Here is a 57,671-nt window from a genome sequence, read left to right as displayed (position 1 = left end):
ACATCGTCTTTGCCAACAGCCACGAGATCAAGTCGCTCTACCAGACAAAATCCTTCGACGAGGCGCTGGCTCAGATCCGCAAGGACTGCAAGATTGCCGCCGTCACCCGCTCCGAAAAAGGCTCAGTGATCGTGCGCGGCGACGAGACCGTGGTCATCGAGGCGACCGCCATCAAGGAGTTGGTCGACACCACCGGCGCCGGCGACCTCTACGCCGCCGGTTTCCTGCATGGCTACACGCAGGGCCGCAACCTCAAGACCTGCGGCGACCTTGGCTCGCTGGCGGCCGGCCTGGTGATCCAGCAGATCGGCCCAAGGCCAAGGCAGAATTTGCGCCGCGAGGCGGAAGGGGCTGGGTTGCTGTAGATGCGCGGGCAACTAACCAGCCGCCCTACTGACGCGATGACCGCAGTGGCGGAACTGTGTCAAAGCTCGCTGATAGCGACAGCCATTCGCTTCGGAGAGATGCGTGAGCCCATTCCCGCTCAGCCGGGCTAGCCTGAGCGCTATGACTGCCGCAACGGCACCGTTAATCTGTTCGTCTTCCTCGACGCACACCGTCCCTGGCGCCGGGTGAAGGTCACCGACCGGCGTATCAACCAAGACTTCGCCGAGTGCATGCTGAGTTGGTCGACGTCGACTATCCCGAGGCCTCGATTTTCCGGGTGGTGATGGATAACCTCTCCACCCACTCAGCTGGGGCGCTTTACGACGCCTTCCCCGCACCGGAGGCTCGCCGGGTGCTGAAGCGGCTTCAGTTCCACCACACGCCAAAACACGCCAGCTGGCTGAATATGGTGGAAATCGAAATCGGCGTCCTGCGCAGCCAATGCTTGGACAGTCGCATCGATGACAAGGAAACGATCCTCGCCGAGGTCGCCGCTCGGGAACAGCTGCGCAACGCCGAAGGCGCTCAGATCCAGTGGATGTTCACTACCGAGAAGGCTCGCGAAAAACTCTGCAAAGCCTATCCCGTCAACGAGGCATAATCTCTGTGGAAAGGCACTAGTCCATGCGAAGGATAAAAATCCCTGGACAGAAATTGAAAATGGCTCCTGGTATTGCCAACAACTTCGAATCAGTCGATGGCCTCTAATCGAACGATTGACATAATGACTCCCATCCAGAAGACCAATGTTCCGCTCCGCATCCTCATTTTGGGCGGTACCGGCTTCATCGGAGCCCACGAGGTGCGCTACGCCGTCCAGCGAGGACACACCGTGACCGTCTTCAACCGCGGGCTCGGGCAGGCAGATCTCCCTCCAGGCGTCCAGTACCTGCGCGGCGACAGGAGCAACGACCTTGACTCGCTGAAAGCCGCGTCATGGGACGCCGTCATTGACAACTCCGCCACCGACCCGGCTTGGGTCCGGTTGTCTGCAGAGTTGCTGCGGGATCGTGCAAAGCTTTACATGTATGTGTCCTCCACCGGCGTCTATTTCCCCTACGTCACGACGAACATTAGCGAGGCTGTGAAGCCGATTTTGATAGAGAACCCGTCCAATGGGTGGAGCAGCTTCGGCGTACGCAAGGCGCTCTCGGAGATCGAGGTCGAAAAGGCATTCCTCGGGAGAACTATCATTGTGCGGCCTCACTACATCGTCGGCCCGGGGGACACTACGTACCGCTTCCCCTATTGGCCGCAGCGCGTCGAGCGCGGCGGCGAAATACTCGCGCCCGGTCGTCGGACGGACGCCGTACAATTTATGGACGTGCGCGATCTGACCGAGTGGATGATCCGGATGGTGGAACTGGAGGCGACCGGCACTTACAACGTGGCGGGTCCGCGCACTCCGCTGTCGATGACCGATTTCCTCACCGGGGTGCGCGCATCCCTCGGTGTCTCTGAGAACGACGTACGCTTTACCTGGATCGACGACTATGACTTCCTGGAGGAGAATGGTGTGGATGAGGTCGTGCCTTGGGTGCCGCTGTGCGGCGACGCTCTGGGCTCCGCGAGCATCAACTTCGACAAGGCCCTAAGGTCTGGACTCACCCACCGCCCTCTTGCCGAGACGGTGCGCGATACCCTTGCCTGGTGGAATTCCAGCGCGGTGCCTCCAGGGCGCAGGGCCAAGCCCGATTTCGCGCTTACGCCGGAGAAGGAAGAGGGAATGCTCGCAGCGTGGAAGGCGCGAACGGTGGCTGATACAGAAAGATAAAAGGAATGTGCAAACGATCGCTGCTCCGAAGCCAGAACAGAAGTGTTCGCCACATACGCGGCGTCAATCTATCAAGAGAGAAGCGCTTATTGATGTTTATGCCATCTGGCATCGGGATCCACAGGTTCTCAATCTCGCGCACCTTGCGCGGGAAATCGGCGACCACACGGATGCCTTTCATCTGACGGATCTCTTGTTAATGCGGCAGGTTGTCTCGGCGGCGCAGATGCCGAATACCGGGTGTGAAACTAGCTGCCCGCACTGGCTCCCCGAAGACGCCGAGGCCAATCCGGTTCCTGCCGTCCTCGAATACCTGCCTTATCGCAACCGCGAGGAAACGGCGGAACGTGATGCGCACCTATCCCTACTTCGCCGGTCATGGCTACGCTGGCGTACGTGTCGATATGCGTGGCACCGGCGACAGTGAAGGCGTTTGAAGGGCGAGTATCTGAAGCAGGAGCAGGATGACTGCCTCGCCGTCATCTAATGGTTGACCAAACAGCCTTGGTGCTCGGGGCGCGGTCGGCATATCGGCATTAGCTGTGGCGGCTTCAACGGGCTCCAGGTCGCCGCCCGCCGCGCTTAAAACCGTGATCGCACTGTGCTCAACCGACGACCGCTATAATGACGACATCCATTATCTCGGCCGCGCGCAGATGCGTGACAATCTGGACTGGGACACTACCGCTTGGGCCATCGCCATGGCGCCCCCGTCAATCTCACGCGTCGGCATGAAGATCTCGAGTTCCAGCCGGCAGCCAGGCAATCCCGAAACGGTGGCCTTCGTCGCCTATGCTGCCTGCGAAGAATTCAAGTTAACGTTAGACTGTACGCATACGACGAAGGCCGCATGATCGGCACGCGCGCGTGGGCGCGGCGGGCTCTATGATGGCGATGCGTGAAGGTCAGGCGGCCTGCTGGTCGGCGGACTTGTCGGTTCGCGCCGGCACTTCCAATGCCAGGGCAGTAATTCGTGCAGACCGAGGCGGGAAGATCGGCAATGCGGGCCAGGACATCGGCGAGCCGGCTTTCGGGTCGATGTCGTAAGCACAACGGCGCCGCGCTGGGAACCGGCGAAGGTGCCGTCGTCGATGAAGCGGGCGAAGTCGGCCCAGCGTCTGAGCATGTAGTTGATCGGCTTCAGATAATAGGCCCGCAAAAGCGAGATTTGCGAAGCTCATCTCCATCAGCAACATCGACAAATTGCGATCCGTAAAATGTTTGCTTTGGCTTTCCCCAGTTGACGCCCATCCCCATACCCCCACCGCTATCCGTTTCTCCCTCAAACATCCCTCGGTCTAGACGGGAACGCCAATCTAGAAGACGAATGGCTATAGCCAGACGCGATTCAGGTCCGCTCTTTTTCAAGGGGGTCGTTCGATGCCAAACCGACTTTGTAAACAGTAGCGCATCTCCCAGGTCAAATTCGTCTTCCAACTTATTCTCCTCGAAAACTTCCTCCAGTAGGCTCGACGTAGAGAATATTTTTTGCAGTGGTGATGACATGACGCTAATATCTCCACCCTTGCGCATCTTCTTTGAAAGCAAACTTGAGAGCTGAAAATTGAAAAGCCCAGATAATAGGCTCTCTGGGATGTAAGCCATACCCCCGCCCCTATCCGGATCGATCCTATTCAAGGGAACCCAGATGCTGTATCCTGGATCGACTGGCCGAATGAAACGGAAGCTAAGAGAGTCGTAATGCCAAGTGAAGCCGGTCTCGCCTTTGCTCAATTCGAAGGCCAGACCCTCGCTCACTATGAGCGGGTCACCGATAAGGCCGACCACTGCCTTGCGGAATGAGTTGGCGGTGTAGATGTGTCGCAACGCTGTAGTCTGCCCTAGGCCATAGGTCAGCCGCTTGAACCCGCTTCCGTATTTTGTGTCGAGGTCGGACGCTGACCTGATGTTCAGCAAGGCCGCCTCTCTGAGAGCCTGTATGCAGGCGGGACTAAACAATCCGTTGATCTTCAGGAATCCGTTCTTTTTGAAGCTTTCGCCCTGGTCCAAAGTTATATCAACCGCATTCACAAAGCGGGTGTCATTTGCATCAACAGTATCATGCAGGGTAGACATGCCACGCATGCTCCTCGAGGTTATGAAGGGGGCCAAAGCAAATGCTAGAATCCGCCTAATTGCAGAATCCCTATCCTTTTGGAAATCGCCAAGGACTTTGTAGAGAGAGGTACGGCGCGTGGAATCCCGACACGACCAACGGATGACCACGGGGCAACTTGTCAAAGCCTGCGGCTGAACCTCGGCAATTTGCCGCTGAGCAAAGACAGACTGATACACCGATGCATTCGGATTCCGTCGTAGCGTAGTCGAAGCACACTTCGTCGCCAGAAGCGATTTGACGCACAGCGATAAAATCGTACGCTCCCAGATGATTCGGAACTATAGCTAAATTGGGATCGCAAGAATGATTTAAAATGACCGCTGGCCCCTCGAACAAGGCGTGGACATTCCAATCCAGTTGAATGGAGTTCGTTGTCCGACTACGCTCCATGCGAGCAACTACCCCTTTAACAACAATTTCTCCAGGCAAAAGATCCAGAGCTGCGAATACGCCTCGCCCCCTAGCGCCACAGCTATCAATAACTTTTGCATTGCGGGCGTTGAGTTGTCTTGCGCAAGAGACTTCATCTATCAAGATAGACATCGACATGGGAAATCCTTACTCCTCACGATGAGCATCGGTTTGCTGTGATACAAGTCGGCGTCGCTTCCGACGTCAATGAACCTCTCAAAATTTATGCCAACCTGGCTATCGAGTGAAAAGAGATTTTTTGGCTGCTTTTCAGCGTTCAGGCTGGAGCAAAACGAACAACTGAATAGGCCTTTGTACCGGGTCAGACAAACGCGAGGAGTCAGGGCCCTGTTCGATCGCCGTGGCACATCGCCAAATCGGAGCAGCGGGTTGCGTGCGTCAAGTTCAGCAAAAGGTGATGTGGTCGTCCGCCACAGACTATTGGCTGCATGAAGGAGTGCCCTCAGCGCCTCCTTCTTGTGCTTCGCAAATGGTCTATGCTTAGGTAACGACTGACTGCAGAGAATTCTGCGCCTGAGGAAGATCCGGTCGAATGCATCAGTGTGGCGATCGTGTCCCGCGGCGTGGTGTAGCTGGCGGCATTAGTCGCCGTGCTCTCCGGCATGGGCCGGGCTGATCAGCGCGCCACGGCTGGCAGGCTGATCAGGGGATCATCGCTCATCTGGCTGATCGTTTCCAGAGTCATATATCTGGCCCGCTGCACTGCCCATTCATCGTTCTGTTCGAGCAGGATTGCGCCGGCGAGGCGCACGATCGCATCGTCGTTCGGGAAGATTCCGACGACCTCGGTGTGCCGGTTGATCTCGCCGTTGAGACGTTCGATCGGATTGGTCGAGTGGAGCTTGGCGCGATGTTCCTTGGGGAAGGTCATGTAGGCCAGCACGTCGGGCTCGGCGTCGTCCATGATTGTCGCCAGCTTCGGCACCTTCGGCCGGATCTGGTCGGCGACGGCGCGCCATTGTACGGACGCGGCCTCGGGCGTTTCCTGGGCGAAAGCGGTGGCGATGAAGGCTGAGACGACCCTGCGGCCGCTCTTGCCGGCATGGGCCAGCACGTTCCTCATGAAGTGGACGCGGCACCTCTGCCATGTCGCGCACAGCACCTTGGTGACGGCCGCCTTGAGGTTTTCGTGAGCATCGGAGACGACGAGCTTGACGCCGCGCAGGCCGCGACGTGTCAGCTTGCGCAGGAACTCTGTCCAGATCGGCTCGGCCTCCGAGGTGCCAATCTCCATGCCCAGTACCTCGCGCCGGCCGTCCGCGTTGACGCGCCATCCGGCGCAGGATGCCTGGATCGTGGAAGAGTTCAACAAACTTACCGCGCACGCTAAGCGCACACCTAGCCGACCTGCCGAAGGGCAAGCCCGGCGAGGTGTGGTTTCAGATGCTATGAGCGTGAATCGGCCCTTTAATTGCGGGTGATTGTCAATCCGAGTTTCGCTCTGTCATCGCCGGGGTCATTTCCTTTCCGAGGTCGAGTGCCTCATGATGATGTTCGGGTTGGGCGCCTCAACGTGTGCAACGAAGTTCGAAGTCAACGTCAGCCGATTCAACGAGGTCACCACAACCACCGCCCGGCGGGGACATCACGGGTTTCGGAAGCGGACCCGCGATTGGGATCGAGCGCGGGTTGTCACGCCATCTTTTCGCCGCCCCACTCAAAGCTGGTGCCGTTAACCCAGAGCCAGTGGAGCAGAACGCGATCTTGCGAGCTACCGCCACTTTTGCCTTTTTCATACCTATCCGCTTCGACAGGCGAACGCCCCACGCCTTCAGCATCGACCATTTCTTTGTCCGGTGCATGAGGACGCTGGCCGCTTCGTATAAATAGGTCCGCAACAGCCGATCTCCCCCAGCGTGAGACACGGCCGTTGACATCTGTTTCCCCAGATTGTTTTCGCCGCGGTCTCAGACCAAGGTAGGCGTCGACGTCACTGGCCGAGGAAAAGCGCGAAGGATCATCGATCGTATGGCAGTAAGTCAACGCCGTCACGACGCCGACGCCAGGAACCGTGATAAGCCGGCGCGTGGTGTCATCCTCACGAACAAGGCGTCGTACCTGCCGGTCCAGCTTTTCCTATTCCCTGCAAGCCTGTTCATGGAGGGTCAGAAGCGGCTCGATCACGGATCGAAGCTGATGCCCGTCGACAACCAACGCCTGGACCTTTCGCCGAAACTGCGCACCGATTGAGCGACTGAACTGCAGCCCGTACTCTTTCAGCATTGACCGGACTTGGTTCTCGAGATCGCGGCGGATGGCGATAAGTCGCGATCAAGCCACCAGGAGGGACCGGGTTGACTGGCTCTCTGTGCTTTTGACCTTGACCTCCCGATACCAGCCGACGCGAACCAGCTCGGCAAGGCCGCGGGCATAGTTCTCATCACTTTTGTTCATTCGAACTGAAAGTGCCGCCTTCGCATGTCGAGCATCAATGCAGACAACCGGCATTCCGACCCGTTTTGCTCATGCCAGCCAGCTGGAGATGGCGCCCGTCTCGAATCCGATGCGCTCGGCGTGAGGTGCGCGTTTGCGGAGCAACTCGGTCAATGCTCCCAGATCGGACTTCATTTTTCCTTGGAAGACAGACCTCATCGACGACGCAAACACTGGTCTCTCGCTGCGACACATCCAATCCGACATATTGCTTCAATGCGGCCTCCTCGATCTCAATGGTCGGCGGCTTTTGCCATCAGCCGAATCTTCGTTCAAAGGAGCGACGGCAGCAATTACGTCATCGTGTGTAAAATTGGATCAGACTCAATCTCGCTGCATGTGCGGGCGACGTATTCTCAGTCGATCTTGGGGATGCACGACATGTCTTTGCGCCAGGGCTTCAGATGGTTCTCCGCCAGCCGTCGGCGGACGGTCTCAGAACACAGCTCTTCATGGTCGGTGAGCCGGACCATCTCCTCGGCCAGGAGTTCGAGGTCCAGCGGGCCCGTCCCGGTGGCGGCTTTGAGCAGGCGGTCGCCAGCAAAAGCGCCTCCTCCTTGCTCGATAGTTTGCGCTCAACGCCGGGTCGCGGCTCCTCGGTGAGCGCTCCCTCCAGGTTCGCTTCCACAAAGCGGCGCCCTGTCCGACAAATCGTCGATCCCGAGACCTTCAAGGGTTGCGGCGATCACCTCGTCGCTCACGCCGTCGTTCGCGGCCAAGAGGATCTGTGCGCTTTTGCGTGAGCGCGTCAAGTTGATCACCTTCCGATACTCACCTGCACCTCCTTCAGCGTGCAGGCGCAGACGAATCCCGAGATTAGTCAGTCACTTGGCGAACGACAAGCCGCGCCGCAGCCGCGCTTTACGCAGCTTTAAGGCCAGTATTTGGCCTTCATCTATGCCCGGATCTTCAAACAGCCCCGGCCGGAGCCGACATGCAGCGCCACTCGACGTCACCGCTCCGTCCGTCCACCAGATGGTGATCACTTTAGAAAAAGCCGGCCTCATCTCGCGCACGCCCGGGGCCGTCCGAATTCCTCCGGAAGCGCTTCCGATTTTGCGCTAAAACAACCCATCACAATCTGTCGAACGGTACTAGGCATCCGTGATGACGACTGGCGTGCCATTTCCCCTCGGAACACGTTTGGCGCTCACTCGTGAAAACCGCTTCTGCCACGCACGCACGGCTTGCGGGCGCATCGTCAAACATGGCCACCAATGCGATCTTCTGCATTCTAACGTTGTCACGCGCTTGAAGTCTTGTCCGGGCGATCGCGAGGGACGTCGCAGCCCGACAGGAATCCATTAGTTGGACAATGGTGGCAACGGTGCAGCGCCGCTAATGGGCGACTGAATATTTCACAATGTTAGACAAAGGCGTAAAAACACGATCACATAACGACATAAACATTTCGTTATTGCATCATTGACAAAAGAGCGGGTTGCTGTGATTGTCTGGCGTGTCGTGGTTCTCGCGTGCGGTGCTGCCGCAGCGGAGCTAAGAGGGAAGCCGGTGCGATGCCGGCGCTGCCCCCGCAACTGTTAGCGGCGAGCCAACCCCACTCATGTCACTGAGGCGAATACCTCGGGAAGACGGGTAGAGGCTATGACCCCGCGAGCCTGGAGACCTGCCACGACGAATTACGTCCACGGGCGGGGTGTCTCGGTGGCCGCTGCAACCCGGGCGTGCCGGGCCTGCTAGCGCCTTCCTTGTCACCGACGCCCCAACCATCGGGGTATGACATGACTGTCTCTCAGCAAATTCCTGTAGCAACGCTCGGCGTGCCGCGCTTCGGTCGTCGGCGAGAACTGAAATTCGCCCTTGAAAGCTACTGGTCCGGAAAATCGTCCGCTGGCGACCTTCTTGGGACGTCGAAGGCACTCCGTGCCGCTAGCTGGGAGGAGCAGCGCGATCGCGGGGTGTCAAAAATCCCGTCGAACGACTTCTCGCTTTACGACCATGTGCTCGACACCGCAGCCACGGTCGGCGCCATTCCATCCCGGTACGGCTGGAATAGCGGCGAGGTCCCACTTGACATCTACTTCGCAATGGCGCGCGGCAACAAGGGTCAGACGGAGGATTGTGGACACGCAGGTCACCAGGAGGCGGCTCATGGACCTGGTGTAACCGCGATGGAAATGACCAAGTGGTTTGACACCAACTACCACTACATTGTGCCGGAGCTCGATGATGATCAGACGTTCGCCCTCTCGTCAACGAAGCCGGTCGATTACTTCCTCGAGGCTAAAGCTCTCGGCATTCACACACGCCCAGTCATCCTTGGACCCATCACCTTCCTCAAGCTGGCGAAATCGCCTGCCGAAGGGTTCGGTCCCATCGCGCTCCTACCGCAGCTGCTGCCCGTTTACGAGCAGCTTCTGCAGAGGCTGAAGCTGTCGGGAGCCGACTGGGTGCAAATCGATGAGCCAGCGCTTGTCCTCGATCTGAACCCGAACGAACGAGCTGCGTTCGAATTCGCCTATGGCCAGCTGTCGAAAGCCGCGCCCGAGCTGAAGATCATGCTGGCTACGTATTTCGGGTCGCTGGGAGACAATCTCGAAACCGCGGTTTCTCTGCCCCTGGCCGGCCTGCATATTGATCTCGTGCGCGCTCCCGAGCAGCTGGAAACGGTGGGTCGGCTCGCTCCGAAGGATCTGGTGCTCTCGCTCGGCTTGATCGATGGCCGCAACGTCTGGCGTGCGAACCTGCCCGCCATTCTCGACCGCATCAAACCGATCGTCGCCGGCTGGCCCTTGGACCGCGTCGAAATCGCGCCTTCTTGCTCGATGCTGCATGTGCCGATTGACCTGCGCATGGAGACGGAACTCGAGGCCGACATCAGGTCGTGGCTCGCCTTCGCGGCCCAGAAGACCGACGAGCTGGTCTTGCTGGCCCGGGCCCTGTCCCAAGGCAGGGATGCGGTGGCAGGCGCGTTGAAAGCGACTGCCGAGGCTGCCGCCACTCGCGTGACGTCCACGAAGATCCATGACCCGCTTGTTGAGGGGCGGATCGCCAGCATTGACCATAGCATGAAGCGACGAGAGAGCGCTTTTGGCGAGCGCTCCAGAGTCCAGGCCGGCGCGCTCGGGCTGCCGCCGTTCCCGACGACGACAATCGGGTCCTTCCCGCAGACGCCGCAGGTACGCCGCGCGCGGGCCGATCATGCGAAGGGCCAGCTCAGCTATGTCGACTACGAGATCTTCCTGAAGAAGGAGATCGAGTCGGCAATTCGTTGGCAGGAAGAGATCGGGCTGGACGTGCTGGTGCACGGTGAGTTCGAACGAAATGACATGGTTCAGCATTTCGCCGAGCAGCTGTCTGGCTTCGCCTTCACCCAGCATGCCTGGGTACAAAGCTATGGGTCGCGCTACGTGCGTCCCCCCATCATCTTCGGGGACGTATCGAGGCGCAATCCGATGACGGTGCGCTGGTGGCAATTCGCCCAGTCGCTTACGGAAAAGCCCGTGAAGGGAATGCTCACAGGCCCAGTCACCATTCTCAACTGGTCCTTTGTTCGCGACGACGTACCCCGCTCCGAAGCCTGCCGCCACATCGCGCTCGCCATCCGCGACGAAGTGACGGATCTCGAAAGGTCCGGCGCAAGGATGATCCAGATCGATGAGGCCGCGTTTCGCGAAGGATTGCCACTGCGCCAATCTGACTGGAAAGCCTATCTCGACTGGGCTGTCGAATGCTTCCGGATCGCTTCAACGGGTGTAAAGGACGCGACTCAAATCCATACCCACATGTGCTATTCGGAGTTCAACGAGATCATCGACGCGATCGCTGGAATGGATGCGGATGTCATTTCGATTGAGACGTCGCGCTCGAAGATGGAACTGCTGGACGCCTTCACGCGCTCCAAATATCCGAACGAGATCGGTCCCGGCGTCTATGACATTCACTCACCACGTGTGCCGGAGGTCTGCGAGATTTCGGACCTAGTCATGCTTGCCCGCGAGCGACTGTCCGACGGCCAACTGTGGGTAAACCCGGACTGTGGACTCAAAACACGCAAATGGGAGGAGGTCCGCCCTGCCCTCATGAACATGGTCGCTGCAGCGCGCGCGCTCCGGGAGAAAGTGGCCTGAGGCTTCTCCTTCCTCACCGTGTGGTGAGCTACCGGCTGGCTCATGTCGGCCGTGGATGCCAAACCGGCACACTCTTGGAAATGAGCCACTCGGCGCAAATGTGCAATTTCCCTACGGCACGTGTCTTAATCCCGCAGAAATATAAATGTGACACTACGCAATAATATTGGTTCCTTGGGGACATATAGGCCCCGCGCCTCGAACAAATCGGACACGCGTCGTTTCTTAGAGTGACTGCTTGGCGCCTTCGCTCAGGCGGCCACAATATATGCTGCTGCGTCTGTCCGCCCCCACTTTATTCGCGCAGACTACGGCGCGGTGGCAGGTTTCGGGTATTGCTAGCGTCCCGCCAATTCGGAGATGGACGTCGCAATTCCGTGTCGCCCAAGTAAAAGTCGCACTCATTTTCGATTGCGACGTCCGCAGCCAGCTGGCCCTTATTTTCCTGAGATCTGCGTTACAGGCCGGGGCGTTGTCGCCGTTTCTGAGGGTAGGATGGGATAGGCGACGTCGGGTGCCTCTCCGGTCAGCGAGTTGAGAAAGGCAACAAGCAGGTCGACTTCTTCGTCCGCCAGTACCACACCAAGCTGGGTGGTCCCCATGATGGCAACGGCCTGTTTCAGATCCCAAACCTTGCCCGAATGAAAGTATGGCGCCGTGAGTGCGACGTTGCGCAGCGGGGCCACGCGGAAAACATAGGAATCGTCAGCTGCATTGGTGACCGTAAATCGGCCCTTGTCTTTGTCCGGCAGGACCTCGGCGCTGGGCTGTTCCACAAGGCCGAATGGGTAATAGGCTTGCCCACCAACGTTGATGCCGGCATGGCAGGACGAGCAGCCTTTGTCCATGAAAAGCGCCAGGCCCTGTTTCTGTTCGGAAGTCATGGCAACCTCATCACCATTCAGGAAGCTGTCGAACGGAGCCGGTGTGACCAGCGTCGCCTCGAAGGCTTCGATCGCTTTGGCGAAGTTGTCGAAGGTGACCCGATCGGCTTCAGCGGGAAAAGCTGCATCGAACCACTCGACATATTGCGGCATGGACTTGAGCGTGGCGATGACTTGGCCCGGTGTATTGGCCATTTCGATCCCGGCTTGGACCGGTCCCTTAGCCTGAGCCTTCAGGTCTTCGGCACGACCATCCCAGAACTGGGCGATGTTGAAGACAGCGTTCAGTACAGTCGGCGCGTTGCGCTGTCCCTTCTGCCAACCATGGCCGATCGAGTTTTCGTGATTGTCGTCGCCGCCGGTGGCCAGGTTGTGGCATGAGTTGCACGACAAGACGCCTGACGCCGAGACGCGTGGATCGAAGAACAGTGCCTTGCCGAGAGCGATCTTTTCCGGGGTGATCGGGTTGTTGGCGACTGTCGGCGTGGTGGATGGCAAAGCCGTGAAGGTGGCCAATGCCGTATCTCTGAGGTCGGTGGGGATCGAATCCGCAGCAAAGGCGGTGGGTGCCAGCAAGGTGACAGCCATCGTACTGAATAGGATTTTCATAATTGGTCTTCCTGCGTCGTCCACGCAGCCATTATGCGATCTGCGGCTCATGAACGCCCTGAGCCAGATCAGCTTGAGGGAGAGGACGGGGTCTGACACCTGTTTTCGCAGCTGAGCTGGGACCCTCTTGGAAGTGATCGCTCTTCTCGATTGGCTTCAGGGAGAAGGAGTATCCCTGCTCGGCAACCAGTTGTATGCATCAAAGCACGCCCTGAGGGCGGCTTCGTAGATTCGGTCACTGCGATCTTCCAGCCAAGGTTGAGAAAGTCACAGCATGCGCAAGACTGGCAGCGAAAAGTGAGCTTCTGAAACGTCAGGGTTCATTCGTTCCTCCTGACCTCCTGATTGAGTAATCGGCCTTGTCGACACCCGCCGACTGCACATTGTGATGTCACCAGCGATGGCGGTTTCAATACCTAAGCAGCGACGGTCTATACGACAGTATGGATGTCGTATCGGAATAGCCGTTCTGCCTTTATCGATCGTCACACCGGCATATAGCTCCGCTTCTACGAACATCCCATCACGCGAGGACGGCGCGGCGCTTGAGCAGGTCCACCCGCTGTAACTGCCTCACACCTTGATTCACAGATCCTAAGCGATGACCATGTAGTCGTCATCATTTGACGGGCGCGGGGAGCCACCGCAAACTGTGCGGTTGCCAAGGCGTAATGAAGTGAATTGGATGATCTTCGGTTTGCGAAACACGCACGTCCGACGCAGCTTGCGTTGACAGAGGCGGTTTTAGGCGCAATAGCACTTCCGCTGGCCTATTTTGTGGAGTTCAATTGTGGTTCGGCCAAGGGCGCGGGGCGCCGGACCGGCCCCTTGTAAACCTAATTAAAGAGAGAGAGAGAGACCCTGCATGGAAGAAATCTTACCGCGCATCGCCACTGGTGCCGGCATCGGCCCGGCTCTCGCAGAGAAGGCCGTTGGGTTGATGCTGGGGTTCCTGCGGAGCCACGCGGCCGACGGCCCCGGCGCGCGCATGATCGAGGCCATTCCGGGAGCTTCGGAATTAGTAGCGAAGTATCATGGCGACGACCCAGAGGGTGGCGGCCTTATGGGGCTCGGGCAGCAATTGATGAGTGAGGGTCTCAGCATGGCAAAGATCGCCGCCCTCGCCAACGAGACGATCGCCTGCGCCAAGGAACATGCCGGCGACGAACTCGTGGACGAGGTCCTCAATTCCGTCCCTGGCCTTCCCCAGTTCGTCTGATCAGCGGCAGCGGGGGGCGCATCACCTTGTGCGCCCGTGCCGGCCCGTCTGCGCAGCAGGCATTCTCCGCCAAGCGTTCCGCACCGATCTCGCCAGACCACCAACCGCCGGGCACGCGAAGCGAGCGTTGGAGTACTTCATTCGTCTATCGAAAAATCAACCTCAGGCGATTCGATGTGTATAATTTCTGGCGGTAAGGGTTTATCCTGAACGCTTTCGATGAAGCCCGCGAGATAAGCAAACGTATTGTATTTCTCGAGGACCAACCGCTTCGCCTCTCTTATTGCGCCGCGACGTTCCTTCCACAGGTCCGAGTCGATGATTTCTTGAATTTTTGGGATTACGTTCTTGTCCTCTGGGTCAATCAGAACCATAGAGTCCGAAGGGAAGAACCTCGTGATTGCCGGGCTGCCGTAATAGATCGGCATTGTTTCAGCAACGAAGCAGTCCATAAGCTTCTCTGTAAAATAGTAATCAGCACGAGTATTCTCGAACGCTATACTGTAACGGTAAGGTGCCAGTGCGTTCCATTTATCTCCAATCAGCCGAAAACCTCGGCCGAAAAGGTCAAAATCGAGCTCCTTTCTCAGCCGTTCCAGAAACGCCAGCCGATATCGATGTCCTTTAAGCAGGGCGATGTCACTGGTAATCCATGAGAGCCGAAGCGGCTTATCCACGACTTCGCTGACCAGAAGTTGGTCATATGTCTTGTTTACAGACCAAGACCGAGTGATAGGTGGAGACAAAACGAATCGGCGCGCTGCATTCTGCCGAGCAGCCAGCTCTGCGTCACACGTCAGGACGATAGTATTTTTCCCCTGCCCTTCATGAAACGCGCGATGAGCTTTCGTCGGCGGTTCGCCGATTGCAAAAATTGTCCTGTTTGGGCTCGCCTCGATATCAACAGGGAGTCCAAAAAGAGAAGCAGAGTTAAAGACGATATGCCAATCGGGCGCGAAGGATGTCGTGCGAACAAAAGCGACATTGTTCCAGATTCCACTGCCCTTTGGAGTGAGATGGTGGATTGCATCATCCAAAACGCCCCAAGAATCTAGACATGTAGCAACAATGGGCGCCGGGCGTTCCGTCAACAATTTGGCCGACAAAGAAGTTTCACTCCCTTCACTCGTGAAGGTACTCAATCGCCATTCCGGATTGCGGTAAGATTGGGCAGCATAAACCTTCCGGGACCCGCTGTCGAGGCAATTGTCGCTTTGCACTTGACCAGGTTCTTCCTCGCTTTGTGCGGTTATCAGGCCGGCTGAGTGGCAGCATGCGTGCCCTAAGGAGTTCGCAGCCCGCTCTGCCTACATGGTACGTTTGATCGTCTTCAGGCGGTTGACCAGCCCTTCCGCCTGGCCGTTGCTCCACGGTAGTTCAATGGCATCGCGAACGGCGTCAGCGTCACGGCGTAGGACCCGACCGGAACGCGTGATGGCGACGAACCCGGAGTTGACGCCACGTCGATCGAAGTGTCGAGCTTGCCCACTTCACAGGCCCGCAAAATGCCGCGGAAGCGCATGGCAAGCCTGCGCATAGTGGCAACTCATGTGATCCCTGCTTCAGGACATCGACCTTTGTGGCCTGGTTGATCGTCAGCACATCCCGAGGCTTCCTGCAGAGGGCCGGGGCGACTACCGGCGAGATCACACGGCCGGTCGCGGGATTCCGTATGGGACAGCGTCGCTGGCTGGTTGACGCGTATGATTGAAGCAGGCGACGCACTGTCCTTGCCCGGCCTCTCGGCGCGGCGCCAGCTTGCGAGAAGCCGCTCCAGATTCGAGAAGCTGCCCGTGTCGCCGCGCTGTTCGATATCGTGGAACAGGTGTCGTCCGCAGCAATTGCCGTCTCTCGAGGACCGGCAAAGAAACGCCTCGAAATACATAGATGTCCTTGGTTACCAGCGGCGGTTCCCAGCCCCTTGGAAGAGCGGCTCACCGGGCGATGAACTTACATTTGGCCATTGCCAATGAACGTCCATCGTCCTGACGCCCACCAGCAAGCGATCACGATCCCTCGATTTCACAGTCCAAACAAGTAAAGCAATACAAAAATAGCGCGCTTAGCCTCGACTACTAGCAACTTCGGCGCAAAGTTACAGCCGGGACGCGCCACGCACCTCGGCAGGGTCGCCAACAACGAGTGGCTCAGCGGTCACGACGGGAAATATGGCGCATCGATGTCGCTTCTGGACGAGCATTGGCAATAACGCTGTCGAGACATTGTTGCTTTCAGCGGCAACCGGCCCTATGAAGCGACGCTTCGCTGACTATGTTTCACCGCCTGGAGAGTTTCATGACAGAAGAAGCCGGAAAAAACGTCGACACCCTCATTGAGCTTGCCGCCGATGTCGTGTCGGCCTATGTCTCCAACAATCCGATCCCGGTGGGGGATCTCCCTGCCCTCATCGGCCAAGTGCATGCGGCTCTGAGAGCGACGGCCGGAGGTGTCTCTGCGCAAGAGCCGGTTGCCCTTACGCCTGCAGTCCCGATCAGGAAATCGGTGACACCGGACTACATCATCTCCCTTGAGGACGGGAAGAAATTCAAATCGCTAAAGCGCCATCTGTCGACCCACTATGGGCTGACGCCGGATGGATATCGGGCCAAATGGGGCCTGCCCGCGGATTATCCCATGGTCGCGCCGAACTACGCCGCGGCGCGCTCGTCATTGGCCAAGACGATGGGGCTCGGCCGCAAACCGAAGGCGCCGGAAGCGCCGGAGCCTGCGCCGACGAAGCGAACCCGCAAGAAGGTCGCGGCTTGATTTCGGCAATCGAGATTCGTTCTGGAGCGTTGCAGCCATCGGCTTAATCTGCGCGTCATATAAGAAGGCGGGCCCAACCCCGCCTTCAAACAACTTGTTCATGAGGAATTCGCGACGCCTGCAGCAATCTGCTGCCCTCAGTTTTTGCTCGCTCCCATCGAGCGGTCGTGAGGACCTCCGGACCTACGTGCCTACTCTTGCCGGGCAGGAGAAAATTTCAACCAGCTTTGCTCAGGCTGCCAGCGGAGGACTTGCCACTGCGGCGATCCTGCTCGATCTCATAGTTGATCTTCTGGCCGTCAGCGAGGGTCGAGAGGCCCGCGCGTTCCACAGCGGAAATGTGGACGAAAACATCCGGACCGCCATTGTCGGGCTGGATAAATCCAAACCCTTTGGTGCTGTTGAACCACTTTACCGTTCCAGTCGGCATATACTTGTTCCTTCTTTTACAATGCAACGGGGGCAGGCCATTAGGCCTGTCCGAGTCATAGCCGAGAGTTGGGCGCAGCAAAAAGCGAAAAATTGTTAAGCCCCGATCAGCTGGCGCACTCCATTGTGGCGTAGCCGCCAGCAAGCACTGTCCTACACTACCGCTCGAGCATGGCCGGATGCGCCCGATTTCTTCCAACGCTCCTCAGCGCCACTTCGATGGCTCGTGTTTGGAGGCGTGGGACATAAGGCCGACCGCTGCTCGTGCCGCCAGGTCAAAGGCCGGGTAGTTCACGGAGCTGCCTTCGTGCATAACACCCTTGGGAGCGCCTTAAGGAGTTTCGAGTTGGATTGTTTCAAGAGGGTCGAGGGGTTGATCGATGCGACCAGCGTGGAAGCGATCGATAGCGCGCGCGTTTTGCTGGACCAGTTCAAGGGCAAGTCAGAAACAATCGCCCAAGCGATTGACGACTTCCTGCTTGATTTCATGACCTTGCTGTTTGTGGTAGAAGCTACCCGCGAGCAGTTCCACAATCCGGCGAGGCGGTTAGCGCGCATCAGATTGAGCAAGGTCAGGCTGTTACTCACGCGATGCTCTTGACCTAAGCGACCACTCCGCCAGGCATGCATTTGCAGCCGAGCGCACCAGGCGGTATTTTACGCACATGAAATCAATCGCGACCGCTAAATTCGGCTGTTTGGTGCCCATGGACGACGGCAAGCGCGGACAGCTTCCGTGCTGCTGTCCTGCAGCGGCAAATGTGCTGCATGCCCCCATCCAAAGGCGAGCTCGACGTTTGTTTCTTACGTTGACCAAGGTCCCGCGAAAACACCCCCCTTTCCGCAGCAACTCATCACGTTCAACGGCCTCGCGGCAGGCCATCACGCCAGAAGAGAGCAACGGCATCGTTTTTCCCGCCCAGTCCTACGACCTCGTTTTCCAGCGCCTCGCGAATGTCGCCACCCGCCGTTTTTTTCAGGTCCGTCTTCGCGCGCGCGCTGGGTCCGCGCCCACTTAGACTAGCTACGCTGCTCACGCCTCTACCCTTCAGCACCGCCCGGTCTGACTGTCGAGGACATCGGTCCGCTGGAGCGACAACATTTCAATTCTAACCGTCGGTGCAGCCGCCTTCGAAGCGCATCCTGTACCCCTCCCCGGCAGCGGCCTGACCGTCTTCCGAAGGAAGAAGATATTCTCAGCCGTGCTCGCGTCGCCTTCAGCCCTGTTCGATCGCCAACAATGTCGGATGCGCAACATGGCAGAGCCCGATTTGTCAACAGCCTCCAATGGTTTTCTGATCTGGCACGGTGCATGCCTGGTCGACCGCAAGACGTCGCGGACGCAGGAAAATCCCTCCAATGGCCACCTCCCCAAGAACACCGCCGCAGGTCTCCTGGGTCCATCCGAAGGTGAGGCTCGAGTGAGCCCTGGGCCCATGATTCATCTGGCTCGGCGCTGCCCGCCGATCCTCCCACGGGCAGGCGAAGACGCAGCGCGTTCACCAAAATGAGGAACAAATCACTTTTGCCTCGAACCCTTTGCCTTGCGAAACGGAGCTATCGATCGCCCCCCTAGCTGCGCAAGCCGTTCACTGCCACCGCCCTGGCCCTGGTGACGACCGCTCCGGCTCTGGCCGCCACCGACGGCGGCAAGATCGCGGATTTCCTGCTCGGCAATGGCATGGAAGGGTCGACATCCCCGATCACCGCGCGCCAATCATCACTCATATGGTCTGGTACAAGGTCGGCAGCGCCGACGAGCCACCCGGCAAAACCGGACTTGCCCATTTCCTCGAGCGTCTGATCTTCAAGGCCACCAACCGCGCCGACAGCGAGTTCGACCGAGCGGTCTCAGTCAGCGGCGGCTACAATAACGCCCTCACCGTCTATGGCTCGTTTTGGGCGAGATGATGGGCTTCGAGGCCGATCGCATGTTCAACCTCATCCTCAACGAGAATGATCAAGACCGAGCGAAACGTGATGAGGAGCGCCGTTGGCGCAGAGAGACGAACCCGCAGGTCTGCTGGACGAGGAGGTCAACGCGACATTGCGGCCGAACCAGCCCTACCACATTCCGGTCACCGGCTGGATGCAGGAGATGGAGAAGCTGAACGGCACCGACGCATTCACGATCTACAACAAATATTGCCGACCGAACGACGCGGTGGCCGGCACGTAGAACCAGGCGCTGGCCGCGAAGACCTTTGGCAGGGTTGTGCGCGGGCCGGACCTGCCCGCGCGCAACCGCCGGTCGAGCCCGGCTAGTAGAACCGCGACTCATCTTCTAGCGAATTCAGGTATTCTCCCTTTGTCACTGGTGCACCTTTGGGCTCATAGTGTTTCCTCGTGGTCGAGATGAGGATTGCCGGATTTGGCGTAGAACACCAACACGGGTCCGAGATCAAAGCGCGTCCCGGGCGCAAGGCGCTGGACGGACCGGGGCCATGTTTCGGTTGAGGCGCCATCGATGCCTCGCGCCAGCGTTTTGGCGAAGCGGGGCATCAGCGGAGCGAGTGTCGGTGCCAGGATCGCAGCGGCCGTCGTCTGAAGGGCTAACGAAGTCCGATTGCGGGCAGGATAGAAACGTCGCGCCGCCGCAAAGTCTCGCGCCCCGCGGTAGATAACGCAATCGCGCACGAATTCGCAGACCTGAGTGGCCGCGCGCCGAACCGAGAAGCCTTCGTCCGAATAGGCGCGCTCCATCGCAGCGCGATGGATCTCTATGCGAGCAAAGAAGGCGCGGTCGACCGGGCTCCAGTCGCCTGCATCGGGTACACGGCAGGCAAAATCCTGCTTGATTTCCTGGTTCAACGCCTCAAGCCAGTTCAGCCAGATGCTTTGGAACACCTCTTTCTCGGTGCGGCGCAGCGCGTCCAGCGTGAAATCCGTCCGCTCACCTTCCGGGCGTGTCAGGCCCAAATGAAGGCGCACGACGTCGACTGTCTTTGGGCTCAGAACCTCCTTGCCCCAGACCGCATGGCGGCAGCTGGTTGAGAACTTCTTGCCGTTGAGCAGGTAGAACTCGTTGACGTGATAGCGAATGCGTGGCGTCCAGTGGGAGAAGACCTCGGCGTAAAGAGCGGGGTAGAGTAGCGCGTGGTAGAACGAATTGTCGAAGCCGAAAAAATGGACAATCTGCCAGTCGTTGCCGGGCATCTCCGCCTTCCAGTCGCGACCCATCGAGCGGCCGAGCGCCTGGATGTTGTACAGAAAACCGAATGCCATCTCCGGCCACACCCAGATCACTTGCCCCGGGAACCCCTCGGCCGGCAGGCCCCAGTCCGAGGGGTGGGTAACGGGCACTGAAAAGTCGCCGCGTTGGCGTAGGCGCGCGAAGAGATCCAAGATCCGTAGCGGGACGCCCGACGCCCTTAGATGCCGGTCGATATTGTCGTAGCATTGGTCCATGGCAAGTTCCGGACGGCGGAGGGAGCCGACCACCGGCGCCCCGGCAGACTGCCGTGACCGCGCTGCACCTAAGTCGTGGCAAAGGTTTGGGGCACCGCATTCCTCGCAGATGTTGCCAGCGGCGGAGCCGCCGCAATCGGGGCAGAGGCCGCCAACATCCGGCTCGTAAAGATAATGGCCTGTCACAGCATCAAAAAGCGCAGGGCTCTGGCGCAAATCTACCGCCGCGCTGCTCAGAAGACTCCGGAAACACGCGGTTTGGAACTCGCCGTAACCGTCATCGCCCATTGTGGCTTGGAAGCTGTGGACCTCACAATCGAGAAGTGCAAGCGTGGCGCGAATCTCGTCGGCGTAGTAGCGCGCCACGTTTGCAGGCGTCGATTGATCGGCATCGGCGCGTGTCGCGACGTAGCTCTGGTAATCGTCGCTTCCGGTCAGGTGATAGGCCTCGACTCCTTTCATGCGCAGGAAACGAGTATAGACATCAGCGCCGAAATAGGGGCCAGAAAGATGCCCCAGATGCAGATCGCCATTTGGCGTTGGCGGCGTGGAGAAGACGAAGATTGGGCCGCGTGGAGCCGTGGTCTTTGCAGCGGCATCAAGGGCGGCCTCGCCGTCTCGCCAGTAGACAGCGACGAAATCTAGGTCTTTGTTTCCGTCATTGCGCAGCACATGCGCTTCAAAAGGGTGAAACAGAACGACATCGCCGGCCTCGACCGAGATTTCCCCCCGGTCGGTCCTGACATTGCCCGATCCTGACAGGAACACGAACGCCTCGATTTCGTCGTGCCGATGGGGCTCGGATGTGACGCCGGGTCCAACCTTTCCGAATGAAAACCCCGTGCGAGCGCTTCCCGTTCCAAGCGCGGCCATGTCGATACCGAACGCCCGCGACAGCTCCGTTCGAGAAAACTTGTATTTGCGCATGATAAGGAACCCTAGCTGTAACAGTGGCACCTTCGGCTGCCAATGCAACAGCCGCCCGTGCATTTCGTGGACAGAAATGGTAGCCCGGCCCGTTGGCAGCCCCGGCCGGGATAGTGCAGCTCTGGGCCGCCAGGCGAGGCGACCAGGTGGGCACCAGTCGGGTTGCAGCGCCACAGAGGATCGCCCTGCGGCACCTCTAATACACGTGCCCAAGCGTCTTAACGGGCTGCGGTCGATGCTCCGCGAGCCCGCAAATCAGACGGCCATACCGTCCGCGCATTTTTGAGCGGTCGATCAGTCGTGTGCATGCCTCCGCCTGGCCTGCGTGAGCTCAATCGCGATAGAAGATGCCATTTGGGGGCTTGAGATTGTCGATCGGCCACTTTGCCCTCGGGCGGGTTAAGGGCGCGCTTAAGCACGTTATATTCAGCGCGGGTCGGCCCGCCGGTTGAAGCACGCTGGAACACCAAGTAGAGCGTCCGCCGAGAACGATTGCTTTTGTTCGGTCGTGAGTAGTGCGGTGCGTAATCGTCGAAGATGAAGATGTCGCCGGCCTTCCATACTATGGGTTCCCAGGAGAACTTTTCGGCAACTTGAGGATAGATCACCCCACCGGCATCCATAGGAAACACCCCCTTTTCGTGGTTGCCGGGGCTGAAAAAAAGCCCGCCGTTTTCCTCGTCGGAGTCGTCGATGCCTATGGCAACCACCGCATGGACCATCCGATCCGGGAGTTTGTGTGGAATGTGATAAATGTCCTGATGCGGGAGATAGCCGCCGCTGTCGGGGTAGTGGAAAATCAGCAGCTCCTTGAGCCTGCGCGAAGCTTCGCCAAGCAACTCCTCGACCGCTGACTTTATGCGCTGATCTTCTAAGAGCAAACGACGCAATGGATCATGGAAGTCGAGAAAATTCTCCATCTTGGAGGTGATCTTTCGATTGTCCGTCGTCTTCTCGAACCACATGAGCCATTTATCATCGCTGACGGCCCAGCGTGACATATCTTCGACAAAGGTAGAGATATCTTCCTGAACCGCTGGATCGAAGAACCTTTCGAGCCTGACGTATCCGTCCTTCTGCCACTTTTCTCTTTGTGCATCAGTCAACATGCGAAAAGCCTCCTGTTGGAAAGGTTTGGTTGGACATGCCAATTAGGGCGGTCGGGCGCTGATCAAGTTGCGGGTCCACGGAGACGGACTCACGTGATGAGGGAGGCGATGCTAAGTGCGTTCCGCTCCGGCGGATATTGTCCGCAGAAGCTCGGCGCGAGACCGCCTATGTCAGGCTCAGCCGGATCTAGGGATTCCGTAAACTGGGCCGGATCAATCACTTCACCCGGTTCAACCACGACACGCATCGCCAAAGGCCGGCACCATCCGCTACCTGCCGACCCAGCCATGGCCGCCAAGACCACGGCGGTCTTTCGAGTGAGCGACTTGGTACGGCCTTGGCAACCGTAGGGGAAATGCACGCCCCCAGAGTGATGCGATGCGCCGCTTGGTCGAAGGGCTTGGTCGGTCACGATGATATCGGAGAAGCCTCCGGGGTTCGCCGCAGCGCAGGCGGGCATCATTCCTAGGATGCCACCGCCGATGATCAAAAGCATACGAGTCATATTCCACTGCCCGTTTCTTCGGCTGCGTGGTCGGGCCAGCTCTCGATCGAGGTATGGGTGATGAAGCCAGAATGCTCGGGGTTCGCGCATGGCGCGCGCCCAAGTAGGCTATCAAGGATGCGACGCGCGCGCCAGGCCAGCAAGCTTAGGTTCGGATCGGCCAGGCCGCGCTGCCCGAGGCTCGCATTTTGTACGAAGATGCGTCTGTCACACGGTCCGTCCCAGCTCACCGAAAAATCCTCGCGAATAGCTAATTCATTGTCGATCTGCTCCAAGCGGCCCATGATCGGTTCCAACAAGCTTGGGACCGCGTTCTCGTAACCGGTGGCCAGGATGACGATGTCAGCCGTGACTTCTTCGACCTCGTCCATGCCATGCTGCAGGGTCAGCCTGTGACCCGGTCCGGCGTTGATGCAGTGCGAGACGGTGCAGCCCGGCCGCAGTGTGATGTCGCATCGGTTTGGCTCGAAAAATGCATGGCGGTACAGCGCCTGATAGATCGCGCGCAACGTGCTTTCCGAAATGCCGTCCGAAGCAAGCACGAAACGCCGCAGGAGCAGCTTACGCTGCGACTCGCTCAACGCCGCGAAGCGATCCGAAAAGCAGGGCATGAACAACTCGTTTGTGAACGGGCTGTTGTCCAGAGGCAGATAGTTTTCGCGCTGCGAGACCCACGTGATCGAGGCAGGCCGCCGTTCGTTCGGCAGGCCGACAAGGTGCAACATCACCTCGGCTCCCGACTGGCCTCCGCCGACAACGCAGACATGCTTTCTCCGCACCTCAGGGTGGATGTGCAGTAAAACCGATGAGTGGAACAGGTTGCGTCCAATCCAGCCCTGAAATTGAGGCGGAATTTGCGCCTGCTTGCCAATGCCGACCACAACGTTTCTGGCGCCGAGAACCGCCTTATCCGTCCGCACCTGAAACTCTCCGTCAAAGCGGATTTCGCGCACTGTCTCGCCGCCACGCACAAGTGGGTTCCTGTGGAAGACCCAGTTCAGGTATTGTTCGAACTCCACTCTGAGCACGGCTTCGAACTGTGCGTTCAGGAAGTGATACAGACGCCCGTTCTCGTGCAGGAAGTTTACGAAAGTGTAGGCTGATCGCGGATTCACTAGAGTGACCAGGTCCTTGAAGTGGCTGACCTGGAGCTCCGAGGAATCGAATGCGATGCCTGGATGCCAGCGGAAGTCGACCTGCCGATCCAGGAACACTGCCCCTTTCCCAACTTGCTCGTGTATCTGACACGCAAGGCTCAAATTGGACGGGCCAGCACCGATCCCAACGCAAGATGACTCCACCTGCTTCCTCCTATAGCGTCTTCCCACTAGGCGGCTTGTTCGCGGCGAATATCGGCCATCGCCATTAGCCTCCGCTCACGGACTTCGAGCCCCAGTCCCGCCCGGGCTTGCGAGAATTTGTCCTGCGCGCTCGGGTCTTCGCATGTAGACCCGAGCATTCCAGCGCGGTGACAATCGACGGGTCATGCCGGCGACGTGGGGCAACGACGTTTGTCCTTTCCGCCCGTCTGGATGCCGCCCTCGCCGTCACGCGAGGAGCTTTCCAGGCCCACTAAGGTGTTTGAAGCCGGCGCAATCGCCTGTCTCGACCATGACGCGCCGGCCTTTCGGCGGCTTGATGGCAGGCGAGAGCGCGGTTTTCACTGCGGCGACGGCATTTTCGGTGCGCATGATCATGGACGACGTCTCGCTGATGCGTTCGCAGAGTCCCATGCATGGGCCGTGCCAGAGAAGGAAATTTTATTAAACAATGGGTTGGCGGATTTTCGATCCTGTCGGAAGTCCGACATTGGGGGGGACGTCTCACTGCGGCGCCCGATTTGCACGTCGATGTCGCCTTGTTCCGATAGCTAATCGGGCACCTTCTGCACCAGAATACTTCTCTTGTGGAGACCAGCACGAAGTCTTCATGAACGGACAGTGCAGAACCTTGCGTCTTTGCCGGACAGAGTACCGGCACGATCGGCATCTGTTCCCCGCCGACCAGCCGACCGCGTGGCAAAGATTGAGAGCGGCGAAGCTTGCGCTAACGGCCACACTCCGGTATTTCAGCGATGCATTCCTCGAGACGCTTCAGGCGGCACTTCGCATTGCGAAGTTCATGTCCGGCTTCGAAACGCCGTGGCGCAAGCTATGCGGGTTATGCCACCGAGACGTAATTTCCGGCAAGCCGACACGCTCTAACATCCGCTAATGCAATCTAGAGAAAGCGTTCTTCGGGAAGAAGGCTGACGCTGATTGGGGGAAAGCACTAGGAACCCTCTGATCTGACGCGTCGCGTCGGCCGATTGCGGCAGCTCCAAAGCGCAGGGACAGGCCGTCAAGCGCCGGGCAGCGTGCCCTTCATCCACATTGCGAAGACATCGAGCAGGATGGCCAGCCCGACGCCGCACGCGGTCAGGATAAGGCCGGCCATGAAGATGCGGTTGGCGCGTTCGTAGATGGGTCGGCGCAACGAACTCATGTCGAGTAGCAGGGACAGCGCCCGCAACTGCAACGTGATGCCGACCAGGATCGGCACAACGGCGAACAGGTCGTAGAGCCGCCATGGCACGGGGTTCGCCGCCCAATGCGTGACGAAGCCGAGCGAAAAGGCGAGCAGAATGCCGACGACGGTGATTGTAGCGTTGCGAAAAATCGTCTCGATCAGCTCTTCCTTGGGATCGTGTTCGTCCAAGCGTCCCTCCTCTCCCTCAGCAGTTGCAGGCCTTTGCACGGTCAACGTAGGCTCTCGGGAAATCCCTGTACATCGCCGCCATTAGTCAAGGGCCGAGGACCGAAGCCGCGAGGCAAACGTTTTTGGTTGCGCTGCCCTCATCACTTCCTGGGGCGCCATCGGCCTTTGCCGCGAAGTGAACGATGGAAGCGCCGCCTGCCACGGGTGCTGCGCTCAGGGCGGCAGGGTCAAGGGCATTATTTTCTTCCGAATGGAAGGAGGCACTATGGGCCAGGTTCTACACGGCAGCGCCACGACGACAGAGGCAGTCCGTCGAGCAATACAAACTAGTCATGTCTGGGCGGCGCCCGCTGATCAAGGGTTTGTTTTCAGCGATGGGATGGTCGCGGGTGCGGTCATGTTCTCCGGCCTGTTGCTGCGGTCTTGTGACTGCTGGCCCTAATGGTATCCGCTGATCCTTTGGCCTGATCAAGAGAGCGAGCCCGAAGCTCCGACTATGCTGCAGGCTTTCAGGATCTGTCCTCGTCTGTTCCCATCACGTCATTGTCACCCTCGATTCCGGTTCGCGGCCTTTGCCGATGCTGTTGGTACGCCGGTGTGCCGGCATAGTGTGTTGCGTCGCGCATAAGTGCGAAGACGATACGGGCGAGCTTGTTGGCGGTCGCCACGGCGACAAGCTTGAAGGGCTTGGTCTCCATCAGGCCCAGTTTCTCAACACATCGCCGGAACGCTTGCGATGGAACAGAACGGCATGAGCGCCGACTACGAGCAGCTTGCGCAAATATCGGTTACCCATCTTGGAGACGCGTCCCAGCCGTTCCTTTCCGCCGGAGGAGTTTTTGCCGTGGCGTGAGCCCTAAGAAGGGGGACTGTCAGGATTTCCGTGTGCGGGCGGGCGGTTGAACATTATGCCGCCATGGCCCTGATGAAGCGCTCACCGAAGATTACGGCGAACTGAGCCTTTGCCATGGACCATTCGCGTTGCGGCATTTTCCACTCTTTCTCGGATCGGTTCAAGATCAGATAGAGCAGTTTTGTGGCGGCATCGTCGCTCGGAAAGTGGCCCCTGGCCCTGATTGCCCGCCTGAGCTTCGAGTTTAGCGCCTCGATAGCATTCGTCGTGTAGACGATCCTGCGCACCGCCTCGGGGAAGGCGAAGAACGGGATCACCTCGCTCCATGCGCGCCGAAGCTCTGCCCGATAGCGGGGTAACGCTGGCCCCAGGAGCCGGCTTCGAACGCGGTCAGCGCCTGTTCGGCGGCGTCGGCGCTTGGCGCGCGGTAGATCTCCTTGAGCGCCGTTGCCAAGCCCTTGCGGTCCTTCCAGGACACGAAGTCCATGGAGTTGCGCAGCAGATGGACGATGCAGGTCTGCACGATCGCCTCGGGGAACACGGCGGTGATCGCTTCGGGGAAGCCCTTGCGGCCATCGACGATGGCAAGCAGGATATCTTCCGTGCCGCGGTTGCGGAGTTCGTTCATAACCCGCAGCCAGAACTTGGCGCCTTCATTCTGCTCGAGCCACAGGCCCAGAACCTCCTTGGCGCCATCGGCGCGCACGCCCAGCGCGATGTGTATCGCCTTGTTGCGGACCATCCCCTCGTCGCGGATCTTGACCCGGATCGCATCGAAGAAAATGAGCGGGTATACCGGATCGAGCGGCCGCTGCTGCCAGGTGGCGACCTCTTCGAGCACGGCGTCCGTCACCGTTGAGATCAGGTCTGGCGACACGTCGATGCCATACAGATCGTNATCCCTCGCGCGTACATCGACACACTCTTGTCATCGAATCCAGGGAAGCGGCGCTGATACTTGGCAATCAGTTGCGGGTCGAAGCTCGACTGGCGGTCGCGGGACGTCGATCTCCAGCTTGCCGGTCTCGGTGGTTACGGTCTTCCGACCATAGCCGTTGCGCGTGTTGCCGACGCTCTCGTCGCCAGCAAGGTGATGATCCATCTCCGCGTTCAAGGCGCGCTCGGTCAGCGCCTTCTTCAGCGAATCCAGCGGGCCACCTTGTTCAAAGGCAGCGCTGGCGGCACCGCCCGCCAGCAACTGGTCGAGAAGCTCATTCGGTATCGCAGGTTCTTTGCGTCGCGACATAGTGGGACTCATTCTTACCCATTATGCCCGCCCGCACACGGAAATCCTGACAGTCCCCTAAGAAGGCGGCGAATTCGCGCGAACCTGAGAAGGTGGAGATATCCTGGATGCTCGCCGCAAGCGCGGAAGCAGTAATGGGGCCAATGCCGGGAGCGGTCATCAGACGGCGTGCCATTTCATCAGTCTTGGCGAGGGCCAGAATAGGCTGATCGCTCTGCCTGATCTCGGCATCAAGTCCGCTCAGTTGGCGCACCAACGGCAACAGTGCCGAACGCACGGTCGCCGGGATCATGTCGTTGCCCCCAATGACGAGGGTAAAGGCAAACCCCAGACCCGCCCCACCAAACGATCTTTACCCTGTCAGCTCTTTTGGCGCGGTAGACGTAAGGCGCGCCGTAGAACGGGTCCGAGCTGGCATCGCGCACCAGTGCCAGAAGGCCGTCGGGACCTTTTCTAAAATGGACCGGATGGCTGGCGACCAACACCTTCACGCCGCCGGGATCATGCCTGGCGGACCGCGCGAATAATCCTGGCCAAATGATCCTGGCCGACATCGGCGCCAGCCCGAATGACCACATCGCCCAAACAGATCTCCACCGTTGAAGACGCCGCTTGGGTGACCTCGACAAAGCCAATTGAATCCGCATCCCGCTGCGGCGTCACCGCACCGCTCTTGATCGCCTTGCGCCGCCAGCCGAACATCTGCGAGGTCGCCACTCCAGCCTATCGCGCGATCGCCGACACATTCGCGCCCGGCTTCAGCGTCGCCTCGATCAGAGCCGTGCCTTCGCTTGCGCCGACCAGCGCCGCAGACGCTGCGGGCTTGCCTCCGGTTCGGAACCGCCTCAAGAACATTAAAACTTCTATCATCAGACATAGGCGCAGACATAGAAATTGACACCGCAAGCTCCTCGCTCCTTCAGTGTCATCATCTCTCACCCATCATCTGATGCCGCGCCAGATGGGATTGGCTCCGCGCTTACACTAGATCGATCAGGCGCCTACCGTCGCAGTCATTGTCGGAACTACGACGATGTCGGACATAAGACACAGCGCTATCAAAGTGATCGTATTGTTCTGAAAAGATTTTCCTGGTTGGCACGACACATGCAAGTCCTATGCGCAAACGCACTGCCGCGCCGCACCAACTGAGAAGACCATCCCATGATCACGCTCGCCGAGCATGCCGTCGCCGCCGCAAACACTGAGCTTTCCCGAGCGGAAGGAAGCCTTTGCGCTGTCATTCTTCAGGTTGTACGGACATGACCGCGTTCGATTTCCGTCCAACTCTGAATGCTCCCGACGATGATGCCTATCTTTGGCTTGAAGATATAGAAGGCGAACGGGTACTTGACTGGACCGCCAGCCAGTCAGCCAGGACACTGGGGCACTTCGGTGGAACGCAATTCGAGCGCGACCGCGCGGCCCTCACAGCGATTTTCGACCGTCCGGACAAAACTCCCCAGATCAAGCGCCACGGTCATTACCTCTACGATTTCTGGCAAGATGCCCGCGACCGGCGCGGACTGTGGCGCCGGAGCACCCTTGCCGCCTACATGAAGGCGGATCCCCAATGGGAGACACTGCTCGATCTGGACGCCGTCGCCGTTGCCGACGGAGAGGACTGGATGTGGGGCGGCGCGTCGATCGAGCCGGAGAGACGGGAAAGAGCCGTTCTGCGCCTGTCGCGCGGAGGAAGCGATGCGGTTGTGCATCGCGAATTCGATCTGAAGTCTCTTACCTTCGTCGCCGACGGTTTCAACCTCGCGGATGCCAAGGGCGGGGTTCATTGGCTCGACCCTGACACGCTTCTGCTTTCTAGTGCGTTTGGTGATGGCATGGCCACCCGCTGCGGCTACGCGCGCACCGTGCGGCTGTGGAAGCGTGGCGCGGATCCGCTCACCTCAGCGGTAATCTTCGAGACCGGTTCCGAATCCCTCGGCGTGTCCGGCCATCTGGACCGCACCGCCGAGCGCGAGCGCGTCTGGTTCATCGAGCAGTCGACCTTCTTTGAGAACATGGGCCGAATCGGTTGCAGGAGCGGGCCGAAGACGCGGATCGACCTTCCTCGAGACGCCTCGTGGAGCGGCTTCGGCGACTGGCTGGCGGTAAAGCCGCGCAAGCCATGGACAGTGGGAGGGATGACCCATGCCGGGGACGCGCTGATCGGCATCTCGCTTTCCTCCTTCATCGCCGGCGAGCGCAGTTTTGCCATCCTCTTTGAAACAGGCGACAGGCGCTCCCTGCAGTCATTCTTCTGGAATAACGGGAAGCTCATTATCTCCTACCTCGTCAACCTCGATCCGCGTTTGGAGATGTTCACTCCCGACCGCCAGGAATGGACGCGCCGAGCGCTGGACACCCTGCCCGGCGAAGGGACTGTTCACCTTCGGTCGCTCGATGCGGAACTTCACGAGACCAATGGAGAGGTCCTCATTTCGGCTCAGGACCCGATCACGCCGCGGAAGCTTCTCCTATTAGACCTCAATGCCGCGCCGCCTCTCGGCGCTCCAGTAATCCTTAAGCGCAACCCGGAGAATTTCGACGCATCCGGACTGGTGGTCACACGCCCCGAGGCAGTCTCGACCGATGGGGAGATGATCCCCTATACGCAGGTCGGCCCGGCGAGCGGGAACGGAGATGCCCCGGTTTATCTCACCGCCTACGGTGGGTTCGGCGTATCGGTCCTGCCCTACTACAACTCCTCCATCGGCAAGCTGTGGTTAGAACGCGGCGGCACGTGCGTGGTCGCCAACATCCGGGGCGGCGGCGAGTTCGGCAGCCGTTGGCACGACGCCGGGGGCAGACAGGGCAAACGGCTCGCCCATGACGATTTCGCCGCTGTTGCCACCGACCTGGTGCGAAGGGTCTTTACGCGGCCGAGGCGGATTGCCGCCGAGGGCGCCTCAAATGGCGGCCTCCTAATCGCCAATATGCTGACACGCTATCCTGATCGTTTCGGCGCACTGTTTGGCACAATCCCACTTACCGACATGCATCGCTACACCAAGCTTTTGGCGGGTGCGAGCTGGAAATATGGCGATCCTGACAAGCCGGACGATTGGACTTTCCTGAAAGAAATCTCCGCCTATCACGCCGCGGCGCCGGGACAGCCCTATCCGCCTATCCTGCTCGCCACCACGAAGCGGGACGACCGCGTCCATCCGGGCCACGCGCGTAAGATGGCCGCGAAGCTCTCGGCTATCCGGCCGCGCGGGCGGGCATGGCTACGGCAAGGACAACCGGGAGCGTACCGCGTTCATTGCCCTGGTACAATTTCCTTCGCAGTTCGATCGGCTGGCAAACCGATATCGGTCGATAGGTGACCGGTACCAACACGAGCAACATTTCAATAGTGAGTACAGATTGCTGATCACGAGCACGGTGCAAATATGTGTGCACAGTCACGCAGTTGCTCCGTTAATCTCAAGCAATTCCAGCAGGGTTTTTCATAGTGCAATCGATCATTTCTGAAGAGCAAGGAGAGATATCATGGCGAGAAAGCAAACGGGCGTGGCGCGGGGAGCAACAGCGGCCGTCGTCCTCATGGTGGTGGGACAGCAAGCCGTTGCGGCCGACCTTGTGCAAGCCCCGAGCGTCCCGCAGGCAGGAGCCTCGGTCCCGGAACGGCCAAGCCCTTGGCAGATCCGCCTGCGTGCGTTGGGGGTCGTCACTGAGGATTCGGGCTACGTCAATGCAGTGCCCGGCTCCGGTCTCTCCTATTCGGACACTGTGGTTCCGGAACTCGATATTTCCTATTTCTTCACGGGCAACATCGCCGCCGAGCTTATCCTCGGAACCACCTACGCCAACATCGAGGGCCAAGGAGGGATCGGCGCGCTGGGCAATATTGGCAAGGTTTGGCTGCTGCCGCCCACGCTCACATTGCAGTATCACTTTACCGATTTCGGCGCGTTCAAGCCCTATGTAGCCGCCGGCGTGAACTACACGATCTTCTATAACCAGGGTGCCGGCAGCGCCGATGCTCTCAAGGTTAAGAATACGTTCGGCACGGCGCTGCAGGTCGGATTCGACTACATGGTGGATCAGCACTGGGGTGTTAACTTCGACGTGAAGAAGCTGTTCCTCAAGCCAGACTTCGACGTAACGGTCGACGGCGCGAAGCTGACTGGAAAGGCGGAGCTCGATCCCTGGTTGATAGGCGCAGGTGTCACCTACCGCTTCTGATCCGCAACGCGAAGGCGGGCTGCTGACAGCCTATCTCAAATGAAGGGCGCCTCGGGCGCCCTTTTCCACGCCGGCGCTGCACGGGCCAGTCGACCGGATCATTAGGTGGTGGCCTTGTAACTTGGGGGACGTGTCCGAATCGGAGGAACGTTCTGATGAAAACTTTATGCAATGGCCATCCAACGCATAGCAGCCGATTGTCGGGTTACTTGAAGAAGCCGTTGTTGAGTGGGCGTTCCGGCTGCACCCGACAGGTACTTGCCAGTAGCAGCCGACAGACTGCCCCGCGCCAGGGGCGCGATGCCGAACGGGGTGAGATCACTTAAGCCTCTCGAAGAAGGCGGGGCGCGGTTGACGAACATCCCCGCGCGCCGTCAGGCGCGCGGGGACTTAGCAATTACTTGGAAGTCGGGTGCGTCAGGCCTGTTTGTCGGGCCTAACCAGGTCCGTGTGGCTGACGCCGAGGGCCAATGCCAGTTCATAGATCGTTATGATCGTCGGATTTCTTCGGCCTTTCTCCAAGCCGCTGATGTACTGCTGGCTGAACCCGGAAATCTCGGCAAGCTGCTCCTGCGTCAGACGCTTCCTTAGCCTGATCCTCTGCACATTACGTCCGACCAACCTGCGCATATCCATGCACGACAGCCAGCGGATTACGCAGCTTGAGTTTACCAACTATAATATGTAATCCACATCGAGCTTCTAAATCCGCTGGCGGAGGGCTTCGCGGAGGCCGTTTTCCGGAGGTATAACCAGCGATGTTACAGCCTAAGTCGAACACGCCAATTGCTGACGAAGTGCACTGGTCGGACAGCCTCACGGCCTACGATACAGCGCATTTCACGACTTATATGCGGCTCCTAGACGCCTCCGCCGATGATGCGAGCGAAGAAGAGATGGCCCACGTCATCCTCGGCATCGATCCAGCACGCGAACCGGAGCGCGCCAGGAAGGCTCTTCGTAGTCATCTCGACCGTGCGAACTGGATGGTCACTACTGGCTACAAGAAATTGTTCGCCGGCTGAACAATTACACCGTGCGCTCGATTTCGCCTCAGCAAAGAAATCCCTGTACTCGTCTCTATGAGCGCGTGTTGTCCGGATGGCGCGGCGAACGCCTCCACGCAGATGATCGGCAGGATTCACACCGGCCGGCCTGAACCCGTGGCTCGCCGATCAGGGTTTCGGCATTTCCCGTTCCACCCCCGGTAGGCGAACCGCCGAGCGCCTGGAGGACGAGGCAGAGGCGACGGCCACGCGCTTGCGGTGGACACAAGGATCTGACAGTCATCCGGGCGTAGCTAAACAGATGATATACACTTAAAGGCCCACAGCCGGTGTCTCAACTGCCAGGCGGGCAGATCGATAGTGTCCATATGGCGACGTACGGATTGAGCACCACTCCTCGAACCCGGGGATTGGAGATGTCGGTCAGGGCGTGGACACCAGAATACGGCCCCATCACGCCTGAGAGAGTCCGCGAGACAGAATCGCCTCAACGCGCCAGGTCGACGCGCGACGCGACGATGGTGTGATACTCTTCCACCGGTCCGGCCGGCCGGCGGCGCTGCCTTCTGCCCAGTTCATGGCCCAGGCACGCTAGGATCACGACGGCCCGTCATCACAGCGCCGGCTCATGAACCCCGCCATTTAGCCGAACGGCATCCACCGTCTCCTTGGAGCCGTTGATATGCGGCCACGCCGCGGGTTTTTGTATGGGTTCTCCGATCGGCGCGGCCGGCGCGGCGAAGCATGCGCTCCATGCACAGATGGGTGTCGGTGACAATTCGGCCGGCACAGCGCGACGGGCCGAACTCGATCATAGCCGTGAAGAGCTCGTAACACCAACAGAACGCCACCCGCCCGCCTCGGGGGTGGATGACGTAACATCGAGCGCACGGCGGTGCTTTCCCAGACGCTCGGTTCCTTGGGCGCCGTCTTTCCGTCCAACAGCACCAACAGTATCGCGAAACATGGTCGGCCCGCCTGACATTCGTCCGCACATCCGTAGGGCCTCCCCTTTGAAACGCGGTATCGTAGAGGGTGCATGTAATTCGTTGCCAAGTCACCGTACCAACGAGCCGTAATAAATTGCATCATGATGCGTCTAGAGGAAGGAATGACCTTGCCTTGGAGGCGAATGGCCGGCCGAAAACAGCCTGTGCTCATGCTCAACAGAACCAAAGACGAATTCAGCTTCTCAGAGAATTGAAGATCGGGAGGAGGCCAGCAGGGCTACGGCCTGATCCTTGGTGTGCACGCCGAGCTTCTTCTTCGCATTGTCGAGGTGGAAATCGACGGTACGCGGCTTGATGCCCAAGATGCAGCCGACAGCCCAAGAGGACTTGCCGCGCGCGGCCCATTGAAGGCATTCATATTCACGAGGTGTCAACGAAACGCCGTCCACTGTTCGATTGCCGGACAGCTTTCGACGAGCATAAATGTGAAAACATGTCGCCATGAGTTGGAGCGCCTGTTCGTATCGCCTAGCAACGCGCAGGGAGGCGGAATTGGGCTTATCAGCGGCAAAGGTCATAGCTGCAACACAGCCTCTGCGATCGATAATCGGGATCGTCAAACCGCACCGGATGCTGAACAGGGCCGCCTCATCGAATAGCTTCTTTTGAGCCGGCGACATCTCAACGCAACGCAAATCCGGCCCCGGCCATTGAAACGGGGAGCCGCCACACCGCGCACGCATAATGACGGGATCGACTTTCTGATACTGGTTTTGCAGATAGTGCGCGGTCCAGGGAGGTGGATAATTTGAGATCAGCTTGGGCTCGCCACAAGACTGCAATGGCAAAGACAGATAGGCAAAGGTGAGTAGATCAAGTGCTGCGGCCGCCCCAGCCATGGCATCCCGGAAATCTGTTTCATCGACACTCTCCGACAACTTTTCCAGAAATGTCTCGAAGAGAGGCGGCATGTTCTTCGTCATTGTGGTAGCTCAATCGCTTTGTCCGTCTGCTGCGCGCCGTTCTGACCTGGAGACTCCGCCATAAGCCGGGGCCGCATAACTGCGGCCGGTCTTAGCAAGCAGAGCTGACCGCTTTAGAATGCCACAAGGCGCTGCGTGATCTTCGCATAGTCGTCACCAAACCGCAGCTGCGCTGGACTGTTCGAACGGCCATCACGGAGAAGTTAGAGCATCTTCCCAACGCAATAACGCAATCGGAGAGATCTTCTTGTGAAATGAAATCATCGCCGCCCCCGCATCATGCAGTCGTGAGAAGTCATCCTGCGCCACCACGGTCGGGGCGGCATCAAAGCCGTCATCAATCCAATGGTTGGCGCTGTCGACACGGAAGAGAACAACGGATAAGCCCATCTCGCCGCTTTGAGCGCTATGATCCGGACGTATCGTTGCGCCGCTTTTCCGATCGTTGGTGGGCAGATCGACTCCAAACATTGGCACGGATAGGGGCGCCGCTATTCTCCGCTAAACTCAATAGAAGCTATCATCTTAAGCCGGACCCAACCCAGGCCGGCACTATCGCTCGACACTGCTGCGGCGACATTCCATTGAAGGCTCTGAAGCACTTCGCGAAATGCGAAGCAGACGTAAACCCGCAGGCCATGGCAATGTCGATGATGGGCATCCGCGTGCCTTCGATCAGGCGCTTCGCATGGTCTGTGCGGATCCGGAGATAGTGGCGCACCGGCGGAAGTCGGACATGGGAAGCGAACAAGCGTTCCAGCTGGCGCCGCGATACTCCGGCCCGTTGCGCAACCTCTTCCATTGTCAGCGGGAACTCCACATTTTCTTCCATGATCCGCATTGCCATCAAGAGCTTATCGCTCACACCGGCAAAGGCCAGACCTGACGGCCCAGTCTGGCGGTTTGATCCTGAGCGCTGACCTTGGACAGTCGCGTGGCGGCAGACCTCCTGTGCAATATACCCGCCGGCATGGCTGCCGATCAGATCCACCGCCAGGTCGAAGGCTGCCAGTTCTCCGGCGCAGGTTGAATACTGGCCGTCCTTGACAAACAAAGAATCGCTTATGCGGGGTTGGTTGAACACTTCGGCAAAAGCAGCGAGCCGCGACCAGTGTATCGTGCAGCGTGTACCTGCCAGAAGGCCCGTCCGAGCGAGCAGCCATGTCGCTGTCCCAACCGCAGATATCGGCACCGCGCGACGCGCCATCGTTCGCAGAAATCCGTTGAGCTCAGGCGTCAGTTGCTGTTCTACCGGCTCGCCTGTCAAGATAGCGAGCTGGTTCGGTCTTCGGTCATCCGAGCCGAAAACCAGGTCGTCTATGGCGACATCAACAGCAACCGAAAGGCCATTGGCGCCCTCGATTGGCCGAGCGTCAAGTCCCGCGATTCGCCACCGGAACAGCGGCAGGCTCGATACCGTGTTGGCGATGCGAAAGGGTTCGATATAGGCGTGAAGCGCCAGGTGCGAGAACCCGGGTAAGACCAGAACCAACAGGTCAAACGGTCGATCGGCCGCCGCCGAAGTCTTCGGCGTGGCCAACGACGTAATTGCGCTAATGTTGGCGGGTGCGTTCACTAGGATGCGTACGTGGCTACTGGCTGACCGAACATGCCGGGTTCCGGTTTGATGCCGAGGCCAGGCAGTTGCGGTACGGCGATGTGACCATTTTCGATGACAATCGGATTCTTCGCGTCGAAATGTCCTTCGATATATTCCTGCGCGATCCAGGCGCCCTCAAAACGGCGCGGCTCCACAGTGGAAGCTAAGTGCACGCAAGCCGCCGCTATTATATCGCCACCCCATGCGTCATCACAGCTGTGCGGTAACGAGCGGATGGCGCAAAGGTCGCGCATTGTCGCCATTTTGGTGAGGCCGCCAAGACGGGTGACCTTGAAGCCGAAGCCATCCGCGATGCCGAGAGAGATCGCCCGGAGCACTGCGTTCTGATCTTCAGTGTTTTCGTCCAAATATACCGGATGCGTCACCCTGCCCTTCAGAGTGGCCACCTCATCCATAGTGTTGCAGGGTTGCTCGAAAACGAAGGGGATCGCGTGGCAAAGCCGGTCAAGATGAATGGCGGCAGCGACAGTGAGGCCCCTGTTGCCATCCACTGCGAGACGCGCTTTGTAGCCGACCGCCTCCCAAACCTTGTGAACGATGGCCACATCCTCTTCGAGATTTCGCCCCGAGATTTTGACTTGCAGGCGTGGATAACCTGACTTCACCTTGTCGGCGGCTATCCTGGCCGTTTCGTCAGGCGGGCGAACAATCAGCGAATAGTAGGTCGGAACACGGTCAACCAGCGCACCTCCCAGCAGTGTTGAGACCGGCACTCCAAGCCGTTGGCCGAGAAGGTCAAGGAAGGCTATGTCGAACGCTGCCTTGGCATAGCCATGCCCGTTCAAGCGCTCGTCCATGCGTTTGACGAGAAGCCTGATCGAGGCAATCTCGGCGCCCATAAGACCTGGGGCGATTTCGGCAATCGCCGCGCGTGCGCCGAGTGCATGATGCGGCTGATAAACCGGCCCGACCGGGCAGGTTTCGCCCCAGCCAGTCAGTCCGTCATCGGTCACAATCTCGACAATGGTACTGTCAAGCGCGTCTACGTCGTCGCTGGCCATTCGATAGGTGCCACCTTTAACAGGCAGCTGGACCTTATAGACATTGATCTGGTCGATGCGCATGAGGATGCTCAGTATTCCTCGTTGAGCGCGTCGACAGCGGGGATTTCCCGCGAGCGCCTATCCATATACGCGCGCAATTCGTCGTCCTTCGCGATGTCGAGCTTTGGTTCTTCATATTCGGCCAGAAGGCGGCGCGCATGCTCCAGGGCACGCTGCTTGATGTCCTTGGAGCCATCAGCGTACCACTGCTCAACCGAGTTATTGTCGAAGAGTTTCGGAATGAAGAAGGCCTTCTCGAAGTTCGCCTGTGTATGCGGATGGCCAAAGTAATGGCCGCCCGGCCCGACATCGCGGATCGCAGCCAGGGCTTCATCGAAATCGTCCCACTGGATGCCTTGCGTCATGCGATAGCCCATGGCGCAGACTTCGGCGTCGACGACGAACTTTGCGATCGAGCAGTGCATACCGGCTTCATTCCAGCCAGCCGAATGCCAAATGTAGTTTGCGCCTGACAGTAGCACGGCCATCATCGTCATCGCACTTTCATAGCCAGCTTGCGCATCGAAGATCTTGGCGCCGCCAAGCAAGTTCGAAGTGCGCCATGGCACGTTATAGCGACGAGCCATTTGGCCGATCATGAAATTCATGAGCGATATCTCTGGCGTTCCCGCCATCGGCGCTCCCGATTGCATCGACACGGTCGACAGGTAATGCCCATAAATCGCAGGGCAGCCCTTGCGCACCACCTGCGTGTAGGCAAGTGCCGAAAGCGCTTCCGCATTGAGCTGCGCCACTGCCGCCGCGGTGGAGGCTGGCGTGTTCGCGCCGCCGAGAACGAAGGGCGAGCACAAGACGGGCTGATTGCGCCGGCAGAAAGCTCGCATGCCGCCCAGCATGACCTGGTCCCACACCAGCGGCGAATTGCCATTGCAGTTTCCGGTGGTGACTGCATGCTTCTCGAGGAAGCCTTCACCGAAAAGGATCTCGCACATGTCGAGCACGTCCTCGGCATTCTTGGGCGAGGTGGTCATGCCCATGAAAATTTTGTCGGAATGCTTTATTGACGAATAGGTGATGTGCAGGTGCCGATGCGCGACGACGATGTCCATCGGCTCGACGATATGGTGAGCCGACGAATGTAGTGCCGGCATCATGTGGGCAAGCTTGTGGAAGGTCCCAAGGTCCGCGATCGTCGGCCCACGCCTCACATCATCGAGATCGCGAATGTATGGTGCGCCTGTCATCGGCACGAAGATGGATTTGTCGCCTCCGAGCTCGACATTCTTCGCTGGGTCGCGCGCGAAATATTCGACGTTGGGGGGAATGGTCTTGATGAGCTGCATGACCAGGCCGCGCTCGAGATGAACGCGGTCATCGGCGCGCACGTCCGCTCCGGCTCTCTTCCAGTCCTCAATCGCGATCGGATCGCGAAACACCACGCCTACTTCTTCCAGGATCGAGAGAGAAGCCTCGTGAATGCGTTCGACCTGCTCGGCATCCATCGGCTCTACCACCGGCAGGCCGCGCTTGAGCGTCGGCAACATGTCGACCTTTGGCGCGGTGCGGATCGTCCGCCTCGCTTCCCGCCCGCCTCTACGAGAGAGCTGTAGTTGAGCAGTCATGCCGGCCTCCAGACAAATATGTCGCGACCGAAACCGGACCGCACTCAACTATTGCCGGAGCTTTGAGCTTTGACCTACTGCAAAAGTCTCACGCGCGTGTTGACTAAAGGGCTGCGCCGCCGGCTCGCTCACCGGGACTCGAGAGATGGTCGGCTCTAGCAGCGGCGGAGCTTTCCACGTCGCAGCTCAGCCTTACGGATATCGCGGAAACTGGGACGTAATCGCCCAAGACCGTAGGCATTCCGACAGGCAGAGACGACGATGCATTGCCGCAAGCGAGCGAAATAAAGTCAATCGGGAGGCGACTTTTTTGCGTCGACTGGCTTCCGCGGTTCCGTGGTAGCACGTTTCTTGCTTGGTGCGGGGCAAGAACAGAACAGCCCATTCCCGGATCAGGCGAGGTGAACAGAAACGACAACCTCGGACTCATCTAGGCATCCAGATGGGTCAGCGAAAGGAGGATTCGAATGCCAAGGCCAAATCTCGTCAATAATGTACTCGGCGCGAGCACGTCGCGCAGAACCTTGCTGAAGGCCGGCGGCGCCGCCGCGCTGGTCATGAGCGGCCTGACGACGGGAGCCAGGGCCGGCGCGTCCCGGCCGCTGGTCTATGCCTTCGCGGCATGGTCCGACGCGCTGGCAATCACCTATGTCGGCGCGAAGCTCATCGAGGACAATTTCGGCTACAAGGTCCAGCCGCTGCAGGCGGAGCCGGGCGTGATCTATGCCTCGCTTCAAACCGGGAAGGCCGACCTCTATTCGAACTCGTATATGCAGGGGATGGGCCCGCTGAAAGGCGACTATCACGGCGGTCAGGCGGACTATGTAAAGAAAGTCGCCGGTTCCATCAAAGTCGTCGGCGTTTCGGAAGGCCCGATGACGCAGGGCCTTGCCGTTCCGGACTATGTTGACATCAAGAGCATCGCCGAGCTCAACGACCACGCCGACAAATTCCCAAGCGGAATCATCGGCATCGACGCCGGCTCCGGCCTCATGCAGGCCGCGGATGCAACGGTGAAGGCTTACGGTCTCAAGCTCAACCTGGTCCCGGGCAGCGAAGCTGCCATGGAAGCGGCCTTCCAGCGGGCTTACTCGAAGAACGAACCAATCGTGGTCACCACTTGGGAGCCGCTCCCGATGTGGAGCAAATTCAAGATGAGGTATCTCGAAGATCCCAAGAAGACGATGATGTCGGAGCCCTACTACTGTTTCCACGTCACGTCGAAGGACTTTGAATCCAACTTCCCGAAGGCCCAGGCATTTTTGACAAGGTGCCACATCCCGAATGACGAAGAAGCCAAGATCATGGGCTGGATCGACGGCGGGATGAAGCCTGAAGACGCCGCCTCAAAGTGGATCGGCGAAGTGAAAGGCAAGGGCATTATCGAGCCGTGGCTCGCCTGATCCCGAAGCACGCATCCTCCCGAGAGTGCGGGGGTCCGCGCCGACCCCTGCATCACCACCTGTATTATGCGCGGGAGCCTCGCATGAGCACGCGAAAGCCGGCCGTCGAGATCAAGGATCTCTACAAGATTTATGGCGGCAACCCCGAAGTGAAACTGGACAGACTGCGTTCGGGCGCCTGCGGCCCCGACGAAGGCAGCGGTTTCGTCGCGCTCAACAACATCAACATGACCATTGAGACCGGGAAAATCTTCGTCGTAATGGGTCTCTCAGGCAGCGGGAAATCGACCCTTCTTCGCTGCATCAACCGCCTTGTCGACCCCACTGCCGGCCAGATCGTGGTCAATAGGCAGGACGTCACGAAAGCCGGCAAAAAGGCACTCCGCCAGATCCGCTCCAGCATGATCGGAATGGTGTTTCAACATTTTGCGCTCCTGCCGCACATGTCGGTCATCGATAATGTTGCGTTTGGGCTCCGTGTCGCCGGGGTCGGACGCAAGGAGCGACGCGAGCGCGCAGGCAAGGCACTCGAGCTCGTAGGGCTCAGCGGATGGGGCGACCGCAAGCCGTCCAACCTTAGCGGCGGCATGCGCCAGCGCGTTGGCCTGGCGCGTGCCCTGGTGATGGACACGCCGGTGCTGCTGATGGATGAGCCGTTCAGCGCGCTCGACCCGCTCATTCGCGAGGAGATGCAACAGGAGTTGCTTCGGCTTCAGAGCACTCTGAACAAGACGATTGTCTTTGTGACACATGACCCAAACGAAGCGGCAACGATCGGTGACCGCATCGCCATTCTCCTCAAGGGAGAGGTCGTCCAGGAAGGCCAGCCGATCGATATCGTGCTCTCCCCTGCCAGCGACTACGTCAGGGACTTCGTGCGGGGCATTGATGTATTCAAGGTGCTGTCGGCTGGCCAAGTTATGGACGCCGTCTGCCCGCCGGTGGAACTGGCGAACAGGCCGATCTCGGAATGGACGAAACATCTGTCGAAAGACTTCGTAAAGCTCGCGCCCGACGATCTGATCGCCCCCTATCTCGATGAGCTGGCGAAAGAGCAGCGCGCTTTGATCGTGGTTCAGAACGACGGAACGCCCGTCGGGACGGTCACCCCTAAGTCCGTTCTCAAAGCGCTCGCGGCCCATTCCTCGTTAGCCGGCGCGACGCCGAAGATCGAGAAACCGAAAGCTGCCGACACGACGAGGGCAAACGCCGCGGCAGAACGCGCGACACAATAACGAACCTCAATCTCAAACGACTCTAGCTGAGGATCATGAGGATGGATTTTTCGGAGTTTGCAGGCACGGTTGCCGCGTCAATCGACGACTTCACGACCTACCTCTCGGCGCATTTCGGATTTGTCTTCGATTCGATCTCGACGGTGATCCTGGGCATCCAACGCCCCTTGGCCACGTGTCTGACTAGCGCGCCGGCCTGGCTGATCATCGCGACCGTTATGGTCGGTGGTGTCCTACTTGGGCGGCTCTCGCTGGCTATCCTCAGTGGATGTGGGCTGGCCTTCATCTTCGTCATGAATCTCTGGGCGCCGGCGATGGTGACACTCTCCCTGGTGCTTACGGCAGCCGTCGTCGCCCTGGCCATCGGGGTACCAATCGGTATTTTCATTGCTGAATCGAAGCGCCTGAACACGATGGCTGAGCCAATACTCGACTTCATGCAGACGATGCCTCCGTTCGTGCTGCTCGTTCCAGCCGTGTTCTTCTTCGGCGTTGGAACGGTTCCGGGCATCGTTGCGACGATCTTCTTCGCCATGCCGCTGCCGATCAGGCTCACGGCCCATGGTCTCAAGATGGTCGAGCCGGAAATGGTCGAGGCGGGGGAAGCCTTTGGCGCAAGTCGCCTGGCCGTGCTGTTCCTGATCAAACTGCCGCTGGCGTTCCGCTCGATTATGGCAGGCGTCAACCAATGCGTGATGATGTCGTTGTCGATGGTCATCATCGCGTCCATGATCGGCGCCGGCGGCCTGGGTGACGAAATCATTCGGTCGATCTCCCGTCTCCAGGTTGGGAGGGGCGTCGAAGCTGGACTTGCGGTCGTTGTTCTGGCAATCCTGATCGATCGCATCACCAGGCGAATTAGCGAGAAAGTTGATCCGACGGCCTGACAAACATGAACCCCGGTCAATGGCCGAGCTTCTCCTCTTCACGCAATCGGCAGTGGCAACTTCTTGGTGCGTCCCCCGTCGATGACGTAGACTTGCCCGGTCACGAAGGCGCTTTCTTCCGAGGCAAGCCAAACAGCAAGGTTTCCAACATCAGTCGGCTCACCAAGACGTCCAACCGGATGCATGGCAAGAAGTTCCCTGCGGACACGCGAACTGTCAGCCATGCTGTCGATGTAGATCTCACTGAGGTCAGAATTGATCCAGCCCGGCGCAATGGCATTGCAGCGGATACCCTCGTGACCATGGTCCACGGCGACGGCTGCTGTAAAGCCGTGAATGCCAGCTTTCGAAGCGGAATAGGCAGGGTGACCCGGATTAGACGCCAAGCCTTCAATCGAACCGATGTTGACGATGCTTGCAATGCCTCGCTTGCGAAGATGCGGCATTGCCGCCTTCGTTAACAAAAATGGGGCCTTGAGATTGATGTTCATCATCTGGTCCCAGTCCGTCTCGGTCATTTCCTCGATGGTCTTCTCGAACATGATCCCGGCGTTGTTGACGAGGACATCAAGGCCGCCAAGTCGCTCGACGACGGCCTGAACGGCCGAAAAGATGTGCTCGGAGTTGGCAAGGTCGGCCTTCACGAAAATAGTGCGATCGTTGAGGATCTCGTCGGGTGGCGGGTTCCTCTGCACAATGGCAACCTTGGCTCCCTCCTGCAGGAAACGTCGCGTGATGCCGGCGCCGATGCCACGGCCGCCGCCAGTGATGATAGCGATTCTTCCCGCAAGTCTGTCAGCCATAGGGTGTCCTCAATAGACCGGCTTGGCGCCGTTCACCTCAATCGTCGTGCCGGCGATGTAGCGGGCGGCATCGGAACTCAAGAAATACACCGCATCGGCGATGTCTTCCGGCTCGGCAATGCGCCCGAGCGGAACCGTCTTGTTGAGCTCCGCTAAGGCAGTGTCGGGATTGAAGCCGCGCTTGGCGAAGCCGGTGCGCAGCATCGGCGTGTTAACCTCATTCGGACACACCGCGTTGACTCGTATCCCGTCACCGGCATGGTCGCGGCCAAGGCACTTCGATAACGCCGCGACGGCCGCCTTGCTGGTGCAGTAGGCGGCATGCCCGGGTCCGGGATAAAGTCCCCAGCACGATGCGATGTTCACGATCGCGCCGCCGCCGTGGCCCTTCATATGGCCGATCGCCCTCCGGCACGTGTAGAATATCGACGTCAAGTTGATATCGAACGTCCGCTCCCAGTCCTCATCGGTCGTCTCGAGGATATTGCCCCTGGTGATAATCCCGGCATTGTTGACGAGCACGTCCAGCCTGCCTGTGATCTGGATGGAATAGTCGATCAAATCTTCGCAATAAGCCTTGTTCCTGAGGTCTCCGGCCTTGCTCCAGACCTTCTGTCCGGTTCGGTTGAGTTCGGCATCGAGCCTGTCCAGGCCAGCCTGGTCTGCGTCGCCGGCAATCACATGAAAGCCGTTCGCGACGAACTGCTTGGAGATCGCTTGCCCGATACCTCCCGCCGCGCCTGTTATCACCGCAGTTTTCTTTTCAATGCCAGTCATAGCTCAAGCCATCTTTGAGAGGGAAAGTTAGGCTCATAATCTCTCAACGGCGGATGAAGACCAGTGGGGCAGCCCTGCAAAAGTCTCACCCCCTTGTTGAGTAGTTGAGCCAAGACATCGCCAGGGGACATTCTAGGGTGTAGCTGCGTCGGACATGGGATTGGGCAGCGTCGCAGATCGCGCAGCATCATGCGCACAGTTTTCCTATGTTGCCGAGGTGACTTGGGGGACGCCGCCATAGTCGGTCGCAACGCTGGCCATCACGTCGTATTATAAATGATTTTCCGATATCTTGGGCTTCGCTTGCCCAATCTGTCGCGCCGGCCGAGTATCGAAGTGTTTGGAGCTTGAGATGGTTCGCCGCTACTACGACCTGCCGTCCCTGACTGCTTTGGCTGTTTTCGAGGCGTCTGCCCGGCACTTGTCATTCAAATTGGCTGCTGCGGAACTGAACGTCACTCCCGGCGCCGTGAGCCGGCAGATCAAGGCGATCGAGGACGAACTCGGGGTTCCGCTGTTTACCCGATTGGGAACCGGTGTGGCGCTGACAAGCGCCGGCGAAGACCTTTATGGCGTGTTGGCTACCGGTTTTTCGCGGGCCGCTGACATCGTCCGGAATGTGAAACACGGTGACCGTTCCAAGAACGTCACGCTGGCGTGCACGGACGCCTTCGCGTCGACGTGGCTGATCCCGCGGATGCCGGATTTTTGGACGAGGTACCCGGATATCGCGGTTGACCACCTTATATCGGACAATCCCCGCGATTACCGCCGCGCCGAGGTCGAATTGCGCATCCGCTACGGGTTCGGATCGTGGTCGAATGAAGATGCTGAGCTCCTTTTCAATGAAACAATCTACCCGGTATGCGGGCCTGGGTTTGCAAGCAAGCACCGCGATGCAACGGCGGAATCGTTGGCCGACCTTCCCCTGCTGCATGTCGATTGGGTGGATCCCGACTGGGCTGGCTGGGACGAGGTCCTTCGGCGCGCGGGGGTCTCACATGGTCCGACCCGCGGTCGACGCTTCGGCAAGTTTTTCGTGGCGCTTCAGGCAGCTCAGGCCGATCAAGGGGTGGCTGTTGGGTGGCATCGCCTTGTCAAGGCGCAGATTGACGAGGGGAAACTCGTGAGACTGACGGATCTCGAGCTCCCAGCCCCTGGCAGCTACTATCTCACATGGTATCAAAATCGTACGCTTTCCCCTGCCGCCCAGAGCCTGCGTAGCTGGATCCGGGAAGTGGCGGCGCAAGAACGAGAAAGCTAGAGCTCTCTGCCGGCGCGCTTCTGCATCGCCCACAACTTCAGCGGCGCTCCGATCGACATCAGCGGTTCTGGATAAAGCTGAATCGGGGTGGGGTCTTTCAGGGCGTCTGCAACCATTGGCTCGTTGCTGCCAACGGCAAGATCGGCAGCCAGCATCCCATAGAGGGTGCCCTGCACCGTTCCCAGGCCATTGCAGCATCCGGCTACGAAGACTCTGTCTTCAATTTCGCCGAATGCAGGCGCGGAATTGAGAGAGAGACACAAGTGGCCTCCCCAGCGAAATTCCATCGGTGCTTGAGCCAGCATCGGGAAGCGCGCCTGGAATGATCGATCGTGCACGGCGCCGATCCGACGGATCTGCTTCTCGCTGGTGGACATGTCGGGATTATATGTGAATGTGTTGCGGACGACGATCCGATCGCCGATCCTCCGGATTGTTGATCCCATCGGATCGGCCGGGATCAAGCCCCAATGCGGCTCACCTCCCACCGCTGTCTGTTCGCTCTTGGAAAGCGGCCTCGTCATGCTGGCGTAGGTGAACACGTGCAGCAGGCGATTCTTGAAGTAACCAAAACTTTCGAGATGACCGTTGACTGTCAGAATCAACCGCGGCGCGGTTATCTCGCCCTCAGCCGTCTTGGCAGTATGCAGTTTGCCGGTCTGTAAAGATGTGACCGGGGAATTCTCGAATAGCTGCACACGCCTCGACAAGCCTTCGGCAAGCCCACGGATGAAGCCGGCGGGCTGGGCCATTACCGTTCCTGGCGTGAAGGTACCGCCGACGAAAAAATTGGTTCCAGTGATTTCCTTCAACTGCAGCGCGTCGAGCCGCTCGAATGGCTCGCCTAGCGCCGTCAGATGCTTTTCGAATTCGCGCAGAACCGCAACACCGTGATCGGTTGCAGCTCCATGGTACTTGCCGGCCCGAACGAAGAATTTCTGCAACCCGTATTCGCCCGCCGCCGAAGCAGAGAATTCAATCGCGGCCCGGTTCATGCGGATGCGTTTGCGATCGTGATCCTGGCTTCCGCCGTAATGCTCCCCACCGAGCTCGTGCGGAAGATCGATCATGAAGCCGGAGTTGCGCCCGGCAGCACCCCAGCCGACGCGCTGAGCGTCGACCACCACTATGCGCTCGTTCGGCACCAGTTGTGAGAGGCGCCGCGCGGCCGCCAAGCCAGCAAATCCAGCTCCTACAATGAGCCAGTCCGCCTTATGACGGCCGCGCAGCACCTCAGGTGCCTTGGGAGGCGGCAGAATACCGTACCAACCGGGCATGGATGAGTCCGCAGGCGTGCGGACAGCCTCATAATCGCTCATCGGTGCGACCAGGCTAGTCTACCGAACGGGAGACTTTAGGATCGGAGATGTCCGCCCAGATGGTCTTGAGTTCAGTATATTGGTCGTGGGCATGCAATGACTTGTCTCGTCCCCCGAAGCCGGAAAGCTTGAAGCCGCCGAAGGGAGTCGAGACATCCCCTTCGCCGTAGCAGTTGATGGTCACCGTTCCGGCGCGAATGTCCCTTGCGATGCGATGCGCCCCGCCGAGATTGGCGGTAAAGATTGAAGCTGCAAGCCCGTATTGCGTATCGTTGGCGACCCGCAGTGCCTCGTCAGCGTTGGCCACTTTGATTACCGACAGTACTGGACCGAAAATCTCCTCTCGCGCAATCGTCATTTCGGGCGTGACATCGTCGAATATGGTCGGCTCGATGAAATAGCCTTTGCCATGCTTGTGGGCGTTGCCGCCCGTGACGATCCTGGCGCCTTCCTCCCGCCCCTTCTTGATGTAGCCCATGATGCGGTCGAACTGCTCCTTCGACACAATGGCGCCGAGCCGATTGCCCGGATCCAGCGGCTCGCCCAAAGGCCATTCCTTTAGCTTGTGGAGGACGGTTTCTACCAAGCGATCCTTGATCTTCTCGTGCACGATCAGGCGGGAATTGGACGAGCAGTTCTCGCCCATGTTCCAGAAAACAGCTTGGGTGACATGCTGTGCAACAATGTCGAGGTTCTCGGCGTCTTCCAGCACGATGCATGGGTTCTTTCCGCCGCATTCGAGCACGATGCGCTTGAGATTGGACCTGGCGGAATATTCCAAGAATTTCCGGCCGACGTCAGTTGACCCGGTGAAGGCGACCATGTCGATATCGGGATGCACGCCGAGTGCCTTGCCGGTCACTTCGCCCGGACCGGTGACGATTTGCAGGACGCCTGACGGCAGCCCAGCCTCATGCGCCAGTTCGGCGATCCGCAACGTCGACATGTTGGTCTGCTCAGCCGGCTTGACAATGACGGAGTTGCCCGTCGCAAGTGCCGGACCGATCTTCCAGGCCAGCATGAGGATCGGGAAATTCCAGGGCAGAACGCAGGCGACCACGCCCAGCGGCTGGCGCACGATCATCGACACGACATCGTCGCCCGAAGGTGACGTCTGGCCGTAGAGCTTATCGGTGGCTTCCGCATGCCATTCCAGGCAATGCAGAGCCTCGGGGATGTCCATGGTTTCGACGTCGTAGATCGGCTTGCCGCTTTCGAGCGTCTCAAGCACCGCAAGCTCGTGGGCGTTTCGCTTCATCAGTTTCACGAGCCGCCGCAGAACGCGCTTGCGCTCGCTCGGATGCGCACGCGACCAGGCGCCCGATTCAAATGCCAGTCGCGCCTTCTCGACAGCGAGGTCGACATCGGCCTGGCCGCAGGAAGCGATCTTGGCGATGACCCGCCCTGTCGCGGGATTGATGGTCTCGAAAGTATTCCCTGATTGTGCAGCCCGCGCCTTGCCGTCAATTACTGCGCTGGTCGGCAGTGGCAGGCTGTCCGCCAGGTTCTGGTACTCATCACGCGTTAATAGCGATGACATTCTCGGAAGCCCTTTTCTGGGATTTTGCAATGATTGAGGTGATGACTGCCTTAAGGGTGCGGATCGTCGACTCGAGTTCCCGCTTCTGTTCGTCGCCGAGTGCCCGCATCGGCAGGCGCACGGGCCCAGCTGGCAATCCAGCCAATTCGCACCCGAACTTGATGCTCTGGACGAACTTGCCGCCCTGCTCAAGAAGCCTCATCAGAGGCAGAAGCGCCGACATGATCTGCCGGCCCTTGGTGAAGTCCTTCTCGATCACGCAGGCTTCGTACAACGCGAGGTGCTCTGTCGGTAAGCAGTTGCCGGCGCCGCAGACCCACCCTTTTGCGCCCCAGGCGAAGAATTCGAGCGCCTGATCATCCATGCCGCAGAACAGGTCGATATGCGGGTAGTCGCGAGCCAGTGCGTGCAGCTGGTTCATGCTGCCGCTGGATTCCTTAATGGCACAGAAATTGGAGCTGCGACCGACCCGGTCCAGGAACTCGACGTCCATCATCGTGCCGGTGCGTCCGGGATAGTTGTAGAGCATCACCGGTAGATTGGCGGCCTTGTCGATCGCAAGTGCATGATTGGCAAGTTCGAGCTGCGTGGGAACAGCGTAGTACGGGGAGCCGATTAGGATGCCGTCGTACTTGAGGTCCTTTGCAATTAGCGCGTATTCAATGCAGTCGTCGGTACGAATGGAGCCAACGCCGGCGATTAGGGGCATCTTCCCCTTCCCCACGCTCCTGGCAAGCTTAAGCAGGCTGACACGCTCGTCGCGTGACTGGGCGTAGTACTCGCCTGTCGTGCCACCGACAATGATACCGTGGACGCCAGTCGAGACCAGGTGCTCGACCATGACGCAGAAGCCGTCACGGTCGATCGATCCGTCCGCATGAAAGGGCGTTGTGACGGGCGGAATAACGCCTTTGAACGACATCTGCCTGGCTCCAATTCGGGCTACGGGTCAGTGTTATATGCAAGCTGAGGAGCGGGAGCAGCCGAAATAAAATCACCCGCCAGGCAACTTTTTTGCGGTTCGGCTATGATAGAGCATGCCTACGAGCCGGCGTGTCGCCCTACCTTAAGATGAACTATTCGCTCAGACGCTAACAGTTGTTGCTGTCGCTTGGCGAACGGGGGCTACGAAGGTGCATCGCTTCACCTCCGGCCGTCGCATCAGCTGGCGAGCACGGGCTTACGTTTCGGCGAAGAAGGGTCCGCCTCGATCGCGCCGATATCCAACTCGTCAGCGGAGTTCTTCACATCAGGAAGTTTCGCAGGTTCTCCCGGTCCCGGTTCATGTCACGACACTGGTGCACTTGCGCCAGTACGCACGGCTTCTGGACATGGCATTTCCGACGCCAAAGGATGCGCGCTTTTTCTCATCTCGCGCGGCAACCGGCTGTCGAGGACAGGGCTCGCTTTGGCTTCAGCGCAGCCAAGCAAGCTGGCCGGTCTCAACAGTGACAAAGTCTTTAGATGGCGTGATCTGCGGCATCGTTTCGCCCCCATACGGCTCGCCGCATGGCATCGAGACAACGCCCACGTGCAAGGCGCTGCTACCCTTGTTGGCGTCCTCTCTTGGCCACGTCCACTACACCGATACTGCCTACCATGTGACGGGCACGGATCGGCGCCCACCGTCTCGCGCACCAGCGCCGCCAGCACCCTCCGCTCCTTTCCGGAAGTAGGCTGTTTTTCGCCACCATGACCTTGACCGCAGCGTCGGCCCGGTCGCGACATAACCTCCAGCGCAGCATGTGGCGAACACGGCCGTTGCCTGCCTTTGTGGTGCCGCCGCGCCGGACTGTCTCCCCGGTTGAGCGCTCGCCGGGAACGAGACCGAGATATCCCATGAGCTGGCGTGGACTTTCGAAGCGGCTGGCGTCGCCGACCTCGGTGACGAACGTCACGGCGACGATCAGGTCTACCCCACGCAATGTCTGGAGCGCCCACACGATCGGCGCCAGCGACCAGGCCGGGACGAACTCTTCGATTGCACGCTCCAGCCGTTGGACTCGTTCTTTCGAGACACGCACCGCCTCAACCATCTCCTGGAGGGCGATCTGATGCGCGGGGTAACCGAACCGCTGTTCCTGAAGCCAGCGCAGATAACGCATCGTCCAGCTCTTCTTGCGCGGATAGCTACGGCCGTGCTTGAGCATGAATGCGCTCACCTGCTGGCGGTGGACGCGCAGCGTCTCAACTGCCGCAGCTCGGGCTCGGACGAGATCCCGCATGGACTCGTGCCCTTCATCGGGAACCCAAACCGCCGTTAGCTCGCCGGCCCACATAGCCGGGCGAGCGAGATAGCGTCGCAGCGACGGTTCGTTTACCCGATCCCCAGGCTCCCTCGGTATCAATGATGGCGCAACCACGTTGCACTCGTGCCCGAGCGCCCGGATCAGGCGATAAAGGCCGTACCCGATCGGCCCAGCTTCGTAGCAGAAATGCACGTGATCAAAGCGGCTGGCGATCCGGCCGATGACCCGCCGCATGCTGGTAGCCGACGCGTCGACCTCGCCGAAGAAGCGAACTTCTCCTTCCCGGCCCACCTCCGCAATCGCAATAGCGTTCTTCAGCTTCGCAACATCGATTCCGACAAATGCTTCTCTCTAATCCGCCACGGCTCGTCCTCCTGTGATGAGGATCGGCTCGGCCCGCCCGAGCAACCCTCGGACGCGCAGTGTAGGGCGAGCCACCTCACCGGCAGAGGCGGACATAGGGTCTTACAGTCAGGCCATGAGCCGCAGCCATAGAGAATGCGCAGCTCGACTTCGGCGCGCCAATAGCCGCGCGAACTGTCGGAAATCAGAAGCAACTTTGATTCAGCATGCCGGTGCCCAATAGCGCGGCATGCGGGGCATGAACCACATCGACGCGAACGCATCGGTGGAGGCATCCTGACGTTCCGTGAACCAATGCGTTTAATGGTCTGGACGACATCGGACGCCTTGGAAAGGCTGCTTGCCAGCACGTTATACATGTCTTTGCCAACACTGGTAAGCATCACGCCGGTTCCTCGCCTCACAAACAGCGGAACACCAAGGTCGTCCTCAATGGCTTTGATCTGCCGGCTGATTTCTCCCGATGTCACGCCCAGCTCGCAAGCCGCAACCTTGAATGAGAGATGGCGTGCTGAGGCCTCGAATGCCGTGAGAGCAGTCAGTGACGGGAGATCGTAGTACTGAGGAACCATTGAGGAATCCAATCAGATCGGGAGTCGCGAACCAAACAACAGGGTATCCGTTCGCCCTCTGGCCCATAAAAGTCCCGCCACCATTTTGATCAATCACACTCCTTAACGGATTGCGACCGTCGCCGTTATCCTAGCAAGTTGCGTGCCGAATTGGCGCGGTTAGTTGCGCCACTGCCCCATGCCGACGACCCGCCCCCTAGCGACCTTTCGTCGGGTTTCCGACATTAATGTCCAGCTCCAGACACAAGGTTTGTGGAGACACATGCGCGGGACTGCCACATTGACGATGTGGGATCCGGCCGCTGTATCAGGAGTGAAGAAGCTCCGTCACTCAGGTTATATCCGCCGTCGTTTCCCTGCCGAGTTGGTCAGCGTGGGGGGCAGTCACGACACGGTTTCCTACAGCGAGAATTCAGATGTAGGCCTAGCTGCGGACGGCTTTGGCCTTGCCGCTCGCCAGGATCGGCACGGGGTGCCGTCATCATGTAACGCTTGGCAGCAAGCACATGCGCCTTCGATCAGCGCGCGCACCGGCTTAAGCAACGCGGCACAGGCGTCGACGTGGTGCGCCAGCCTGGAGAGGCTCAATCGATGCCGCTGCAGTCACAGCGCGCTCCGCCGGTTCAAGGGCTAATGCTGGGGACTTCTCGAAAAGGATATCATCGCCGACAGGTTCGGCCCGACAAAGCCGCGCGACGCCACGCGGAAGGGTGCAGTCGGCCTACGTGATCGCCTCGCATTCTCGACAGGTGAACCTCTCGCGCTCGGCCTGGATCACTGTTCACTGGCGCGGGATCATTTATCGGTGATGTTCTCGCCAAGCTCCGCCCGTCTGGCCCTTAAAGTGCGGCTGCCAGGTCACGTGAGTAACTGCCTGTCCGCTCTCATCACGCTTTGGCCAAGTGAGCGTAACTTGCTGCGAAACGCGCGAATTTGTGCTCGCCGCACGTCACCCGCTTGTAGCGAAGTGGGTTGCTGTCCGAGACGCATGAGGGCAATGGTTCGATCATCGCATTGAAATCAGCGTCGATAAAGAAGGGCATTGAGTATCGCTCGCGTCCCGAGGTATTCACCACGCGGTGCATGTTCGCCAGGTATACATCATTGGTGAGCCGCTGAATCAGATCGCCAATGTTGATTACGAATGTGCCGTGGATCGGAACGCCCTCGACCCAGTGGCCATCTCGGTTCATGACCTGAAGACCACCCACGTCGTCCTGCGCTAGGATGGTCAGATTGCCGTAATCCGTGTGGGCGCCAATGCCGATAATCTTTTCTCCAATATAGCCACTCTGCGGGGGGTAATGAAGCAGGCGCTGAATGCTGATCGGTTGCCCCATGAGGCTTTCGAAATAGCGTTCAGACAGGTCCAGACTGAGCGCGATGCCCTGCAAGAGTTTTTTCGCCAGCTCCACCATTTTTTGGTGGTACCCGTATGTGAGTTCCCGAAATTGGGTCAGATTTGAGGGCCACTGGTTGGGGCCAAAAAACGGACCTTCCAACGAAGAGCGTTCAGGACCTATGTCAAAGCACTCCTTGAGGTCTCTCGTCTCGCCCGGATCGGTGTTCTCCCCGAACGGCTCGATATAGCCGCGGAGGGCTACATCCGATTTGCTTACATGCAATTTCATCTTCTGCGACATGGGCAAATCAAAGAACCGACGGCTCACGTCGAATACCGAATCCAAAAGATCCTGCGGAATCCCGTGGTTCTTCACGTACATGAACCCAGTGTTGGACAATGCCCAACGTATCTCTTTGGCCACCTTCTGCTTATTGCTGCCATTGAGAAGCGGCGCGATGTCAATCACCGGGATCTTGTCGAAGCTTTCGCGTTTCGCGCGCAGCTTGTCGTCCAGTTTGGTAACGATATCCTTAGACATGGGTACACCTTTGTTTGGCAACGGGAGCCGGCGCGATTTCTTGTTGGACTGGTTGCGTGAAGAACCGTCAGGAAGCGTTGGATAGCTTGTGCGGGCATTCTTTTGGGGGCGCCGTTGCTCAACAAAGTAGAAGAGCCCGAACTCCTGCAGGGCATAGGCAGGGGGCCCGCTTGTCGTGTCGTCTTGTATTCGCAGCCAGCTTTTCGTCAGCGAGTTTTGCGTTAGCGCTGTCACGACCGGTCCTCCGTTGGTGCACTGGCGTGCTCGGGGACCTGGAAAACCCAATAGTGTGCGCCCTCCTCCGCAACGTATCTGCCGTCCTTAAGACGCTGTGTCGGCGCAAGTATGCCCTCATGCTCCAGACGCCGCACCTCCTCTTCGAAGCATGCTGTCTCGGCATAGCTCTTGCGGGTGCTTGCGATGACGAAACCGTTCGGGCGCGTGACGCGAGCCAGTTCGCGCAGTGCTTCCGGTCGGACATGCCCGAGCGTCAAGACGCCGCAGCAGACCGTGATATCATAGCTCGCGCTGGAGTAGTGGGAGAGCGGCTCGTTGAGGTCGACACCGCCCCGGACATGGCGATAGACGTGGGTTTGTCGGGCCTTTTCGGCCATCTCCTCGGAGAGATCGAGGCCTTCGATCAACCGGAACCCGAGGCGGTCCAGCTGGACTCCGAGCAGGCCCGTTCCGCAGCCAGCGTCCAGGATTGTTATGACTGCTCGCTCCTTGGCCAAATAGGCTGTCTGCACGGCGCCCGCCAGTTCGGCCACGACCATCGGCCCGCAGTATCCGTCGCGGCCGACATCCAGATCGTAGGCACTGGCCCATCCGCGATAGAAGTGGGCCAAGCGACCGGCGTCGCCGTCGAGGGCGTGGGAATCCTTGATGCGCTTTCGTGCGGCTTGCTCCAGTGCTGTCTGCTGATCGAGGGTGACCATGATAGCTCCTCCGTGTATGAGTGATGCGGTACAGTTGTCATTGGAGCGCATTGGCCGCGGCTTAACCCATGAGCTGTTCGTTCCGTACGCTGAGCGTAGCTGTCGCGGGGCGCTTTCAGCGAAATGCACCCCGACTGCTGCCGCCGGACGGGCGATCTCAACCGTCTTCAGTGGGGATGTGTTGACTTGAGCGCAGTCCGGCCCATTTCGGCCAAGGCGCCCTATTCGCCTACTAACTTGTCGAAGACGTTGAGTGGCAGCGGCGGGGAGATGACGACAGATCCCGTAATCGTGGGTCGCATCGCGATGCGTCTTGTCGCCGGATTTCCTTTCCAAGCAAGTCGTTCGCCGTCGCGGGATTGATGTCTTGTTTACCTGATAACCGGCGTCCAAGAGCTTGGCGGCCGGTCGGCACAAGGCTTCCGTTACCAATAAATCCGATTCATTGTGGAAACAAGTGGCGCGCCCCGCGTTGCCTCCAGCCTCGACAGTACACATGGGACTTCCTTTCACAAGTAAATCGGAGAGATTTATAACGGAACTCTACGGTCGATAGGAATATCACCCGACTTTCGACATCAGCAAGCCACTTCAGATTAAGAATACACTTTATAAGTTTAAGGTAATTTTACTTCTGTTTAACTTTTTATCTGAGTGTTTTCACAATGAATTCGCCCAGAAGAGTGATCCGGATCGTTCCCGTAGGAACGATGGGCAAGGCGATCTCGCTAGCACGCACGGTCTTGGGACGAACTCTCCCAAGTCGTTCAACAGATTGAACGCCCCGCTCTACTGACTCATCATGCGCGGCCCTGCGCCGACCGCGAAGAGAAAGCGAGTGACCCACGGAGCGACATCGTCCGAAAAGAAAGCAGGAGGAGCTTGACCTCGAACCCATTCAGAGAAGCCTGCTAGGTGAAGTGGTCGGGGTGCCGGTTTCCGACACAGGCACTATGCTTTCTTAAGCTTGGCCCGATACTCCTCGTCCAAGATGGACGGCAGGGATATCTTCTTTGTTCGGGCGCCATCGACGGCGATCATTTCACCGCTAACGAAATTGGATTCGTCGCTAGCCAACCAAAGGACTGTATTTGCTATCTCCTTTGGGGATCCGATCCTTCCCAACGGGTGTAGTTGCGCCAATTCCCTCTCGACCAGGCTTCGGTCCGGGTGGAGCTCGACATAGGCGCGATTCAAGTCGGTCTCGATCCAACCAGGGCAAACGGTATTGCAGCGGACTCCATCGGGTCCGAGGTCTACTGCCAATCCCAGCGTGAGACCGTGTACGCCGGCCTTCGTGGCCGCATAGGCAGTATGCCAAGGGTTGACCATATAGCCCTCGACCGACCCGATGTTAACGATCGTGCCCGAGCCGATACGCCTCATTTCCGGGACCACATACTTGGCCATTAGAAACGGACCACGGAGATTGACCGCCATAAGTCGATCCCAATCCTCGATAGTCTGTTCGTCGATCGACTTATGAATCACGATACCAGCATTGTTGACCAATACGTCGATCCTGCCGAACTTCTGAAGGACCGCGTCAACGAATGTACGGACTGACGCCTCCTTTGTGACGTCAAGAGGCATAAATGCGAGCCTCTCGACGCTGCTGACAGGGGCGGGGCGCTCATCAAACAAATCGCCGACGATAACCGTCGCCTCTTCATCAGCGAGTCTCTCGGCAATCGCCCGCCCTATGCCTCGATTGCCACCTGTGACAATGGCACTTTTGCCTGATAGCCGATTACCCAAAACTTCCTCCTATCCTGCCGTAAAGCCGCCATCTATTGGAACAGCTACGCCCGTGATATGCCTGGCTTCCTCGCTCGCGAGGAACAGCGTCAAGCTTGCGATTTCCTTTGGAGTAGCCACGCGACCCTGGGGTATTGAATCAATATTCCTTTGAAGAATCTCGTCCGCGGTAACCGGCTTGCTGTGGGCCGACACAAGCATGGGCGTATCAACGGCGCCAGGGCAGACGGCATTGATGCTGATTTGCTCTTTGGCGTGATCGAGGGCCATGGCACGAGTCAACAAAACGACCGCGCCCTTCGACGCACAATAGGCAGCCAGCCCGGAACAGCCAACCAGCCCCACATTCGAGGCTATATTGACAATACTGCCGCCGCCGGTCCTCCTCATAGCCTTCACTGCGGCGCGACTAAAGTAGAACACACCATTGACATTAACGTCGAATATCTGACGCCAATCATCATCAGTTGTCTCAAGGGCGCTTCCACGCCGTATGATACCTGCGCTGTTGACCAAGACGCTGACCTTTCCGAACCGCTCTACGGCGGAATTAATCACCTGGTCCGCGAAGGCTGAGTCAGTCACATCGCCCAGCATCAATTCGGCTGAACAATTGAGTTTCTGAACCGACTCAAGGGCTCGTTGGCCCCGCTCTCGATCGCGGCCGACCAATACGATTGACGCCTCTGTCGCGGCGATGGCCTGTACGACGGCCTCTCCTATCCCCGACGTTGCGCCAGTAACGATAACTACCTTCTTGAAATGGGTCATGGTAGTGATTGCCCAGCCGGAGTGATGAGGCTTAGAGTATTTTCGACGGCCCTCTTACTGCCTTGGACATCGGGACGGCGTCGTGGAGCTTTTGCAAGGCCTCGGAAGCCGGAAAAGGACCTAACGATGGGGAACGTTCCTTATATTCGGCAAGCACTTGTTTATATTCGGCAGGCACCTTTTTTCAATTTTCATCTATCGGCTCCATTCGGAAGATACCGTATACCCAATACTTAAGGCGCGATTGCTTGCCAAATATCTTTTTCCTCGCCTATTACTTTATATTCCAACAATGCACTCTGGATGTATCATGTCCTAATTCGTTGCATACATCTGCGCATACTTTTACCTATCACGCACACCGCCGGTTCGTAAATACATTTATTGATAAATTTTTTTAATACTTGTGAAGAACTATTGTAACATATGAATAGGGGCGAGGCATACGCCGAGCGGAGGCCGTCGGCCTCGGTCTCACAGTTGCGAGGGGCAGCACGGAAACGGAACGCCTGCGCGATACTGCTACGATTGTTACCGGCCTGGAGTGGAACGATTTCTGAGCCTCTACGCGCCCTAGACGTCATGTTCCGAGGCCTGAGATCGGTGGCCCGCCCTTTCGTGCGATTAAGAGACGAGGGTTGCTCG

General features: G+C 58.9%; 42 protein-coding genes, 14 pseudogenes and 1 riboswitch (1 of these 57 running past the window's edge). Of the genes and pseudogenes, 17 read left to right on the top strand and 39 right to left on the bottom strand.

From position 1 onward, the window contains the following. The 4 genes and pseudogenes from X756_RS1000000167500 to X756_RS1000000170555 all read left to right on the top strand — a co-directional run. Positions 1-365: the 3' portion of an adenosine kinase gene (locus X756_RS1000000167500; RefSeq protein ID WP_084569911.1), read on the top strand. The gene continues 235 nt to the left of window position 1, outside the view; 365 of the gene's 600 nt are visible here — the last part of the coding sequence; its start codon lies off the left edge, out of view; its stop codon occupies positions 363-365. Positions 366-458: 93 nt separating this feature from the next. Continuing rightward, a pseudogene (locus X756_RS01000000165555) lies at positions 459-988 on the top strand (transposase); the annotation flags it as partial. Between the two features lie 123 nt (positions 989-1,111). Then, on the top strand, positions 1,112-2,161 hold the full coding sequence (locus X756_RS150830; RefSeq protein WP_032999455.1) for an NAD-dependent epimerase/dehydratase family protein: 1,050 nt from the start codon (positions 1,112-1,114) through the stop codon (positions 2,159-2,161). 226 nt (positions 2,162-2,387) lie between these two features. Beyond that, a pseudogene (locus tag X756_RS1000000170555) lies at positions 2,388-2,808 on the top strand (CocE/NonD family hydrolase); the annotation flags it as partial. Positions 2,809-3,066: 258 nt separating this feature from the next. Here the strand turns inward: X756_RS1000000170555 and X756_RS1000000169350 are convergent. From X756_RS1000000169350 to X756_RS1000000169885, 5 genes and pseudogenes are all read right to left on the bottom strand, one after another. Further along, positions 3,067-3,332, bottom strand: a pseudogene (locus tag X756_RS1000000169350) (hypothetical protein); the annotation flags it as partial. Next, the gene (locus tag X756_RS150840) at positions 3,302-4,237 is read right to left on the bottom strand and encodes a phytanoyl-CoA dioxygenase family protein (protein ID WP_023730040.1); all 936 of its coding nucleotides are present in this window, start codon (positions 4,235-4,237) and stop codon (positions 3,302-3,304) included. The pseudogene X756_RS1000000169350 and the gene X756_RS150840, both read right to left, overlap by 31 nt. A gap of 1,091 nt (positions 4,238-5,328) precedes the next feature. Then, positions 5,329-5,979, bottom strand: a pseudogene (locus tag X756_RS150845) (IS256 family transposase); the annotation flags it as partial. A 365-nt stretch (positions 5,980-6,344) separates the two neighbouring features. After that, the gene (locus tag X756_RS1000000169890; RefSeq protein WP_245264520.1) at positions 6,345-6,497 is read right to left on the bottom strand and encodes a hypothetical protein; all 153 of its coding nucleotides are present in this window, start codon (positions 6,495-6,497) and stop codon (positions 6,345-6,347) included. 93 nt (positions 6,498-6,590) lie between these two features. Next, positions 6,591-6,704 (bottom strand): annotated as a pseudogene (locus tag X756_RS1000000169885) (transposase); the annotation flags it as partial. On the opposite strand from X756_RS1000000169885, the gene X756_RS1000000169880 reads away from it, so the two are divergent. Next, positions 6,681-6,902, top strand: coding sequence for a hypothetical protein (locus tag X756_RS1000000169880; RefSeq protein WP_023730037.1), 222 nt, complete (start codon positions 6,681-6,683; stop codon positions 6,900-6,902). The pseudogene X756_RS1000000169885 and the gene X756_RS1000000169880 sit on opposite strands and share 24 nt — an antisense overlap. 602 nt (positions 6,903-7,504) lie before the next feature. Here the strand turns inward: X756_RS1000000169880 and X756_RS1000000169875 are convergent. Continuing rightward, positions 7,505-7,942 (bottom strand): annotated as a pseudogene (locus tag X756_RS1000000169875) (helix-turn-helix domain-containing protein); the annotation flags it as partial. 651 nt (positions 7,943-8,593) lie between these two features. Then, a riboswitch (cobalamin riboswitch) is annotated at positions 8,594-8,795 on the top strand. Between the two features lie 92 nt (positions 8,796-8,887). Here X756_RS1000000169875 and metE point away from each other — a divergent pair. Further along, the gene (metE, locus tag X756_RS150855; RefSeq protein ID WP_031238629.1) at positions 8,888-11,236 is read left to right on the top strand and encodes a 5-methyltetrahydropteroyltriglutamate--homocysteine S-methyltransferase; all 2,349 of its coding nucleotides are present in this window, start codon (positions 8,888-8,890) and stop codon (positions 11,234-11,236) included. A gap of 437 nt (positions 11,237-11,673) precedes the next feature. Here the strand turns inward: metE and X756_RS150860 are convergent, their stop codons facing one another. Next, positions 11,674-12,729, bottom strand: coding sequence for a cytochrome-c peroxidase (locus X756_RS150860; RefSeq protein WP_023730032.1), 1,056 nt, complete (start codon positions 12,727-12,729; stop codon positions 11,674-11,676). Positions 12,730-13,594: 865 nt separating this feature from the next. Here X756_RS150860 and X756_RS150865 point away from each other — a divergent pair. Continuing rightward, positions 13,595-13,948, top strand: coding sequence for a hypothetical protein (locus X756_RS150865; protein WP_023730031.1), 354 nt, complete (start codon positions 13,595-13,597; stop codon positions 13,946-13,948). A gap of 137 nt (positions 13,949-14,085) precedes the next feature. Here X756_RS150865 and X756_RS1000000167475 read toward each other — a convergent pair whose 3' ends face one another. From X756_RS1000000167475 to X756_RS1000000168800, 3 genes and pseudogenes are all read right to left on the bottom strand, one after another. Continuing rightward, positions 14,086-15,090: a glycosyltransferase family 10 gene (locus X756_RS1000000167475; RefSeq protein ID WP_198020027.1), complete on the bottom strand. Its 1,005-nt coding sequence runs from the start codon at positions 15,088-15,090 to the stop codon at positions 14,086-14,088. Beyond that, a pseudogene (locus tag X756_RS1000000169870) lies at positions 15,071-15,345 on the bottom strand (hypothetical protein); the annotation flags it as partial. The gene X756_RS1000000167475 and the pseudogene X756_RS1000000169870, both read right to left, overlap by 20 nt. Beyond that, positions 15,279-15,485, bottom strand: coding sequence for a hypothetical protein (locus X756_RS1000000168800; protein WP_023730029.1), 207 nt, complete (start codon positions 15,483-15,485; stop codon positions 15,279-15,281). The pseudogene X756_RS1000000169870 and the gene X756_RS1000000168800, both read right to left, overlap by 67 nt. Before the next feature lie 758 nt (positions 15,486-16,243). Here X756_RS1000000168800 and X756_RS150870 point away from each other — a divergent pair. Next, positions 16,244-16,714, top strand: a complete 471-nt coding sequence (locus X756_RS150870) for a MucR family transcriptional regulator (protein ID WP_023685635.1) — start codon at positions 16,244-16,246, stop codon at positions 16,712-16,714. A gap of 217 nt (positions 16,715-16,931) precedes the next feature. Here the strand turns inward: X756_RS150870 and X756_RS150875 are convergent, their stop codons facing one another. Continuing rightward, on the bottom strand, positions 16,932-17,144 hold the full coding sequence (locus X756_RS150875) for a cold-shock protein (protein ID WP_023730028.1): 213 nt from the start codon (positions 17,142-17,144) through the stop codon (positions 16,932-16,934). 372 nt (positions 17,145-17,516) lie between these two features. On the opposite strand from X756_RS150875, the gene X756_RS150880 reads away from it, so the two are divergent. Together X756_RS150880 and X756_RS1000000167470 are read left to right on the top strand one after the other, a co-directional pair. Then, positions 17,517-17,744, top strand: a complete 228-nt coding sequence (locus tag X756_RS150880) for a hypothetical protein (RefSeq protein ID WP_245260682.1) — start codon at positions 17,517-17,519, stop codon at positions 17,742-17,744. 1,002 nt (positions 17,745-18,746) lie between these two features. Next, a pseudogene (locus X756_RS1000000167470) lies at positions 18,747-19,391 on the top strand (insulinase family protein); the annotation flags it as partial. 83 nt (positions 19,392-19,474) lie between these two features. Here the strand turns inward: X756_RS1000000167470 and X756_RS150885 are convergent. From X756_RS150885 to X756_RS1000000168790, 11 genes and pseudogenes are all read right to left on the bottom strand, one after another. After that, entirely contained in the window at positions 19,475-21,478 is a 2,004-nt protein-coding gene (locus X756_RS150885; RefSeq protein ID WP_023730025.1) for a class I tRNA ligase family protein, read from the bottom strand. Between the two features lie 331 nt (positions 21,479-21,809). Further along, a pseudogene (locus X756_RS01000000165535) lies at positions 21,810-22,587 on the bottom strand (phytanoyl-CoA dioxygenase family protein). A gap of 89 nt (positions 22,588-22,676) precedes the next feature. After that, entirely contained in the window at positions 22,677-23,084 is a 408-nt protein-coding gene (locus X756_RS14745; protein ID WP_023730024.1) for a hypothetical protein, read from the bottom strand. A 5-nt stretch (positions 23,085-23,089) separates the two neighbouring features. After that, positions 23,090-24,394 (bottom strand): lysine N(6)-hydroxylase/L-ornithine N(5)-oxygenase family protein, encoded by a 1,305-nt coding sequence (locus tag X756_RS150890; protein ID WP_023730023.1) that lies wholly within the window; start codon positions 24,392-24,394, stop codon positions 23,090-23,092. Between the two features lie 267 nt (positions 24,395-24,661). Further along, positions 24,662-24,790 (bottom strand): annotated as a pseudogene (locus tag X756_RS01000000165530) (iron-sulfur cluster assembly accessory protein); the annotation flags it as partial. Between the two features lie 643 nt (positions 24,791-25,433). Beyond that, complete coding sequence (locus X756_RS150895) at positions 25,434-25,790, bottom strand: hypothetical protein (protein ID WP_023730021.1); 357 nt, start codon at positions 25,788-25,790, stop codon at positions 25,434-25,436. A 509-nt stretch (positions 25,791-26,299) separates the two neighbouring features. Continuing rightward, positions 26,300-26,488 carry a hypothetical protein gene (locus X756_RS1000000169865; protein ID WP_023730020.1) on the bottom strand — a complete coding sequence of 63 codons (189 nt, stop codon included), beginning with the start codon at positions 26,486-26,488 and terminating at the stop codon, positions 26,300-26,302. A 44-nt stretch (positions 26,489-26,532) separates the two neighbouring features. Then, positions 26,533-26,634 (bottom strand): annotated as a pseudogene (locus X756_RS1000000169860) (transposase); the annotation flags it as partial. Between the two features lie 62 nt (positions 26,635-26,696). Then, positions 26,697-27,889 (bottom strand): annotated as a pseudogene (locus X756_RS01000000165525) (IS256 family transposase). Between the two features lie 55 nt (positions 27,890-27,944). Further along, positions 27,945-28,055, bottom strand: a pseudogene (locus X756_RS1000000169855) (transposase); the annotation flags it as partial. A gap of 335 nt (positions 28,056-28,390) precedes the next feature. Next, positions 28,391-28,606 (bottom strand): hypothetical protein, encoded by a 216-nt coding sequence (locus X756_RS1000000168790; RefSeq protein WP_050589262.1) that lies wholly within the window; start codon positions 28,604-28,606, stop codon positions 28,391-28,393. A 545-nt stretch (positions 28,607-29,151) separates the two neighbouring features. Between X756_RS1000000168790 and X756_RS01000000165515 the strand changes: the two are divergent. Continuing rightward, a pseudogene (locus X756_RS01000000165515) lies at positions 29,152-31,211 on the top strand (prolyl oligopeptidase family serine peptidase). A gap of 170 nt (positions 31,212-31,381) precedes the next feature. Next, positions 31,382-32,077, top strand: a complete 696-nt coding sequence (locus X756_RS150910) for an OmpW family protein (RefSeq protein ID WP_023730017.1) — start codon at positions 31,382-31,384, stop codon at positions 32,075-32,077. Positions 32,078-32,494: 417 nt separating this feature from the next. On the opposite strand, the gene X756_RS150915 is transcribed toward X756_RS150910, so the two are convergent. Then, on the bottom strand, positions 32,495-32,713 hold the full coding sequence (locus tag X756_RS150915; RefSeq protein WP_023730016.1) for a helix-turn-helix transcriptional regulator: 219 nt from the start codon (positions 32,711-32,713) through the stop codon (positions 32,495-32,497). Positions 32,714-32,835: 122 nt separating this feature from the next. Here X756_RS150915 and X756_RS150920 point away from each other — a divergent pair, with 122 nt between their 5' ends. Further along, complete coding sequence (locus X756_RS150920) at positions 32,836-33,102, top strand: DUF2285 domain-containing protein (RefSeq protein ID WP_023730015.1); 267 nt, start codon at positions 32,836-32,838, stop codon at positions 33,100-33,102. A gap of 1,174 nt (positions 33,103-34,276) precedes the next feature. Here X756_RS150920 and X756_RS150925 read toward each other — a convergent pair. The 5 genes from X756_RS150925 to X756_RS150945 form a co-directional block, all read right to left on the bottom strand. Continuing rightward, the gene (locus X756_RS150925; RefSeq protein WP_032999436.1) at positions 34,277-35,017 is read right to left on the bottom strand and encodes an autoinducer binding domain-containing protein; all 741 of its coding nucleotides are present in this window, start codon (positions 35,015-35,017) and stop codon (positions 34,277-34,279) included. Between the two features lie 192 nt (positions 35,018-35,209). Continuing rightward, positions 35,210-35,488 (bottom strand): hypothetical protein, encoded by a 279-nt coding sequence (locus X756_RS150930; RefSeq protein WP_023730013.1) that lies wholly within the window; start codon positions 35,486-35,488, stop codon positions 35,210-35,212. A gap of 49 nt (positions 35,489-35,537) precedes the next feature. Next, complete coding sequence (locus X756_RS150935; RefSeq protein ID WP_156941375.1) at positions 35,538-36,557, bottom strand: GlxA family transcriptional regulator; 1,020 nt, start codon at positions 36,555-36,557, stop codon at positions 35,538-35,540. 35 nt (positions 36,558-36,592) lie between these two features. Continuing rightward, the gene (locus X756_RS150940; protein ID WP_023730011.1) at positions 36,593-37,702 is read right to left on the bottom strand and encodes a mandelate racemase/muconate lactonizing enzyme family protein; all 1,110 of its coding nucleotides are present in this window, start codon (positions 37,700-37,702) and stop codon (positions 36,593-36,595) included. An 8-nt stretch (positions 37,703-37,710) separates the two neighbouring features. Beyond that, on the bottom strand, positions 37,711-39,264 hold the full coding sequence (locus X756_RS150945; protein WP_023730010.1) for a trimethylamine methyltransferase family protein: 1,554 nt from the start codon (positions 39,262-39,264) through the stop codon (positions 37,711-37,713). A gap of 467 nt (positions 39,265-39,731) precedes the next feature. On the opposite strand from X756_RS150945, the gene X756_RS1000000166690 reads away from it, so the two are divergent. Genes X756_RS1000000166690 through X756_RS150955 form a run of 3 tightly spaced genes read left to right on the top strand, consistent with a single transcriptional unit; the run spans position 39,732 to position 42,789 of the window. Beyond that, positions 39,732-40,667, top strand: coding sequence for a glycine betaine ABC transporter substrate-binding protein (locus X756_RS1000000166690; protein WP_023730009.1), 936 nt, complete (start codon positions 39,732-39,734; stop codon positions 40,665-40,667). Beyond that, a complete protein-coding gene (locus X756_RS150950) occupies positions 40,655-41,902 on the top strand; it encodes an ATP-binding cassette domain-containing protein (protein WP_156941374.1) in 1,248 nt (415 codons plus the stop codon). Before X756_RS1000000166690 ends, X756_RS150950 begins: the two co-directional genes overlap by 13 nt. A 41-nt stretch (positions 41,903-41,943) precedes the next feature. Continuing rightward, on the top strand, positions 41,944-42,789 hold the full coding sequence (locus X756_RS150955; protein ID WP_023730007.1) for an ABC transporter permease subunit: 846 nt from the start codon (positions 41,944-41,946) through the stop codon (positions 42,787-42,789). A gap of 38 nt (positions 42,790-42,827) precedes the next feature. Here the strand turns inward: X756_RS150955 and X756_RS150960 are convergent, their stop codons facing one another. Together X756_RS150960 and X756_RS150965 are read right to left on the bottom strand one after the other, a co-directional pair. Next, the gene (locus X756_RS150960) at positions 42,828-43,592 is read right to left on the bottom strand and encodes a glucose 1-dehydrogenase (RefSeq protein ID WP_023730006.1); all 765 of its coding nucleotides are present in this window, start codon (positions 43,590-43,592) and stop codon (positions 42,828-42,830) included. Positions 43,593-43,601: 9 nt separating this feature from the next. After that, a complete protein-coding gene (locus X756_RS150965; protein WP_023730005.1) occupies positions 43,602-44,369 on the bottom strand; it encodes an SDR family NAD(P)-dependent oxidoreductase in 768 nt (255 codons plus the stop codon). 352 nt (positions 44,370-44,721) lie between these two features. Between X756_RS150965 and X756_RS150970 the strand changes: the two genes are divergently transcribed. Further along, a complete protein-coding gene (locus X756_RS150970) occupies positions 44,722-45,633 on the top strand; it encodes a LysR substrate-binding domain-containing protein (protein ID WP_023730004.1) in 912 nt (303 codons plus the stop codon). On the opposite strand, the gene X756_RS150975 is transcribed toward X756_RS150970, so the two are convergent. The 9 genes from X756_RS150975 to X756_RS151005 all read right to left on the bottom strand — a co-directional run bounded on the left by X756_RS150975 (position 45,630) and on the right by X756_RS151005 (position 57,026). Further along, positions 45,630-46,952 (bottom strand): FAD-binding oxidoreductase, encoded by a 1,323-nt coding sequence (locus tag X756_RS150975; RefSeq protein WP_023730003.1) that lies wholly within the window; start codon positions 46,950-46,952, stop codon positions 45,630-45,632. The genes X756_RS150970 and X756_RS150975 overlap by 4 nt on opposite strands. Positions 46,953-46,965: 13 nt before the next feature. Further along, positions 46,966-48,492, bottom strand: a complete 1,527-nt coding sequence (locus X756_RS150980; protein WP_023730002.1) for an aldehyde dehydrogenase — start codon at positions 48,490-48,492, stop codon at positions 46,966-46,968. Then, positions 48,470-49,414 (bottom strand): dihydrodipicolinate synthase family protein, encoded by a 945-nt coding sequence (locus X756_RS150985; protein WP_023730001.1) that lies wholly within the window; start codon positions 49,412-49,414, stop codon positions 48,470-48,472. Before X756_RS150985 ends, X756_RS150980 begins: the two co-directional genes overlap by 23 nt. Positions 49,415-50,036: 622 nt before the next feature. Further along, complete coding sequence (locus X756_RS0134385; protein ID WP_280806614.1) at positions 50,037-51,074, bottom strand: IS110 family transposase; 1,038 nt, start codon at positions 51,072-51,074, stop codon at positions 50,037-50,039. Then, positions 51,056-51,676, bottom strand: coding sequence for a LysR family transcriptional regulator (locus X756_RS1000000167455; protein WP_245264510.1), 621 nt, complete (start codon positions 51,674-51,676; stop codon positions 51,056-51,058). Before X756_RS1000000167455 ends, X756_RS0134385 begins: the two co-directional genes overlap by 19 nt. A gap of 887 nt (positions 51,677-52,563) precedes the next feature. Beyond that, positions 52,564-53,793: an isopenicillin N synthase family oxygenase gene (locus X756_RS150990; protein WP_198020024.1), complete on the bottom strand. Its 1,230-nt coding sequence runs from the start codon at positions 53,791-53,793 to the stop codon at positions 52,564-52,566. Continuing rightward, the gene (locus X756_RS150995; RefSeq protein ID WP_023729999.1) at positions 53,790-54,497 is read right to left on the bottom strand and encodes a class I SAM-dependent methyltransferase; all 708 of its coding nucleotides are present in this window, start codon (positions 54,495-54,497) and stop codon (positions 53,790-53,792) included. The genes X756_RS150990 and X756_RS150995 overlap by 4 nt, the downstream gene beginning before the upstream one ends. Positions 54,498-55,448: 951 nt before the next feature. After that, on the bottom strand, positions 55,449-56,255 hold the full coding sequence (locus tag X756_RS151000) for an SDR family oxidoreductase (RefSeq protein ID WP_023729998.1): 807 nt from the start codon (positions 56,253-56,255) through the stop codon (positions 55,449-55,451). Between the two features lie 9 nt (positions 56,256-56,264). Continuing rightward, positions 56,265-57,026, bottom strand: coding sequence for an SDR family NAD(P)-dependent oxidoreductase (locus X756_RS151005; RefSeq protein WP_023729997.1), 762 nt, complete (start codon positions 57,024-57,026; stop codon positions 56,265-56,267). Positions 57,027-57,671: the final 645 nt, after the last annotated feature.

This window comes from Mesorhizobium sp. LNJC405B00 (genome assembly GCF_000502615.1).
Lineage (GTDB): Bacteria > Pseudomonadota > Alphaproteobacteria > Rhizobiales > Rhizobiaceae > Mesorhizobium.
Note: the sequence above shows the minus strand (reverse complement) of the source record. Positions and strands in the feature narration are given on the sequence as shown.

Excerpts from the sequence above, each read along its gene's own strand:
- X756_RS150830 (WP_032999455.1), top strand. The coding sequence starts at position 1,112 with ATGACTCCCATCCAGAAGACCAATGTTCCGCTCCGCATCCTCATTTTG.
- X756_RS150840 (WP_023730040.1), bottom strand. The coding sequence starts at position 4,237 with ATGTCTACCCTGCATGATACTGTTGATGCAAATGACACCCGCTTTGTG.
- X756_RS1000000169890 (WP_245264520.1), bottom strand. The coding sequence starts at position 6,497 with ATGGTCGATGCTGAAGGCGTGGGGCGTTCGCCTGTCGAAGCGGATAGG.
- X756_RS1000000169880 (WP_023730037.1), top strand. The coding sequence starts at position 6,681 with ATGGCAGTAAGTCAACGCCGTCACGACGCCGACGCCAGGAACCGTGAT.
- metE (WP_031238629.1), top strand. The coding sequence starts at position 8,888 with ATGACTGTCTCTCAGCAAATTCCTGTAGCAACGCTCGGCGTGCCGCGC.
- X756_RS150860 (WP_023730032.1), bottom strand. The coding sequence starts at position 12,729 with ATGAAAATCCTATTCAGTACGATGGCTGTCACCTTGCTGGCACCCACC.
- X756_RS150865 (WP_023730031.1), top strand. The coding sequence starts at position 13,595 with ATGGAAGAAATCTTACCGCGCATCGCCACTGGTGCCGGCATCGGCCCG.
- X756_RS1000000168800 (WP_023730029.1), bottom strand. The coding sequence starts at position 15,485 with ATGCGCAGGCTTGCCATGCGCTTCCGCGGCATTTTGCGGGCCTGTGAA.
- X756_RS150870 (WP_023685635.1), top strand. The coding sequence starts at position 16,244 with ATGACAGAAGAAGCCGGAAAAAACGTCGACACCCTCATTGAGCTTGCC.
- X756_RS150875 (WP_023730028.1), bottom strand. The coding sequence starts at position 17,144 with ATGCCGACTGGAACGGTAAAGTGGTTCAACAGCACCAAAGGGTTTGGA.
- X756_RS150885 (WP_023730025.1), bottom strand. The coding sequence starts at position 21,478 with ATGCGCAAATACAAGTTTTCTCGAACGGAGCTGTCGCGGGCGTTCGGT.
- X756_RS14745 (WP_023730024.1), bottom strand. The coding sequence starts at position 23,084 with ATGCTTTTGATCATCGGCGGTGGCATCCTAGGAATGATGCCCGCCTGC.
- X756_RS1000000169865 (WP_023730020.1), bottom strand. The coding sequence starts at position 26,488 with ATGGAGACCAAGCCCTTCAAGCTTGTCGCCGTGGCGACCGCCAACAAG.
- X756_RS150910 (WP_023730017.1), top strand. The coding sequence starts at position 31,382 with ATGGCGAGAAAGCAAACGGGCGTGGCGCGGGGAGCAACAGCGGCCGTC.
- X756_RS150915 (WP_023730016.1), bottom strand. The coding sequence starts at position 32,713 with ATGGATATGCGCAGGTTGGTCGGACGTAATGTGCAGAGGATCAGGCTA.
- X756_RS150920 (WP_023730015.1), top strand. The coding sequence starts at position 32,836 with ATGTTACAGCCTAAGTCGAACACGCCAATTGCTGACGAAGTGCACTGG.
- X756_RS150925 (WP_032999436.1), bottom strand. The coding sequence starts at position 35,017 with ATGACGAAGAACATGCCGCCTCTCTTCGAGACATTTCTGGAAAAGTTG.
- X756_RS150930 (WP_023730013.1), bottom strand. The coding sequence starts at position 35,488 with ATGTTTGGAGTCGATCTGCCCACCAACGATCGGAAAAGCGGCGCAACG.
- X756_RS150940 (WP_023730011.1), bottom strand. The coding sequence starts at position 37,702 with ATGCGCATCGACCAGATCAATGTCTATAAGGTCCAGCTGCCTGTTAAA.
- X756_RS150945 (WP_023730010.1), bottom strand. The coding sequence starts at position 39,264 with ATGACTGCTCAACTACAGCTCTCTCGTAGAGGCGGGCGGGAAGCGAGG.
- X756_RS1000000166690 (WP_023730009.1), top strand. The coding sequence starts at position 39,732 with ATGCCAAGGCCAAATCTCGTCAATAATGTACTCGGCGCGAGCACGTCG.
- X756_RS150955 (WP_023730007.1), top strand. The coding sequence starts at position 41,944 with ATGGATTTTTCGGAGTTTGCAGGCACGGTTGCCGCGTCAATCGACGAC.
- X756_RS150960 (WP_023730006.1), bottom strand. The coding sequence starts at position 43,592 with ATGGCTGACAGACTTGCGGGAAGAATCGCTATCATCACTGGCGGCGGC.
- X756_RS150965 (WP_023730005.1), bottom strand. The coding sequence starts at position 44,369 with ATGACTGGCATTGAAAAGAAAACTGCGGTGATAACAGGCGCGGCGGGA.
- X756_RS150970 (WP_023730004.1), top strand. The coding sequence starts at position 44,722 with ATGGTTCGCCGCTACTACGACCTGCCGTCCCTGACTGCTTTGGCTGTT.
- X756_RS150975 (WP_023730003.1), bottom strand. The coding sequence starts at position 46,952 with ATGAGCGATTATGAGGCTGTCCGCACGCCTGCGGACTCATCCATGCCC.
- X756_RS150980 (WP_023730002.1), bottom strand. The coding sequence starts at position 48,492 with ATGTCATCGCTATTAACGCGTGATGAGTACCAGAACCTGGCGGACAGC.
- X756_RS150985 (WP_023730001.1), bottom strand. The coding sequence starts at position 49,414 with ATGTCGTTCAAAGGCGTTATTCCGCCCGTCACAACGCCCTTTCATGCG.
- X756_RS1000000167455 (WP_245264510.1), bottom strand. The coding sequence starts at position 51,676 with ATGGTTCCTCAGTACTACGATCTCCCGTCACTGACTGCTCTCACGGCA.
- X756_RS150995 (WP_023729999.1), bottom strand. The coding sequence starts at position 54,497 with ATGGTCACCCTCGATCAGCAGACAGCACTGGAGCAAGCCGCACGAAAG.
- X756_RS151005 (WP_023729997.1), bottom strand. The coding sequence starts at position 57,026 with ATGACCCATTTCAAGAAGGTAGTTATCGTTACTGGCGCAACGTCGGGG.